The sequence below is a fragment of the Caloranaerobacter sp. TR13 genome (genome assembly GCF_001316435.1).
GTDB lineage: Bacteria > Bacillota > Clostridia > Tissierellales > Thermohalobacteraceae > Caloranaerobacter.
The window spans coordinates 173015-230685 of sequence record NZ_JXLL01000001.1 but is presented as its reverse complement, the minus strand read 5'-3'; the positions used below and the strand labels follow the sequence as shown (position 1 = coordinate 230685).

The 57671-nt window shown below is 28.8% G+C and carries 54 protein-coding genes, 1 other RNA gene and 1 other annotated feature (2 of these 56 running past the window's edge); of the genes, 1 reads left to right on the top strand and 54 read right to left on the bottom strand.

Annotated elements, in window-relative coordinates; all coding sequences use genetic code 11:
- The 11 genes from TR13x_RS01055 to TR13x_RS01010 form a co-directional block, all read right to left on the bottom strand.
- A protein-coding gene (locus tag TR13x_RS01055) for an ATP/GTP-binding protein (RefSeq protein WP_054870026.1) crosses the window boundary here: on the bottom strand, positions 1-448 show its beginning. The gene continues 587 nt to the left of window position 1, outside the view; 448 of the gene's 1035 nt are visible here — the first part of the coding sequence; the start codon lies at positions 446-448; its stop codon lies beyond the left edge, outside the window.
- Positions 449-463: 15 nt separating this feature from the next.
- Complete coding sequence (pglX, locus tag TR13x_RS01050; protein ID WP_054870025.1) at positions 464-4033, bottom strand: BREX-1 system adenine-specific DNA-methyltransferase PglX; 3570 nt, start codon at positions 4031-4033, stop codon at positions 464-466.
- Positions 4034-4052: 19 nt separating this feature from the next.
- On the bottom strand, positions 4053-7616 hold the full coding sequence (brxC, locus tag TR13x_RS01045; protein WP_054870024.1) for a BREX system P-loop protein BrxC: 3564 nt from the start codon (positions 7614-7616) through the stop codon (positions 4053-4055).
- 19 nt (positions 7617-7635) lie between these two features.
- Positions 7636-8217: a DUF1788 domain-containing protein gene (locus tag TR13x_RS01040; protein WP_054870023.1), complete on the bottom strand. Its 582-nt coding sequence runs from the start codon at positions 8215-8217 to the stop codon at positions 7636-7638.
- Complete coding sequence (locus tag TR13x_RS01035) at positions 8218-8814, bottom strand: DUF1819 family protein (protein WP_054870022.1); 597 nt, start codon at positions 8812-8814, stop codon at positions 8218-8220.
- A gap of 508 nt (positions 8815-9322) precedes the next feature.
- Positions 9323-10084, bottom strand: a complete 762-nt coding sequence (locus tag TR13x_RS01030) for a hypothetical protein (protein ID WP_054870021.1) — start codon at positions 10082-10084, stop codon at positions 9323-9325.
- A gap of 224 nt (positions 10085-10308) precedes the next feature.
- Positions 10309-10650, bottom strand: an RNA gene (rnpB, locus tag TR13x_RS03210) — RNase P RNA component class A.
- A gap of 77 nt (positions 10651-10727) precedes the next feature.
- Positions 10728-11156 carry a ribonuclease HI family protein gene (locus tag TR13x_RS01025; RefSeq protein ID WP_054870020.1) on the bottom strand — a complete coding sequence of 143 codons (429 nt, stop codon included), beginning with the start codon at positions 11154-11156 and terminating at the stop codon, positions 10728-10730.
- Position 11157: 1 nt separating this feature from the next.
- On the bottom strand, positions 11158-11877 hold the full coding sequence (locus TR13x_RS01020; RefSeq protein WP_054870019.1) for a zinc ribbon domain-containing protein: 720 nt from the start codon (positions 11875-11877) through the stop codon (positions 11158-11160).
- Positions 11878-11902: 25 nt separating this feature from the next.
- Positions 11903-13006, bottom strand: coding sequence for a Nif3-like dinuclear metal center hexameric protein (locus TR13x_RS01015; RefSeq protein ID WP_082394729.1), 1104 nt, complete (start codon positions 13004-13006; stop codon positions 11903-11905).
- A complete protein-coding gene (locus TR13x_RS01010) occupies positions 12996-13691 on the bottom strand; it encodes a class I SAM-dependent methyltransferase (protein WP_054870018.1) in 696 nt (231 codons plus the stop codon). The genes TR13x_RS01015 and TR13x_RS01010 overlap by 11 nt, the downstream gene beginning before the upstream one ends.
- A gap of 136 nt (positions 13692-13827) precedes the next feature.
- Here TR13x_RS01010 and TR13x_RS01005 point away from each other — a divergent pair, with 136 nt between their 5' ends.
- Positions 13828-14007, top strand: a complete 180-nt coding sequence (locus TR13x_RS01005; RefSeq protein WP_054870017.1) for a hypothetical protein — start codon at positions 13828-13830, stop codon at positions 14005-14007.
- A gap of 27 nt (positions 14008-14034) precedes the next feature.
- On the opposite strand, the gene rpoD is transcribed toward TR13x_RS01005, so the two are convergent.
- From rpoD to lepA, 43 genes are all read right to left on the bottom strand, one after another.
- Positions 14035-15135, bottom strand: coding sequence for an RNA polymerase sigma factor RpoD (rpoD, locus tag TR13x_RS01000; protein WP_054870016.1), 1101 nt, complete (start codon positions 15133-15135; stop codon positions 14035-14037).
- Positions 15136-15153: 18 nt separating this feature from the next.
- Positions 15154-16986, bottom strand: coding sequence for a DNA primase (dnaG, locus tag TR13x_RS00995; RefSeq protein ID WP_054870015.1), 1833 nt, complete (start codon positions 16984-16986; stop codon positions 15154-15156).
- A gap of 237 nt (positions 16987-17223) precedes the next feature.
- Positions 17224-18234 carry a deoxyguanosinetriphosphate triphosphohydrolase gene (locus tag TR13x_RS00990; protein WP_054870014.1) on the bottom strand — a complete coding sequence of 337 codons (1011 nt, stop codon included), beginning with the start codon at positions 18232-18234 and terminating at the stop codon, positions 17224-17226.
- A 181-nt stretch (positions 18235-18415) separates the two neighbouring features.
- The gene (locus tag TR13x_RS00985) at positions 18416-19237 is read right to left on the bottom strand and encodes a pyruvate, water dikinase regulatory protein (protein WP_054870013.1); all 822 of its coding nucleotides are present in this window, start codon (positions 19235-19237) and stop codon (positions 18416-18418) included.
- Between the two features lie 11 nt (positions 19238-19248).
- The gene (locus tag TR13x_RS00980) at positions 19249-19890 is read right to left on the bottom strand and encodes a helix-turn-helix transcriptional regulator (RefSeq protein ID WP_054870012.1); all 642 of its coding nucleotides are present in this window, start codon (positions 19888-19890) and stop codon (positions 19249-19251) included.
- A gap of 84 nt (positions 19891-19974) precedes the next feature.
- On the bottom strand, positions 19975-22056 hold the full coding sequence (gene glyS / locus TR13x_RS00975) for a glycine--tRNA ligase subunit beta (protein ID WP_054870011.1): 2082 nt from the start codon (positions 22054-22056) through the stop codon (positions 19975-19977).
- Positions 22046-22933: a glycine--tRNA ligase subunit alpha gene (gene glyQ / locus TR13x_RS00970; RefSeq protein ID WP_054870010.1), complete on the bottom strand. Its 888-nt coding sequence runs from the start codon at positions 22931-22933 to the stop codon at positions 22046-22048. Before glyQ ends, glyS begins: the two co-directional genes overlap by 11 nt.
- A gap of 56 nt (positions 22934-22989) precedes the next feature.
- Positions 22990-23160 (bottom strand) — a binding site (T-box leader).
- Between the two features lie 48 nt (positions 23161-23208).
- The gene (locus TR13x_RS00965) at positions 23209-23688 is read right to left on the bottom strand and encodes a DUF4342 domain-containing protein (RefSeq protein WP_054870009.1); all 480 of its coding nucleotides are present in this window, start codon (positions 23686-23688) and stop codon (positions 23209-23211) included.
- Positions 23689-23702: 14 nt separating this feature from the next.
- Positions 23703-24449 carry a DNA repair protein RecO gene (gene recO / locus TR13x_RS00960; RefSeq protein ID WP_054870008.1) on the bottom strand — a complete coding sequence of 249 codons (747 nt, stop codon included), beginning with the start codon at positions 24447-24449 and terminating at the stop codon, positions 23703-23705.
- 9 nt (positions 24450-24458) lie between these two features.
- Complete coding sequence (locus TR13x_RS10860) at positions 24459-24596, bottom strand: YqzL family protein (RefSeq protein ID WP_082394728.1); 138 nt, start codon at positions 24594-24596, stop codon at positions 24459-24461.
- A 117-nt stretch (positions 24597-24713) separates the two neighbouring features.
- A complete protein-coding gene (gene era / locus TR13x_RS00955) occupies positions 24714-25601 on the bottom strand; it encodes a GTPase Era (RefSeq protein ID WP_054870007.1) in 888 nt (295 codons plus the stop codon).
- Between the two features lies 1 nt (position 25602).
- The gene (locus tag TR13x_RS00950; protein ID WP_054870006.1) at positions 25603-26013 is read right to left on the bottom strand and encodes a cytidine deaminase; all 411 of its coding nucleotides are present in this window, start codon (positions 26011-26013) and stop codon (positions 25603-25605) included.
- A gap of 11 nt (positions 26014-26024) precedes the next feature.
- A complete protein-coding gene (locus TR13x_RS00945; RefSeq protein ID WP_054870005.1) occupies positions 26025-27152 on the bottom strand; it encodes a DUF3048 domain-containing protein in 1128 nt (375 codons plus the stop codon).
- A 17-nt stretch (positions 27153-27169) separates the two neighbouring features.
- Entirely contained in the window at positions 27170-27760 is a 591-nt protein-coding gene (locus TR13x_RS00940; RefSeq protein ID WP_054870004.1) for a DUF502 domain-containing protein, read from the bottom strand.
- 45 nt (positions 27761-27805) lie between these two features.
- The gene (locus TR13x_RS00935; protein ID WP_054870003.1) at positions 27806-28504 is read right to left on the bottom strand and encodes a diacylglycerol kinase; all 699 of its coding nucleotides are present in this window, start codon (positions 28502-28504) and stop codon (positions 27806-27808) included.
- A 15-nt stretch (positions 28505-28519) separates the two neighbouring features.
- Positions 28520-28984 (bottom strand): rRNA maturation RNase YbeY, encoded by a 465-nt coding sequence (ybeY, locus tag TR13x_RS00930; protein WP_054870002.1) that lies wholly within the window; start codon positions 28982-28984, stop codon positions 28520-28522.
- The gene (locus TR13x_RS00925; protein WP_054870001.1) at positions 28968-31085 is read right to left on the bottom strand and encodes an HD family phosphohydrolase; all 2118 of its coding nucleotides are present in this window, start codon (positions 31083-31085) and stop codon (positions 28968-28970) included. The genes ybeY and TR13x_RS00925 overlap by 17 nt, the downstream gene beginning before the upstream one ends.
- Before the next feature lie 23 nt (positions 31086-31108).
- Complete coding sequence (locus tag TR13x_RS00920; protein WP_054870441.1) at positions 31109-32032, bottom strand: PhoH family protein; 924 nt, start codon at positions 32030-32032, stop codon at positions 31109-31111.
- An 86-nt stretch (positions 32033-32118) separates the two neighbouring features.
- Complete coding sequence (gene yqfD, locus TR13x_RS00915) at positions 32119-33303, bottom strand: sporulation protein YqfD (protein ID WP_054870000.1); 1185 nt, start codon at positions 33301-33303, stop codon at positions 32119-32121.
- A 12-nt stretch (positions 33304-33315) separates the two neighbouring features.
- Complete coding sequence (gene yqfC, locus TR13x_RS00910) at positions 33316-33594, bottom strand: sporulation protein YqfC (protein ID WP_054869999.1); 279 nt, start codon at positions 33592-33594, stop codon at positions 33316-33318.
- Positions 33595-33786: 192 nt separating this feature from the next.
- Positions 33787-34218 (bottom strand): hypothetical protein, encoded by a 432-nt coding sequence (locus TR13x_RS00905; RefSeq protein WP_054869998.1) that lies wholly within the window; start codon positions 34216-34218, stop codon positions 33787-33789.
- Positions 34219-34237: 19 nt separating this feature from the next.
- Positions 34238-35233: a flotillin-like protein FloA gene (gene floA / locus TR13x_RS00900; RefSeq protein ID WP_054869997.1), complete on the bottom strand. Its 996-nt coding sequence runs from the start codon at positions 35231-35233 to the stop codon at positions 34238-34240.
- Between the two features lie 21 nt (positions 35234-35254).
- On the bottom strand, positions 35255-36541 hold the full coding sequence (locus TR13x_RS00895; protein WP_054869996.1) for a nodulation protein NfeD: 1287 nt from the start codon (positions 36539-36541) through the stop codon (positions 35255-35257).
- Positions 36542-36625: 84 nt separating this feature from the next.
- Entirely contained in the window at positions 36626-37672 is a 1047-nt protein-coding gene (locus tag TR13x_RS00890; protein ID WP_054869995.1) for an ABC transporter permease, read from the bottom strand.
- Positions 37663-38958, bottom strand: coding sequence for an efflux RND transporter periplasmic adaptor subunit (locus TR13x_RS00885; protein ID WP_054869994.1), 1296 nt, complete (start codon positions 38956-38958; stop codon positions 37663-37665). Before TR13x_RS00885 ends, TR13x_RS00890 begins: the two co-directional genes overlap by 10 nt.
- Positions 38958-39773: a carbohydrate ABC transporter permease gene (locus TR13x_RS00880; protein WP_054869993.1), complete on the bottom strand. Its 816-nt coding sequence runs from the start codon at positions 39771-39773 to the stop codon at positions 38958-38960. Before TR13x_RS00880 ends, TR13x_RS00885 begins: the two co-directional genes overlap by 1 nt.
- Positions 39774-40598, bottom strand: coding sequence for a carbohydrate ABC transporter permease (locus tag TR13x_RS00875; protein WP_054869992.1), 825 nt, complete (start codon positions 40596-40598; stop codon positions 39774-39776). It abuts the gene before it with no gap.
- Positions 40599-40789: 191 nt separating this feature from the next.
- Positions 40790-42145: an extracellular solute-binding protein gene (locus TR13x_RS00870; protein ID WP_054869991.1), complete on the bottom strand. Its 1356-nt coding sequence runs from the start codon at positions 42143-42145 to the stop codon at positions 40790-40792.
- Positions 42146-42178: 33 nt separating this feature from the next.
- Complete coding sequence (locus TR13x_RS00865; RefSeq protein ID WP_054869990.1) at positions 42179-43651, bottom strand: S41 family peptidase; 1473 nt, start codon at positions 43649-43651, stop codon at positions 42179-42181.
- Between the two features lie 46 nt (positions 43652-43697).
- Complete coding sequence (locus tag TR13x_RS00860) at positions 43698-45032, bottom strand: extracellular solute-binding protein (protein WP_054869989.1); 1335 nt, start codon at positions 45030-45032, stop codon at positions 43698-43700.
- 141 nt (positions 45033-45173) lie between these two features.
- Complete coding sequence (locus TR13x_RS00855) at positions 45174-46025, bottom strand: patatin family protein (protein WP_054869988.1); 852 nt, start codon at positions 46023-46025, stop codon at positions 45174-45176.
- A 239-nt stretch (positions 46026-46264) separates the two neighbouring features.
- Positions 46265-46708 carry a GatB/YqeY domain-containing protein gene (locus tag TR13x_RS00850; protein ID WP_054869987.1) on the bottom strand — a complete coding sequence of 148 codons (444 nt, stop codon included), beginning with the start codon at positions 46706-46708 and terminating at the stop codon, positions 46265-46267.
- A gap of 11 nt (positions 46709-46719) precedes the next feature.
- A complete protein-coding gene (gene rpsU / locus TR13x_RS00845; protein ID WP_035161487.1) occupies positions 46720-46902 on the bottom strand; it encodes a 30S ribosomal protein S21 in 183 nt (60 codons plus the stop codon).
- A 112-nt stretch (positions 46903-47014) separates the two neighbouring features.
- Positions 47015-47359 (bottom strand): histidine triad nucleotide-binding protein, encoded by a 345-nt coding sequence (locus tag TR13x_RS00840; protein ID WP_054869986.1) that lies wholly within the window; start codon positions 47357-47359, stop codon positions 47015-47017.
- 56 nt (positions 47360-47415) lie between these two features.
- The gene (gene mtaB / locus TR13x_RS00835; RefSeq protein ID WP_054869985.1) at positions 47416-48723 is read right to left on the bottom strand and encodes a tRNA (N(6)-L-threonylcarbamoyladenosine(37)-C(2))-methylthiotransferase MtaB; all 1308 of its coding nucleotides are present in this window, start codon (positions 48721-48723) and stop codon (positions 47416-47418) included.
- Positions 48724-49470, bottom strand: coding sequence for a 16S rRNA (uracil(1498)-N(3))-methyltransferase (locus TR13x_RS00830; RefSeq protein WP_054869984.1), 747 nt, complete (start codon positions 49468-49470; stop codon positions 48724-48726).
- The gene (gene prmA, locus TR13x_RS00825; protein WP_054869983.1) at positions 49463-50419 is read right to left on the bottom strand and encodes a 50S ribosomal protein L11 methyltransferase; all 957 of its coding nucleotides are present in this window, start codon (positions 50417-50419) and stop codon (positions 49463-49465) included. The genes TR13x_RS00830 and prmA overlap by 8 nt, the downstream gene beginning before the upstream one ends.
- Before the next feature lie 120 nt (positions 50420-50539).
- Complete coding sequence (dnaJ, locus tag TR13x_RS00820; RefSeq protein WP_054869982.1) at positions 50540-51682, bottom strand: molecular chaperone DnaJ; 1143 nt, start codon at positions 51680-51682, stop codon at positions 50540-50542.
- Positions 51683-51745: 63 nt separating this feature from the next.
- Positions 51746-53590: a molecular chaperone DnaK gene (dnaK, locus tag TR13x_RS00815; protein ID WP_054869981.1), complete on the bottom strand. Its 1845-nt coding sequence runs from the start codon at positions 53588-53590 to the stop codon at positions 51746-51748.
- A gap of 22 nt (positions 53591-53612) precedes the next feature.
- Positions 53613-54197, bottom strand: coding sequence for a nucleotide exchange factor GrpE (grpE, locus tag TR13x_RS00810; protein ID WP_082394726.1), 585 nt, complete (start codon positions 54195-54197; stop codon positions 53613-53615).
- An 84-nt stretch (positions 54198-54281) separates the two neighbouring features.
- Positions 54282-55316, bottom strand: a complete 1035-nt coding sequence (hrcA, locus tag TR13x_RS00805) for a heat-inducible transcriptional repressor HrcA (protein WP_054869980.1) — start codon at positions 55314-55316, stop codon at positions 54282-54284.
- Positions 55317-55492: 176 nt separating this feature from the next.
- Positions 55493-56629, bottom strand: a complete 1137-nt coding sequence (hemW, locus tag TR13x_RS00800) for a radical SAM family heme chaperone HemW (protein WP_054869979.1) — start codon at positions 56627-56629, stop codon at positions 55493-55495.
- A 57-nt stretch (positions 56630-56686) separates the two neighbouring features.
- Positions 56687-57671 carry the 3' portion of a translation elongation factor 4 gene (lepA, locus tag TR13x_RS00795; RefSeq protein WP_054869978.1) on the bottom strand. Its footprint extends 827 nt past the window's final position, so only the last 985 of its 1812 coding nucleotides appear in the window; its start codon lies beyond the right edge, outside the window; it ends in the stop codon at positions 56687-56689.

Genomic DNA, 57671 nt, shown 5'->3' with positions numbered 1-57671 from the left:
TTATTTTAAAGTCCTTATCGTTTTGATTTAACTTTATGTTTTTTTCAAAAATACTATTGCCATGCTTAACTAGTATCTGTCCTTCAAACTCTTTAATTTCTGAATAAACATTTTCGGTTAAAATTGAAAATTCGTTACCCTTAATTGATATTTCAAAACTTTTATTTTTAACATTTGCTTTTATCTCTATGTTTTTAAGATTTTTATTAAACATGCTAGTAAAAATCGTATAGGCTGAACTCTTATTATTAAATATCTCTCTTGATCTACCTATCTTTATAATATTTCCTATCTCAAGAGGATATTGAAGAATTCCAATTGCTTCTAATACAGATGTTTTACCACTATTGTTCTTTCCGACAAAAATATTAATATCTCCCAAATCATTCAACTCTAAATTTTTAATTCCTCTAAAACTTTTTATAAATAAATTTTCAATAAATCTCACTTCTTCACCTCCATCTTAAATCTTAGCCAATAAATTTGCTTTTAATGGCTTTTTTCTTTCGCCTTGAGGTATTTCTATACCTTGGAACTTTGCATAATTTACTTTTACACCATCATCTAAATCTATTTCAATTCTTTTATTTGCAATGTAAGCAATAACTTGGTCATAAGCCATACACTCTAATATTTGTCTATTAATTTTTTCTTTTTTCTTCCTTGCAGCAGTTTTTTCTCTTGTTGATATATCAGAATCGATCAAAATATCTAATCTCTTAACTTCTGCTTCATATTTCTTTTGAAGTTTATGAAGATAATCTGTTCTAACTCTCGCTACAGTTGAAGAATCATATCTATGCATATATATAAGAGCCTTAAATCCATTTTCTTTTCCACTGTCAAATAACCAATAAATAGGTCTTTTCTTATATGTTTTTACATGGTCTTTATAAAAATCTTTTAAGAAATATCTTCTTATAGTCTGCCTTGAGGTTTCATTTGTTTTCTTTCCTAAAGTCTCTGCAATATAATCAAGATTTTCCTCTAATGTCTTCTCTCCAAAGGCTACTTTAACAAATTCTACAAATCTATTTACAATATCATCCTCAAAGTAATCATCATCCGTAATTGGTATAACATTGTCCATAGTCACATCTATAGATGACTTTTTCCATCCTTCTTTTGTATTAATCATAAGTTGTCCATTCTCAATTTTAAATTTATCTTTAAACTCTCCACCTGCATAAATTAATCCTTCTTCATCTAATGAATAACGACCAAACATACAGCCTACTGCATAGGATATGAATGATTTTATAAATTCCCTGCACCCATCCTTTTTAATTGGTAAATATTCCTTATCAATCTCCAAATACTTTTTATCATTTAAATCAAACATATGCATGAACTCTTTATTAATTGATGTTTCAATATCAATTAACTTTTTAATCATTTCATCAATTTGACTACTATATTTTGTATATATTTTGTTTATCTGAGTTTCTTCTTTAAAGTTAATCGAATACTGCTTTTTAAAATTTATATTAGTTTCATCAAAAACGATATGTTTATTAATTATATCTTCAATTTTTTTAACATATTCAATAATGTATATGTTTTCAACATTAATAAAAGGTACTCTAGATAAGTAAATAGGTGAAAAATGTTGCCCTACTACAATATCTATTAAAAAGTCTTCGCATATTTTACAATTTAAAAAAGCATAAAGCATTAATCTTAGTTTTTCTGAATCAGTGCTTATTATATTTACTCCACTTTCAAACGCAACATTTTGATTTTTAAGTCTTCCACAAAACTTTGTATTCCCAAATCTTATATCAGGCCAAACAATCCCATTCACAGATTGATATTTATAATTATTTATTTCTTTTAAAATTTTATATTTTATAATCTCATCAATATTTTCATACCATCGTTTTTTTGAACCACTTCTAGTACACAACACCCAATTGTAAACTATATTATCTTTTATTGGTATATCTTCTAAAAGTATATTGTTAATATCTACCTCAAACCATTTTAAAATATTTTTTTGTATAGAAGGTAAAGAAGGTCCTCTTTTAACATCTGCTATATTCCCTATAAGTTGTTCAGCCTTAAAAAGCGATAAAACTTTATCTGAAATTTTATAACTAATTGTATAAGAAGGTACTTCAAGATAGTCCTTTTGTGAAAGTTTTTTAAATATGCATGAATTATTATCAAAATATTTTTTTTCTTTTTCTAGCGAATTTTTTTCTTTAATTAAATCTACAATAATAGGTTTAAATGTATTTAATTTAGTCTTTTTAAGTATAAAAGTACATGCTTGTACTACCTCACCACTTATTTCTTCAAAAGCATTTGGACCTAAATGAATTAATGAATTTATGATCACACCTTCCAGAATTAATTTTCTTAATTTTTCAAATGAATATAAGTACATCCATGATTGTTGTGTAATCATACTTACATATTTTCTATTTCCACAATATTTTAAATTCTTCTCAATAAATACAGCATATAAATCTGACTTTGAATTAGGATAATAACTATTAATATAACTAGATAATTTTTCATTCATTCCTTTAAAACCCATATACGGTGGATTAGTACAAACAACATCATATTTCTCACTCATTATCCTCGCTTGTTTAATAAGTTGAGGTAATTTTTCTAATATTTTTTCTTTATACTGAAATTCAAACAAATTTATTATTTCACCATTTCTTATTTCCTCTATCCTTCTCTCAATAGCATCAAAATCTATTTTTTTAACTTCTAGTATTGAACCATATTCCTTTGCATCATTAAATACTTCAATCAAATATTCTACATTTCTTCTTAGTGCTTCATCTTCCTTTACAAAATAATCTATTACTTCTTTCGGTATGCCATTACTTTCTTGAATAGAACAAACATTTAACTGTATAGGTCTTCTAAATATCCTTCTATTCTTACTTCTAGCCTTCATCATAAGGGCAAAAGTCGCTAGTTGTCCTGCTCTATCATCTATGTCAAGCCCATAAAGATTTTTCTCTAATATAAGTCTTGGTATTTCTCTTTCTGAGTATCCTGCTTTTAAATAAATATCATATAGTACATCAAATGCATATACCAAAATATGTCCACTACCCATTGCAGGGTCTAATATTTTAATATCTTCTGGACTCAAATTTGGATTCTTTAATTCTTCTAATTTTTTCTGTACTTCGGGTTCCTGCTCTGCTTCTTCTAAATAATATTTCCACTTTGACTTTAATTCTTCATCAGGATGAGATTCTAACCAAAGTCTGCCTAAAGAATTCTCTACCATATATTTTACTATCCATTTAGGTGTAAATAATTGAGTTGCAGCAGGTATGTTTTCTTTTGTAATTTTTTTATTTTTCTTTAGTCCTGCAAACACTTCATCTTTCTTTTCGGATATATAATATTGATAAAGCCACCCTATTATCTCTACTTGATCTTTATAATCTTCTTCATCAATCGACTCAACTAAATCCCTTATTACAGAACCTTCTGCCAATAAATTATCTGGAAGCAATAATTCTGTATAATCTGCTATCTTTTCAAATACTGTTGGCATAATTTTGCCTAACTGATTGCACTGTTTTACAAGTAAATATTTATATAAATCTTCTATCTCATTATTTTCTTGAAGTCTATATACGATTTCTCTGTTTAAATCTAATTCTTCTACAAAGTTTAATGCTTCTTTAATAATATCTGGCTCTTTTTTATTCTTATCAACAGAAGAAAGAACTCTAACCCCTATTGGTAGATAATCATTTACCTCCATAAATCTAAGAGCAATAAATCTATTGAACCAAGCATATGCTACTTCCTCAATAACTTGCTCAAAACCTTTTTCTTTAATCTTTTCTATCAATCTTTCTCTCTGCTTAATTTCGTACTCCTTATATATTCTACTGTTTTCTCTACCTTTTATTTTAAATCCACCTTCAAATTTTTCTATATCCATCACTTCTTCTTTGGCTATACCCAACTCATAAGCCTTTTGAGTTATATCTTCTATTAGTTTTTTTCTTGCTCTTACAGCAAAACTCTTTATTGCACTTTTGTTCATGGTCATATCCCCCTATAGTCTAAATCAATTTAAGTATTGTGTTTTCTTTTAATTCGCTTTCTAATTTTCTTCTAATGTCATCTAAAAGTTTCTCTATATCTTCTTTTGTTTCAATAGTTGTTGCACAATGAAGAATATTCGCTATACTGATATTTACAACTTTTTTTGTTCTATATCCTTCTTTAGGACCATCGTTTACAATTTCAGGTCCATATTCTTTAAGTTTTGGTTTTCTCTTTTCCTTTTCTTTTTCTATTTCATTAAAACATTTAATTTTAAGTCTATCTGATTCTTCTTTCATAGCAATGGCTTCATAGAAATTATTAGCAGAATCTAATCTGTTTAACAAATCGTCAAATTGAGATTTAAACTTAGAACTTAAATCATCTTTAAAATCATATAATTCAAGTTCTCTCATTACCTTCTCATAATCACTTACTATTACCTGTCTCACAGGTTCACATTCTTTTTCTAATAATTCGATAAATCTTCCAACAAATTCATCTATAAGGTTTGGTAGTTTTTGAATTTGCGAGTAAGGTCTTTCTGATTTAATAATTTTTTCAATTTCACTTACTATCTTTATTGCTTCTTCATCTACAACATAAGTCTTATTCTTCTCATATATTTCTAATTTTTCAACTGCTTTATCAAATACTTCTTTCTGATTTTTAAAGAATTTCTTAACATCATAAACATCTTCTTCATAATCTAATAAATCATCTTTTAATTCATATACTCTTTCAAAAAATTCTTTTGCATCTTTTATCTTAATAATTTCTTCAAATAAACTTTTTCCTTTTTCCAATATTTCTTTTCCTGGATACCTAGTACCATCTCTATACTCAGATAATAGTTTCATAATATTATCAGGACTTTTATAAAGTTCATTATCGCAAAGTTCTTTAAATCTATTCATTAATCCATCTTCATCTGAAGGCATTGCTGTATGATTAAATAATTCTTTAGCAAGATATTTTACATTAGAAATATATTTTGCAGGTGTCTTTGTTCTCTTTTTAATAATTAATCTATCTAAGTAATCTCTTTTTGTTATATACTTGATTAAGTCTTTATCTGAATTATTAAGATATTCAATACCAAGTTGTAATTTTATTTCTTGTGATTTAAATAATTTTAATACAATCCCTCTTATATCATCTTCTCTCCATCCATAAGGTGCTTTTGAAAATAAATCAATTATTGTTTTTAAAGTCATTGGTATATTTCTCTCAGTATTTCTTTCTATATAACTATTTATTTCTTCTATCGCTAATTTATTTGGTATATCATCAGTTAACTTGATCTGCATATTATCTTCTAGTAAAATATCATGTAAATCTTTAATCCCCTCTACAAATTTAGTTATATAATTTAATTTACTATACATGTTATCTATCAGATATTTAAAACCTTCATTAATCCTTTCAACAGGATGCTTTAGTTTAATATTTAACTTCTGTGAATTCGCATATACATCCGCATTTTTTAACGCTTCTATTAATAATGTAGTTACTCTTTTTTTTCTTTCTGTTATTTCTCTTGATTTTCTAATTTTTATTTCTTCAATTTCAGAAGTAGATTTTGTTCCACCTTTTCTTTGTAAATATGTTTGAATTTTTAAAATTTGCTCTATTTCTTCTAAAAAAGATGTATCTATAGGCAGTTTAACTATTAAATTATTCTCTCTTGCTGACATCATTCTTAATTCATTTTCTGTAAGTTCAACTCCAGTATCATAGTATGGAGTAATAATTTTTAACCCTATCTCACTTTTTTGAGGTGATAAAAACCTATCATCAATGATTTTGTTAAAATCAAAATGATATCTTGCATTATATCTATATTTTTTCTCGCTATATATACCATTAAATATTTCTTCACCTGCTTTTAAAATTATCTCTCCCATGTCTACAGGAATATGCTGAATCTCTTTATTTACATCTTGTTCAGCATGGGTAAGAAATATATACTCATTTCCATTTTTCTGAATTAACGTTTCTTTTAGTAATCTTTTTAAAGACTCCTCTATCTGTTTTTTTAGTTCTATTTTATTGTCATCTATATGCTTAACCATCAAAGTTGTAATATTTTCAATATTAGAAGGTATCTCTTTTACATATTTAATCAAAAATAAGACTTTCAAAACCTCTACATCTTGTTCAGTTAAATTATCATTATCTTGAGCATGTAAGATTACTGTACGAATATTAGAATCTAAAAATGCCTCTATTGTTTCATAAAATGCTGAAAAAGGAATAAGTACTCCTTCTTCACAATCTACATATGCAATGGCTGCTTCTTGAAAAGCACTAAGTAAAGACCTCTCTCCTTCTGATAAATGCTTTCCACTAGCACCATGAAGCCTTATACCAGTAAATACAGACTGAAGTAAATTAAACTGATATGGTATAAAAGGATATACCTCTATAAAATCATCTACTGATTTATATGTTTTCATTTCTGCTGTATCTGCTGAAAATGTTATAAGATTTTTTATTATCGCTTCCTTCTCTACATATAAAAGTTTCAATGTTTCTTTTGCTGTATCATTCTTAAGTAATATACGCTTTTTTATTACTTCATCTACATTAGCACTAGATAGATTAATTCTTGTATTAAATCTTCCTTGTATTTTTGAAAAGTCATTTCCTTTTACTTTTGTTATCGAATCAATATCTTGCTGTGATGTTACTATTACCCATGCCTTTCCACCACACTGTGTTCCTAAATCTTCAACTACTGTTTGAAGATTTAGCATAAGTTTTGCATCATCACCTATATATTGGCCAATTTCATCAACTAAAAATATTACATGATGGTTTCCGCCCTTTGATTCAATGTATTCTCTTACCCTACTAGCAAACTTTTCAACACTTAAAGAATAGTTTTCTTCTGCTCTATTAAACCAATTTCTTGCTGCTTCAATACTCATTTTCGTTGTTGCTGCTAAGGCTTCTACTATATTATCTTCTTCAAAGTAAAAATCTTCTCTGGCTTCTTCCCATGTGTTTCCTGAAAGTTCTTTAAATTTTGCTTTAAAGGCTTCATATGTACCATCCTTAACCATTTGTCTTTCTAAGTCTGCAACCCATGGTATTGAACCACAAAACCCCTGCATTTCATTAAAAACTTTATTGAATACCTTTACAATAGCATCTTTATTTGCTTTAGAATCAGAATCCGACTTGGAATCTATGTTAAATAAAATAATATCAGCACTAATATCTCCTGCTATTTTCATATCTGCTAAAACTAAAGGGTCCTTAATCTTATCCTCAAAAAAACTTATGGCTTTCTTGCCATAAACCTCCTTATTTTCGAGTAAATAAGATAAGATCTTTAGGAAGTGTGATTTACCACTTCCAAAAAAACCACTAATCCAAACTCCCATTTTATCTGTGTAATTATTAATACTTTTTTTATAGGCTTCAAAGAAATCGCTAAAATGTTTTGAAAGTTCTCTAGTAACTACATATTCTTCTAATTCCTGATACACATTTGCATCATCTTCTTGACCAATTTTAATAACTCCTTTTATATTCCTCTCGATATCTTTGTAAAACATTTTTCTAAGTTGCATTCTTTATCCCCCCTGATATTTATCTCTCAATTAATTTAAATGCTCTATAATAGTTATCATCTTTAATCTCATTAAATAATTGCAATTCTAGACCATCATAAGTTCCTGGGAAAAACAAAATGAGTGGAACTTCATCTATAACCGAATGTAATGTATTTAAAACTGTATGTGATCTTATAATAGGCCAAGCCTTTCCAACTCCAGTTAAGAATACAATGTCATTTTTACCAACTCTTTTTCTTATATAATCAACCACTAAATCATTTTTTTGTGTTAATCTAAGTGTTTTTTTAATAGCATTGATTATGTATTCAGTTCCTTTCTTTTTTTCCATATCAAAAACTTTATCTAAATAACCTTTGCTTTCTAATATTTCTAATATAATTTCATACAAATCAAATTCCTTTATTTGAATTTCAGAATCGTCATTATTAATTTTCTGTTTTAAAAACTCTATATGCTCTCTTACAATTATTTCATCTTTAGGATCATAATCGAATATATAATATCCAATTTCATTTCCTAATCCTTTATTCTCTCTAAACCTTTTTTCTAATAATTTTGGTAAAATCTGATCTAATCTTTCATAAATTATTCTCATCTATATCTCTCCTATCATAGCTTCTAAATAAATTTGATCACCTTTTTCTTTTAAATAATCTATTATCTCTTTCTCCATTATTGGTGGTGTAATTTCTATATCTTTTTTATGTTTTTTAATAAATCCTGCTTCATTTAAAATTCTTTTATAAACTTGTTTTAATTTATAAAAAGTATAATCTTTCCATGACGCTATTTGTTTACTTTGCTCTGCCTTCCTTTGAAAAAAGATACTAAAATCTTTATCTGTTATAATAAAGTCTTTTAATAAATATTTCTCTCTATATACTTCAATCATAAAATCAAAAAACAATCTATCAGTCTTTAATATGCTGTATAATGCTAACTGCTTACTAGTTTCTAAATTACTATTAACAATTTTATCCAATAAAAACTCATCTAAAACTTCAAGTCTTTTTAGTATCTTTGAAGCAATTTCTTTTTTTCGACTCTCTGTATTAACTAAAAATATATTATCCTCAATGGCTTTTCTTTTTATATCAATATCATTAAATCCTTGTAATTTAAGAGTTGCAGCCTTTTTAAGTTCTAAATACAAAAAAGGCATTGATTTTAATGTAGATGTATATTTTAACATTTTTATACAATCTCACCTCTTTCTCGGTCCACTTTTCACTTTAATATTAATTATATCACTTATACTCATTTATTGCATTAAAATCATTTCCTAAAATTTCTAAATAAACTTAAGTAATATTTATTTATATAGATAAAATCTTTTATATAATGATTATTGTTCTAAAAATAAGAAATTGGAAAATAAAAATAACTTGTCATATACTTAAACATAGTTCTATCACTATGTTTTTAAAAAAGCAATTCATCAAAGGAAGGATAAAGATAAAAAGAAAAGGATAGTTCCTTTGCCAAAAAATAGACTTACCCATCCTCTGTTCAGAATATTTTCCTAAAATACATTAGAAAATCAAAATTAAATAGTAAAAGTTATACTATACACAAATTAAAACATAGTTATGCTTCTTTACTTGTGTAAAACAGTGCAAGTTTATTATCCACACAAAAATTATTAGAACATAGCAAACTTAGCAACACAAAAATCAATACACCTACAAACACAAAATATCTTAGAATAAATTGCTTTTTAATTTATTGTTCTGTTCTTTCTCTTCATACAAGTTTTCAATAAAGTCATATACACTTCTAATTTTAGATAAATTATGTATAATTGTATCTAAAGAACCCATATCTTCTTTATTTTTATATATTTTCTTAAGAAGCTTACTCACCTGATGAATATAAATAAAGAATGATAAATTAATTAATTTAATATCTTTTTTTATTCTAATTATTCCTTCTGTTCCTTTCCCTACAACTGTAGGATGAAACTTAACCATATGACCTAAACTGTTTTTTCGTGGATGAACAATATTGCATAAAGCTTTATAAATCATATTATAAAGTTTTCTATCTTCTTTTGTTATTCGTGAGTTATTTCTTAACTTTCCAGGTTTAATTTTAAAATCATCTTTGTTTTCATGCCAATTTTTAAAATAGTTATTATCTAAATAAAAATTAAGAATTAAAAACAAATCCTCCATTGCAGACCTTATTAGTGATATTGCGTCAACAATAAACCCTTGAGAAGCTAATATAATAGCCGATAAAAAATGGTCTTTTACTCTTATGTTCAATAACCTCGTAAAATATTGTTTAGATGAATTGTCTTTTTCTTTACATTTAGAAGCTAAAAATTCATCCAAATCTACGAATACTTTAAATAACTTCATAAAATTAGTATATTCTTCTCTACATAATAGTTTTGTTTCATTTAAAATACTTTGTCTAAATACTGGTATGAATTCTATATTTTTATAATCAATGTCCAAATTATTATCCCCCTTTGTAATTCTAATTTGTAATGTATTTTCTTATATTCTATTATATATCTATCAAGTTCCATTTTCTAATGCAAATAGATACAATTTAACATGAATTACTAATGATTCTGGGATAAATATATATAATATTAACTTAAATAACAGAACTAGGTTTCACTAAATGGGTTTATAAGCAAAAAACACTACCCTTTAAGGTAGTGTTCTACTAAACATAAGCGAGTAAGTCTATAAGCCGAGTTCTGTATTTGACAGTCATCTATCTACGCCTATTGTTGCCAATAGGCTCTAGCGACCTACCAAACGGGACGGTGACGGGCCACCACCTTTTCATGTCCCTAACTTGGTCTTGCTCCAGATGGGGTTTACAGAGCCAACTAGTCGCCTAGCTGCTGGTGAGCTCTTACCTCACCTTTCCACCCTTACCTGCAAAAGCAGGCGGTATATTTCTGTTGCACTATCCTTAGGGTCGCCCCCACTGGGTATTACCCAGCACCCTGCCCTGTGGAGCTCGGACTTTCCTCATGCTAAATGCATGCGACTGTCTGACTTACTCGTTATTCTTTTTTTCACCGACAAAGAATACTATAACATATTAAATACCCTAAGTCAAATGGTAATTATAGTTAAGATTTTATAGACTATTTCTTTTAACGTTAATGCCTTTTGTATCCATTGCTAGATTAGCTAACTCATCGGCTCTTTTATTTTTTTCTCTTCTAACATGATAAATATTAAAATTATCAAACTGACTAATCAAAGAGTTTGCCATTTCATAAAATGGTTTCATTCTTTCATTTCTAACTTTATATTCTCCCTTTATTTGTTTAACTACTAATTCACTGTCCATATAAAGTTCGATATCTTTTATACCCATCTCATAAGATAGCTCTAAAGCTCTAACCAAAGCTTTATATTCAGCAACATTATTAGTTTGAACACCAATATATTGACTTAACTCAAGCACAATATTATTCGATTCGTCATATATAACGATTCCAATACCAGCTAAACCAGGATTACCTCTTGAACCACCATCCGTGTGTATTATTGCCTTATTCATTTTATTCCTCCTGCTTTTTATAATATAGAATCCTACCACAATTATCACAGTAAGTAATATTATTACTATATTTTAGCTTTGATAATATTGATAAAGGAACAACCATATAACAACCCGTACACTTATCCCCTTCTATCTCAGCTACTGCCTTCCCTTTATTTTTTAATAATGTGTTAAATTTTTTCAAGCTACTTTCATCTATACCTGTTGATATTTCTTGAATTATTTCTTTTTCCTTTTTTATATCTGATTCTACTCTGTGTATTAAATTCTCATTTTCAGTGATTGTTTGTTTTAAATTTTCTTTTAATTCATCATAAGTTTTCTCAACTTCTACAATTTCATCTTTAAGATTGTCAATTTCATCCATTAATAGTATTATCTCGGTTTCTATTTTTTCTATCTCTTCCTTAATTTTCTTATTTTCATTTTCCATGTAAGTAAGTTGCTTTATATCCCTTATTTTACCACTATATAATTTATCTTCAATTTCTCTAATTTCATACTTCAATTGATTAATTTTACTATTATATCTATTGATTTTCATATTGTTTACTTCTAATCTTGTCTTTTTATTTTCTAAATCATATTCATATTGATGTATTTTAACATTAAGCTCTTCTATTTCTTCTCTCTTATTTAAGTCCTTCAACTTTTTTTCTAACTTATTAAGTTCTAAATAATGTTTTTGTAACTGCCATAAAAGCTCTAATTGAATCATTAAATCCCCTCCTTACCCCCATTTATCAAAAAATTTCATAGGGGACACTATTAAAGTTACTTATATATATATCTATACTATTACCAACCTCGTTTTGTATATATTCTTTCAAGCATGGTAATATTACTTTTTCAGTATCATAATGATTTGCATCTATTAATGACAACCCTAAGCTTAAAGCCAATTGTGCTTCATGGTATTTTATATCTCCAGTTACCAGTACATCTGCTCCTTTTTTCGAAGCTATTTTAATAAAATCAGAACCACTCCCACCACAAACTGCTACTTTTCTTATCTCTTTATTTACATCACCTATTACTTTGATAAACTTGCAATCAAGCTTTTCTTTAACATATTTTGCAAAACTACCTAAAGTAGCAGCATTTTGTAAATCACCGATTCTACCATAACCATAATCATACCCTTTATTATTTAGAGGGTAAATATCATAAGCTACTTCTTCATAAGGATGTATTTTTAGCATATTTTCTACAACTTTATCCAGAATATTATCTGGTACTATAGTTTCAATTCTTATTTCTTCTACTACTTCTACTTTCCCTTCAGTACCTATAAAAGGATTTGTCCCCTCTCTAGGCATAAAAGTACCAAACCCGTCAATATTAAATGTACAATGACTATAATTTCCTATCCATCCACCTCCACTTTCAGTTATTGCATCTCTAACCTTTTCTACATGTGTTTTAGGAACAAATACTACTAACTTGTACAACTTTTCTTCATATAATTTACTTAATATCCTTGTATTTCTTAACTGCAGTATATTAGCTAAAACATCATTTACACCGTCTTTGCATACATCTAAATTTGTATGAGCGCTATAAACAGATATATCGTGTTTTATAATATCATAAAGCATTTTCCCTTTAGTGTCATTTAGAGTAATTTTAGATATAGGATTGAATAGAATTGGATGGTGAGAAATTATTAAACCAACATTTTTTCTTATAGCCTCTTGAACTACTTCTTCAGTAACATCTAATGTTAGCATAATCGCTTTTACATTATTATTAATATTACCAATTTGAAAACCACAATTATCCCACTTATCAATTAGCTTACTAGGAGCTATTTTCTCCATTATGTCTAATATTTCTTTAATAATCAATGGATTTTAATACCTCCTTCAATTTTTCATATTTTCTCTTTGTTATGTTTAATTTTTCTTGTGCTTTTATCGACTCATTTACCTTTATCTTTTGTAGTATATCTTCTGTCTCTCTTAACTTTTTGTAAACCAGCTCTTTTAATAACGGGTCTTTATTCTTTATCAATTTTTTACCTATCTCATAGTAGATCTCATCCTCAACACTATCCTTACCATGACCTACTAACATAACTTCATATATTTTGTCTCCCTCTTTAACTAACTTTTCATCAATAATTTTATAATTATGTTTAACTAAATACTTTCTTAATTCATCAGATGCAATCATAGGCTGTAGGATAAAATTATCTATTGTTTCAGCGATTTCACTTCCGTCTTCAAGTATCTTTTTAATTAGTAAACCTCCCATACCAGCTATAATAACAGTATCTACTTCATTTGGCTTTAATGTTCTTAATCCATCACCTAATCTTAAATCTATCTTATGATTTAATTTTTTCAAATCTACATATTTTCTAGCGCTTTCAAGTGGCCCCTTATTAACATCTGAAGCAATAACGCTCTTGGAAATATTGTTTTCAATAAGATATACAGGTATATAACCATGATCTGTACCAATATCTGCAACAGAAGAATTATTATTAACATAATCAGCTATTACTTTAAGTCTTGGTGATAACTTCATAAACCTTCTCCTTTTATCTATATTTACTTTTACATATACTAATCCTTATTTATATTATACCATTACTATTTTAATTTACTTAAAAAATATATTAAAAACCGTTATTATTGGGAAAACTATTACTGAGGTGTTGACCATGAATCGTAAACCAAATAAAATTAAAAACTTTTATGACATTCCTACCTTTTCTTGGGGTAGTACAACGCTTAATTGGCAAAAAGAAGCCGAAGAATTAAAAGACTATATTAATGAAAAAAAAGATGATATAGAACCTAAAAATTCTAAAAAACACTATTATTTAAGGGATCAAAATTAAAGATTCGCCATTGGCGAATCTTTAATTTTATTCTAAAAAGTCTTTTAACTTTTTGCTTCTACTTGGATGTCTTAACTTTCTTAAAGCTTTCGCTTCTATTTGTCTAATTCTTTCTCTAGTTACATCAAATTCTCTACCAACTTCTTCTAATGTACGAGCTCTACCGTCTTCAAGCCCAAACCTTAGGATTAAAACCTTCTGCTCTCTAGGCGTTAACGTATCTAACACTTCTACTAACTGTTCTTTAAGTAAAGTAAATGTAGCTGCTTCAGAAGGTGCTTGTGCATCATCATCAGGAATGAAATCTCCAAGATGACTATCTTCTTCTTCACCAATTGGTGTTTCTAATGAAACAGGTTCTTGAGCTATTTTTAATATCTCTCTAACTTTTTCTTCCTCTAAATTCATCTCTTTAGCAATTTCTTCTGGAGTAGGTTCTCTTCCTAGAGTTTGTAGTAATTGTCTAGAAACTCTAATTAGTTTATTTATTGTTTCAACCATATGAACAGGTATTCTAATAGTTCTGGCTTGATCTGCTATAGCTCTAGTAATTGCCTGTCTTATCCACCATGTAGCATAAGTACTAAATTTATAGCCTTTTCTATAATCAAACTTTTCAACTGCTTTTATAAGTCCTAAATTACCTTCTTGTATTAAATCTAAAAAGAGCATCCCTCTACCAACATATCTTTTTGCTATACTTACTACTAATCTCAAATTCGCTTCGATTAATCTTTTCTTTGCTAATTCATCACCCTGTTCCATTCTTTTAGCCAATTCAATTTCTTCTTCTGCTGTAAGTAGTGGTACTTTTCCTATTTCCTTTAAATACATTCTAACAGGATCATCTACACTAATTCCTTTAGGCAAAGATAAATCTTCTTCTGTAATTTCCTGTATTTCTTCTTTTTCTAGTAATATTTCATCCTCTTTATCTCCAACTATATCTATACCCATTTCCTCTAAACCTTGATATATCTCATCTATTTGCTCTGAGTCAATATCTATCTCCTCTAATGTATCCATAATTTCTTTATATGTTAACATCCCCTGCTTTTTACCTTTTTCAATTAACTTTTTCATAGTATTTATTTTTACGTCTTTTTCTTTATCTTTTCCTTTGCTCATTTAGTTCCCTCCCTTCAGCTAAAACAAACAGTGTAGTTTTAAAGCTTTGTCTAACTTCATTAGCTCTAAACATAACTCCTTTAATTTTTCTTCCTCTCCTTCACTTATAACTTTCTTAGATTCTATAAGTTTTATCTCTTCTTTTATTTGTTTTCTTTTTATCTTCAACTTGTAATAATTTATTTTCTTCAAATAATCATATACAGCCTTATCTCTTTCACTTTCCTCAAAATTTATTTCAATCGCCAGAACTTCATTTACTTTATCTGATTCAGAATCTGAAAAGTTATTGATAAGCTCTTGTTTAATTATTTTCCTACCCTCTTTATAGCTATCGTAAACTATTTCTGCAATTTTTCTATTTATTGGATCAAGAAAATCGTCTGGCGAAAAATTGTCTTTAATTTTTTCGTATATATATTCGTTATTAATTAATAAATTTAAAAGGCTTTTTTCTGCAGTTAAATGACCAGGTTCCAAAATATTCTGTACTGGAACAATCTTACTTTTATTATTATTTCTATAATTCGTATTTATATACTTGTCCTTTAATCCTGTTTTAATACCTTTTACTCCAAAGATTTCTTTTCTTATAGCGTCAACAGAAATATTTGTTTCATCAGAAACTCTATTAATGTATACATCTCTTTCAACAGGGCTTGATATGGTTTTTATATTCTGTGATATATTCTTTATAAAATCCACCTTTCCTTGAACAGTATTTATATCAAACTTTTTTCTGTAAAATAATATTTTAAAATCAATATAATCTAATGCAGTATCAAATAGTTTTTCAAATGACTCCTTTCCAAATCTATTAATATATTCATCTGGGTCTAAACCCTCAGGCAAAACTATAACTCTAGGCTTAAACCCTATTTTTTTAAGTAAATCTAATGCTTTATTAGATGCTTTTAATCCTGCATCGTCTGAATCATAACAAATATAAATACTATTGTTCCATCTCTTTAGCATTTTACCTTGATTTTCTGTAAAAGCTGTACCAAGAGACGCTACACTATAAACAATGCCCTTATTATATAAGGAAATAACATCCATGTAACCTTCAACTAATAAAATTTTATCTATTTTTGAATTTTTATATACTAAATTTAATCCAAATAAATTGTTACCTTTAGAAAACACAAGAGTATCTGGAGAATTCAAATACTTAGGTACAGAATCATCTAATACTCTACCACCAAAGCCTATAACTTTACCTCTTGTGTTTACTATAGGAAACATAACTCTATCTCTAAACCTGTCATAAAAACCATTTTTATTTTGCCTTTCAATAATTAGACCAGCTTGAAGTAGTTCTTCTTCCTTATAGCCCTTAGATACTAGATATTTTAATAAATCATCCCATGCTGAATTAGCATATCCAAGACCAAAAGCTTTTATAGTATTATCAGAAACACCTCTTTTTCTAAAATAACTATACCCCTTGCTATTTCCCCTTAAATTATAGTAAAAATATCTAGCTGCTTCTCGATTTATTTGATAGAGTCTATTTTTTTTTCTTTCTAGTTCAACATTCTTTTTCATATCACTTTCATCAATTTCAATACCTGCTCTATCAGCCAACAGCTTAATAGCCTCTTTAAAGTCTAGGTTTTCATATTTCATTATAAAAGTAATTACATCACCACCTACTCCACATCCAAAGCAATGAAAAATCTGCTTTGAAGGTGATACAACAAAAGAAGGCGTTTTTTCATTATGAAAAGGACATAGTGCTTTATAGTTAGCGCCAGTTCTTTTTACACTAATGTATTGCGAAATAACTCCTACTATTTCATTTTTTTCTCTTATCTCTTGAATTAAATCTTCATTCAAGGAGTTTGACATAAATATCACCTTTTTTAATACTATTCGTCAAAAATAGACTTTTTTCCTTCCCCTAAAACAAAAAAACTCTTTTAGAATGGAAATATATTGTAAAAACTTAAGCATTTTTTGTGGCAGGTTTTAATTATTCGACATATATCGATATATTCCTTCCTATTAAAAAAATTTTTTCTAAAATTTTATTTGTGTTTTATGGTTTGATTTGATTTTTATTGAAGTTTTAGTATTTTATACTATTTATTTTTGCCACGGACGAGGAACAAAAATATCTTTAAAAACTCTAATTGCATATCTGTCAGTCATACCAGCAATATAATCACATACTATTTCTTCTTTAGTTCTCTGAATAGCTTCATGTTGTTTTCTATGCTCAACAGGTATTTTTTCGAAATTCTTAATATAATATTCATAAAGCTGTTCTATTATGAATTTCGCTTTATCCTCTTCTGATTTCGCTTTTTTATTCAAATAAACATTTTGGAACATAAAATCTCTAAGTTTATTAGTATAGTAACTAATTTGTTCACTCATTTTTATATCGTTTTTTTCATAACTATTTTTTATAATATCCACTATCATTGTATTTATTCTTTCTCCATGTGTAAAACCTAACACTTTTATACAGTCTTTTGGTAAGTCCTTCTCAGATATTATTTTAGCTCTTAGTGAATCGTCAATGTCATGATTTATATAAGCTATTCTATCAGCTATCTTTACTATCTTCCCTTCTAAGGTAGTAGGAGCTTTATCGCCTGTATGATTTAAAATACCATCTCTTACTTCATGCGTTAGATTTAAACCCGGCTTCCCATTATGAAGTTCTAAATAATCAACTACCTTCAAACTTTGTTCATTGTGTCTAAATCCTTTTGAGAAGATTTCATTTAAAACCTGTTCTCCTTTATGCCCAAAAGGTGTATGCCCTAAATCATGCCCTAAAGCAATAGCTTCCGCTAAATCCTCATTTAATCTTAACGCCCTTGCTAAAGTTCTAGAAATTTGCGCTACCTCTAACGTATGAGTAAGCCTTGTCCTATAATGATCTCCTTCTGGTGCAATAAAAACTTGAGTTTTATACTTAAGTCTACGAAATGCCTTTGAATGGACTATTCTATCTCTATCTCTTTGAAACTCAGTTCTAATAGTACACTTTTTTTCTTCAAATCTTCTTTTAGATTTAGAACTCAAAGCGGCATATTTTGAAAGAATATTTCTTTCTAATTCTTCTGTTCTCAATCTTATATTCATCAGGCATCACCTTTTATTATTTTTTCGAAGATTTATAAAGCTATTATTTAATATATACAACATATACAAGTATAATCCTTCTATTTTATTTCTTTAAAAACTAGCTTTTTAATAAATTCAAAGTAGAATATTATTTTTTAAGTTTTGAAAAAATAATAAGAGTGCTTAAAAATAGCACTCCTTAAACTCTTAACAAGTTGTTCACCTTAATAATCTCCATAATTATGTTCGCACTTTCTTCAACTGCTTTATTTGATACATCAATTACAACACAGCCTAATTTTTTCATTATCTTCTCTGAATATTCAAGTTCTTTGAGTATTCTATCCATGCTAGCATAACTTGCAGTATTGCTTAAGCCTAATGCCTTTAATCTCTCTTTTCTTATTTCATTTAATTTTATAGGATTTGCAGTAAGTCCTATTATCTTTTTAGGATCGATTTCAAATAATTCTTTTGGTGGAGATACTTCTGGTACTAAAGGTATATTAGCTACCCTTATATTCTTATGAGCTAAATACATACTAAGAGGAGTTTTAGAAGTTCGTGATATACCTACAAGAACAATATCTGCTAACTTAATACCTCTTGTATCTTTTCCATCATCATATTTTACTGCAAATTCAATAGCTTCTACTTTTCTAAAATACTTTTCATCTAGTTTTCTAATAAGTCCTGGTTCTCTTTTTGGCTCATGTCCAACAACATTTTTTACTGCATTTATTACCGGTGTCATTAAATCAATTGCTTGTATGTTATATTTTTTTGCATTTTCAAGTATAAAATTCTTTAATTTCTCAATAACTATTGTAAAAACAATTATACAGTTTTTGTCTTTAGCTTCATCAAAAATTTCGATTATTTGTTCCTCTTCTGTGATATATGGAAATCTTTTGATATTATATTTTCCTGAATTAAATTGACTTATAGCTGCTCTAGCGACTTGTTCACCAGTTTCACCTATCGAATCTGATAAAACATATACAACCATTTCTTTTTCCATTTAACTACCCCCTAGCGATTTTTAGCTAAATCAACAAATATTTTTGTAATATTTGTTTTTGAAATCCTACCTACAACTTTGTATCCTTTGACTCCATCGACATCAGCATCTTCTACAACAGGAAGACTATCAACTTGGTGTTCTATTATTTTTTCAGCAGCTTCAATAATGTTTTCTTCTGGTCTTACAACAACTATGTTAGGCATTCTAGTCATTATTACTCCAACAGGTATTTTATTTATATCCATTCCACCTATGGCACTCTTAAGAAAATCCTTTCTTGAAACTACGCCAACAAGTAATCCTTTCGAAACTACATAAACCGTACCTACATCTTCTAAAAAAAGAGTCACTATTGCATCATAAACTGTAGTCGATTCATCAACGACAACAGGCAAAGACTTAATATCATTTACTTTAATTTCTTTCATATAATCCTTATAAAAATCTAAATTAGACTTCCCAGAATAGAAATAACCTACCTTAGGTCTAGCTTCTAAAACACCTGACATTGTAAGTATAGCTAAATCCGGTCTAAGAGTAGCTCTAGTTAAATTTAACTTTTTTGCAATTGCTTCACTTGTTATAGGTTGATTTTTCTTAACTATATCAATTATCTGATTTTGCCTTTCAGTATATTGAATAACACTCACCTCTTTTCAAACAGGAATGTTTACTATATTTTATCAAATAGTCTTTTTAAGATAAAGCCCACCTATTGGTGGACTTTATTATAGTTATTTTATAACAATTTTTGATAAGTCACAAATCGAAAGCATCATATCTGATATTTTCTTAATTAAACCTAACCTATTATTTTTTATATCTTCATCCTCAACCATAACCATAACATTATCAAAGAAATTATCTATCGGTTCTTTCAAATTGATAAGAGTATCTAAAGCTTTATCATACTCTCTTTTTCTTAGGTGCTCATTAACTTTATCTTTTATACTAATATAAACTCTATATAAATCACGTTCCTTATCTTCAATTAATAATTCTTCATTAAGTATATCAGAACTTGCTTTTTTAGCTAGTTTAGTAACTCTATTAAAAGCAGCTATAATATCACTTAATTCTTCTTTATTTATCCATTTATTAAGTTCTTCTGCCCTAATATAAAGCTCAGTTATATTGTCTAAACCAGTAGATATAACTGCGTCTACTACATCATATCTTATACCCATTTCTATAAACAGATTTCTTATTCTTATTTTAAAGAAATCTAATATTTCTTCTTTAACTTTCTCTTTATCAAATTCTAATCCTTTTGAATCTTTATATATAGTTAATGCATAATCTATAAATTCCCCTAATGAAATGTGTAAATTTTTATCCAATATAATATTGATTATACCAAGTGATTGTCTTCTCAATCCATATGGGTCTTGAGAACCTGTTGGTTGTATACCAATTGCAAAGCATCCTGCTATTGTATCAATTTTATCAGCTATACTTAATATGGCACCAGCAGTAGTTGTAGGTAATTCATCATTTGCAAACCTAGGTAAATAATGCTCATAGATAGCTAAACTAACTATTTCGTTTTCTCCAGATATCTTACCGTACTCTCTTCCCATAACTCCTTGTAGTTCAGTAAATTCATAAACCATTTTAGTTACCAAGTCAGCTTTTGAAAGATAAGCAGCTCTCTTTGCATCTTTTTTAGTTTCTTCTCCTACTTCTAGATAATCACTTATTCTTTCTGCTAATTCTACAAGTCTAGTAGTTTTCTCATACATAGTTCCTAATTTATCTTGAAAAACAATATTTTTAAGCTCTTCTACATAGTCCTCAAGAGGTCTTTTTATATCTTCGTTATAGAAGAATTTAGCGTCTTCTAATCTTGCTTCTAATACTTTTTCGTTACCTTTCGTTACAATATCCAAATATTCTTCATTACCATTCCTCACAGCAACAAAGTATGGCATCAATCTACCCTTATCATCTACAACAGGATAGTACCTTTGATGTTCTTTCATTGGAGTAGTAATAACTTCCATAGGTAATTTTAAATATTCTTCTTTAATTCTTCCTAACAAAGGTGTTGGGTACTCAACTATATATGTTAGTTCCTCTAAAAGTTCTAAATCTTCTAATATATTGCCGCCTTTACTTTTAACTAACCTATCACAGCCATGTTTTATTAAACTTTTTCTTTCCTCTTGGTCAACAATAACATAGTTTTCTCTTAACTTATCAATATATTCATCAACACTACTAATTTCTATTTCTTTTTTTCCTAAAAATCTGTGCCCTTTTGTTCTATTTGATACTAAAATATCATCTAAATCAAATTCTACAATCTCATTTTCTAATAATGATACTATCCACCTTATAGGTCTAGCAAATCTAAAGCTTTTTCCTCCCCATCTCATAGATTTAGGGAAGTTTATAGATTTTATAAGAGTTGGAATGTTATCTTTTAGTACTTCTCTAATATTCTTCCCTTGTACAATTTTATTTACATATACATAGTCTTCTCCATTATATTCTTTTATAATAACATCTTCAGGATTAACTCCCTGTCCCTTAGAAAAACCAATTAGCGCTTTTGTGGGATTACCGTCTTTATCATAAGCAATTCTCTTTGCAGGTCCTTTCACTAATTCGTGTAAATCTTCTTGTTTTTCATTAAGGCCGTATATAATAGCTACTAATCTTCTTGGTGTACCGTAAACTTTAATATCTTCGAAATCTATTCTCTCATCTTTAAACAAATTTTCAAACTTCTGTTTTAATTGACTAATCGTTTGTTCCATAAATCTTGCAGGTATTTCTTCTACACCTATCTCTAATAGGTACTTATATGTCATTTCTAGCACCTCCTTTTAATAGTGGAAATCCAAGTTCTTGCCTTTTTTCGATATATTTTGCTGCCACAAGTTTGGCTAAATTTCTAACTCTTCCAATGAAGCTAGTTCTCTCTGCTACACTAATAGCACCTCTAGCATCTAATACGTTAAAAGTATGTGAACATTTTAATACAAAATCGTAAGCTGGTAAAACGAGTCCCTTTTCTATTAATTTTTTAGCTTGTTCTTCATATGTATTAAATAAATTTAAAAGTACATTTATATCAGCTTCTTCAAAACTATATACAGAGTGCTCATATTCAGCCTGTTTGAAGATTTTACCATACTTTACTCCATCTACCCATTCAATATCAAATATATTGTCCACATCTTGTAAATACATTGCAATTCTTTCTAATCCATAAGTTATTTCAGCAGATTCTAATTCACAATTTATACTACCTATTTGTTGGAAATATGTAAACTGAGTAATTTCCATACCATCTAACCAAACTTCCCATCCTAAGCCCCATGCACCTAAAGTTGGAGCTTCCCAATTATCCTCAACAAACCTTATATCGTGCTTTAATGGATCAATCCCTATTGCTTTAAGACTTTCTAAATATAGTTCTTGAACATTTTCTGGAGACGGTTTTAATATAACTTGAAGTTGATGGTGTTGATATACCCTATTAGGATTTTCACCATATCTAGCATCTGCTGGTCTTCTTGAAGGCTCTACATATGCTACTTTCCAAGGTTCTGGACCTAAAGCTCTTAAAAATGTTTGTGGATTCATTGTTCCTGCACCTTTTTCAATATCATATGGTTGAACAACTATACATCCTTTATCTCCCCAATACTTTAGCAGAGTCATTATCAAGTCTTGAAACTTCATCATCATTCCTCCCTATTAGTTAAATGTAAAATAAAAAACCTTTCATCCCCTCATAGTATAGGGACGAAAGGTTACTTCCGCGGTTCCACCCTATTTGATGCCATTTGGCATCCTCTTTAAAAGAATGCTCAGAAGCGCCCTTCATCAACGGATTATACTGGGCTTCCACCGTCCCCAGCTCGCTTAAATAATGCCTATTGACTACTCCTCTTCATCATAGCATTTTTATACTTTTGTTAAACATAATTTAGCAAATTATTATTTGTTTGTCAATATTATTCTTGTATATCATCTTTAGTATTATATTCTTCTTTTTTCTCTCTTCTTGCAACTTTTTTTACATTTTCAACTGTTTTCTCTGCTAAATCGTTTATATTTACTACTTCTCCATTTTCTTTTACTATCTCTATAGTACATTTTGATAAAAAGGCAGCTGTTAACCCAAAAATAGTTGCAGGAGGCGCTAATAAAGCACCAATAGCTCCAGCTGTAACAGGAATATTCATTATTATTTCTCCATCTTTCTTAAGCTGTATCTTTGTTACATTACCTTTTCTTATTGATTCTCTTAACTTTTCTAATAATTCATCACCTTTATTGGTAATGTTTTGGGACCATGATTTTTGATTTTCTTCTATATATATTAGAGCTTCAACAACATCACCATTGCATTTTTCTAATATTTCTTTAGCCTCTTTATAACTAATTCCTGTCCTTTCTCTAAGCAAGTCAATTTTTTCCAATGTTATTTCCATAGAACATCCCTCCATTATCCTTCAATAGAATCTAAAAAATCAAGAGTTTTAAAACTCTTTCTATCAGTATATTCCTTCAAATAATTTATTATAATTTCTTTAAGCCTAAACATAGTAGCGTCATCTATTCTCATTTTATCTAACTTATCTAATTCAGTATACATAAGGAACTCCATAGCTTTTAAAATATCCTTACTTATAGTATACCCTTCATAATCTTTTTGTTTACAACTTTCACAAAGAATGCCACCACTTTTTATGCTAAACACAATATTATTCTCAGGTTTATTATTGCACAGAATGCAGGTTCTTACATTTGGTTTATATCCTATAAAACTTATGTATTTTAATTCAAAAGCACGCGCTAACTTTGAATAATTACCTTTCAAGTCTCCTAAAACCTTTAATGTTTTAATAAGTAGATCAAATAAAACGGGAATAGGATGTTCTTCAATTGTTGCACAGTCTACAAGCTCTAAAAAATATGTTGCGTATGCTAATTTATATATATCTTCCCTCAATGAATAAAATGTATCTACTATTTCACCACTATTTATGTGATAAAAATTTTTACCCTTATACAAAATAAACTTGCTATAGCTAAAGACTTGAGAACAAGATATTAAAGGGCTCTTTTGTCTTCTCGCACCTTTAGCTATAGCTTGAATCTTACCATTCTCTCTTGTATATATTGTAAGTATTTTATCCCACTCATGGTATTTAGTTTGACGTAAAACTATTCCCTCAATATTAAATAACATTATACACCTCTATATAACAATCCTAATTTCTTCATTACCTTTATTTTTCTTTAATTTAAAATCAATTTTCTCACATTCTTTACAATACATAAAAGCATTTATGTTACCTGTAGCCTGAAAAACTTTCCACATTTCGTTTCTTAACATTTTATGTCCCTCCTCAATGTGGTTCTATGTGTAATATTGTGTTTAATATACTGTTTTTTATACTTTGTAAATTATAGTATTAAAGGAAAAATGAAAACAAAATGTGGTTTTTCAAAACTACTTGTAACCAAGCTGCCTTAGAAGATTTTCTTTTTCTCTCCAGTCTTTCTTTACTTTAACCCAAATATCTAAATAAACCTTACTACCTAATAATCTTTCAATATCAATTCGGGCTTCTTTACCTATTGCTTTTAATTTTTTCCCACCCTTACCAATTATTATACCTTTATGCGACTCTCTTTCGCAATATATTGTAGCGTTTACATCTATAATATCTTTATCCTCTCTTTTTCTTACTAAATCAGTTTCTACAGCAATCCCATGTGGAACTTCTTGCTCTAGATTATGAAGAGCTTTTTCTCTAATGATTTCTGCAATAATTAATCTTTCAGGTTGATCAGTAATCATATCTTCTGGGAAATATTTAGGTCCCTCAGGCAAATACTCCTTAATAGCTTTAAGGAATTTATCTATACCAGCTCCATTTAGTGCTGAAATAGGAATTATATCTTCAAAGATACCTAAGCTCTTATAATTTTCAATTATAAGTTCTACATCACTACTTTTTATTCTATCAATCTTATTTATTAATAATATTTTTGGTGTTTTTATATTTTTTATTTGTTCTAAAATATAATTATCTCCAGGTCCAATCTTCAAACTATTATCAACCATTAAAACTACAACATCTACCTCATTAAGTGTATCTTTAGCTACCTTAACCATGTATTCACCTAATTTATTTTTAGGCTTATGAATACCGGGTGTGTCTAAGAATATTACTTGATAATCGTCTTCTGTATAAACACATTGTATTTTATTTCTAGTCGTTTGAGGTTTATTTGAAATAATACTTATTTTTTCTCCTATAATATAGTTTAATAAGGTTGATTTACCAACATTAGGTCTTCCAATTACTGATACAAAACCTGATTTATAACTCATATTATTCCCTCCCAATTTCAATATTTAAATCTTCAGGGCCAAAGCTGTGAGGAAATAGTTCTTCTAAATCATATTCTTTATAATCATCTTCAGATTTTGCAACAATAATTTTCATATTTTTACCAAATTCTCTTATAACTTGTCTGCATACCCCACAAGGGTAAGTGTACGTTTTAGAGTCTGCAACTATTGCTATTGCTACAAACTCTCTATCTCCTTCAGATACCGCTTTAAATATGGCAGTTCTCTCTGCACAATTAGTTGGAGTATATGAAGCAGATTCTATATTACAACCTGTATATATTTTACCATCTTTCGTCAATAATGCTGCTCCTACATGGAAATTTGAATATGGTGCATAAGATTTTTCTTTTGCTTCTAACGCCTTTTTTATAAGTTGTCTTTTGTCCATAAATTTACCTCCTATTCAATAGTTACTCTAGTATTAGGCTTAACTACTTGAATCCAAGTATTACCTGGATTTAGTTTTATTCTATTACCTGATAAGTCGAAATATAAAGTCTTACTTCCCCTAGTTTTTTTCTCCCAAATTATATCTATAGCTTTTCCATTAGTAATATAAATACCTTTACCTTTTCCTACAAGCTCAATATCAAGTCTACCATAACTATCTATTACTTTTGTTTTTGCTCTTTGTATAATTATATTCTTAGCTGTTACAATAGCTTTATCTAGTTCATCTACATGAAGTTTACCATCTTTATATCTTTTATATACTCTATTTTCCTCATCATAAACATATTTAGTAGTATTGTTATCAAAATATTCTATTTTAACAGTATTAGCTTGAATACCATCTAAATTAATATCTTCCTTATTAAATTCAAATGCTTCGAAATTCCCTTTGAATCTATATTTACGTTCTTTTTGTGTTCTTCTAATAACCTCCATACTTGTATATAAGTTATGTGGTTTTCTCTTGCCTGTCTTATTATATCTCCAAAATACTCTTTTAGAGCTAGTTAAAGCATCTATATCTGCTATCTTTAATTTCTTTACATCTGCTTTTGCAGCTTCACTACCTCCACACCTTACATATACAGGGTCATACTCTAGTAAAGTAGTTATAAAATAAGGTCTGGCACTTCTTACAGGTCCTATAAGTTCTGGTTCATTCAGTAAAAACAAAGCCATATATCTAGTATATTTACCTTCTACTAAAAATTCATAAACTATTTCTGCCTGACTTATACCTGACTGCCACCTAGCTCTTGGATGATTATCATACATAACTGCTACAGGTCTTCTTAAAACTTTTTCTTTTGGAGCATAAATACCACTCAAAGGAGACTGCATTAAATCATCTGCTTTGTTAGTATTATTATCCTCACTCTTATCACTTATTATATTTTCTTTTTTATTCTCTTGATTTTCTTTAATATCTTCTTCTTTTATTTTTTCGTCCTCATTATTATTTTCTTCTTTAACTATAATGGGTTTTGGAGTAGTTGCATTTTTTTGGCTACATCCAAATAGCGAACTTATTATTACAATTATTACTATGAAAAGCAAACCCATTCTCTTGTGCATTTTCATTCCTCCCGTGTTTACTTTGTTTCTGGAGTCACTAACCCACCAGATACAATTAGCTTTATAGCTTCCTCTACATCCATATCTAAATAAGTAACTTTATCTTTAGGAACTATAATGAACATACCTGAAGTTGGATTTGGAGTAGTTGGTATAAATAAACTTACACACTCAGCTTTTGTCTTTTGAGATATTTCCTTTGGCGATTCTGATGTTATAAATCCAATAGTATATACTCCTTCTTTAGGATATTCAACTAAAACAGCTTTTTTAAAAGCATCATTTTTATTTAGAAACAATGTATCTACAATTTGTTTAATTGAAATGTAAATAGTCTTAACCAACGGAATTTTTATAATAATCTTCTCTGTAAAATGCAGTATTTTCTTACCAAAATAATTTCTTGCTATAATACCTATTACAAAAATAATAGTAAAAGTTAATATAATTCCAACACCAGGAACTTCAATACCAAGTAAACCTTTAAGAGGTGTATTAAAAAGGTTATCTATAAAACTGAAAAACAAATACATTATATAAAGACTTCCGGCTATAGGTAATACTATCAAAAATCCTGTTATGAAAATATTTCTAATTCCTCTTAACATTTTACCTCCACTTCCTTAATATATTTCTTAATTAGTTTCTTATCATTAACCAATAAACTGAAACACCAATACCGTCAAAAGTATTCCTAATAAAGCACCAAAAAATACTTGAAAAGTCGAATGAATTTCCCCTTCAATTCTACTTTGCCCTACTAAAAATGCTATAAGAAAACTCAATGTTGTAACTAAAGTATTTTCTCCAATAAAAGTTATTGCTGTTGCTGTAGCAAATGCAACAGCAGCATGTCCACTAACTAAACCTCCTTTAAAAGGCGTACCTGTATTTGTTAATGTTTTTACGTATATAGTAATAATAAGAACTAGAAAAATACTTATAAAAGTTAAATGTATAGGTGAATTTTTAATCTTTACAATAATTAAACTCGTATAAGGATTAACTCTATCAAACAACAATAAATATGCTACAACTACTGAATTTATTGCTGAAATCAGTACTGCACCTGCTGCTACATTTTTTGCAATCTCTGCTAATGGGTGATAATCATCAGTAATTAAATCTATTGTTTTTTCAATTGATGTATTAATCATCTCTGCAATTATTACCAGGGAAATAGCAAATATCAATAACAATAATTCAGTTCTAGAAAAGTTAAAAAAAAGACTAAGGAACAATACTAAAAAAGCAGCTATAAAATGAATTTTCATGTTCCTTTGAGTCTTTAGTGTATAAATTATTCCAGAAACTGCGTAATTAAAACTATCTATTAACCTTCTAACTTTCATTACCAACACCAACCGTTAATTGTTTTCAGTTTTAAAAATCTTTAAGCGTTTCATTACTTCCTTTTCCTTTTGTCTCATTTCTAATTTCTCTTCTTCTGTTTCATGATCATATCCCATAAGATGGAACATACTATGAGCCGTTAAATACGCGACTTCTCTCTTAAAAGAATGACCAAATTCAACTGATTGCTGTAAAGCTCTTTCAGCTGAAATCACAATATCTCCTAAAATCGGTGTATAATCTTGGTCTATTATATCATCTTCCATCGGAAAAGATAACACATCTGTAGGACTATCCTTTCCTCTATATTCTCTATTTAATTGTCTTATTTCTTCATTATCAACAAATGAAACACTAATCTCATAATTAGTACTCAAACCTTCTAACTTAAAGCATTCAAGAATAACGTTTTTGACAGCTTCTTTAACATCTTCTTCAATAACCACTTTATCCTGTCTGTTATCAATTAGTAGCTCCATTAAGTTTTCCTCCCTTAAGTTCATCTAAATCAAGTTTAGGATACTCAATTCTTTCATGGAATATTCCTAAAAGTATATTTAAAAATGAACTTGCAATAGTATCTAAATCCCTTAAAGTTAAATCACACTCGTCTAATTGCCCATCATTTAATTTATTCTTGATTATCTCTCTCACTAAACCTTCTATCTTACCTTTTGTTGGCTCTCTCATAGACCTTACAGCTGCTTCTACAGAATCAGCTAGCATAATAATAGCTGCTTCCTTTGTCTGTGGTTTAGGTCCACCATATCTAAAACTCTCTTCCTGAACACGCTCCGAATTTTCACTTTTTAGTGCTTTATGATAAAAATATGCAACAAGAGTATCCCCATGATGTTGTTTAATAATATCTATTATTATTGAAGGTATTTTAAACTTTCTTGCCATTTCAGCTCCATCTTTTACATGATTAGTTATTATTAAAGTACTTAAGCTCGGATTAATCTTGTCATGAGGATTTTCTGAATTCAACTGATTTTCTTTAAAGAAATAAGGTCTCTTTAATTTACCCACATCATGAAAATATGCACCAGCTCTAGCTACTAATGGACTAGCTCCTACAGCTTCAGCAGCTGATTCGCTTAAATTTCCAACTATTATACTATGATGATAAGTTCCAGGTGCTTCTAATAACAATCTTTTTAATAATGGGTGATTTGGATTGCAAAGCTCCAATAATTTTAGTGGCGTTACAATACCAAATATACTTTCCCATAACGGAAGTGAACCAATTGTTAAAATGGCACTAAATATTCCGTTAAGAACCCCGTACATAACTTTATTTAATAACAAAATAACCTCTGTATCTATTATTAAACCAAATGCAAGTATAGTCAATAAATTAGTTGCACTAACTATCAAACCTGTCAAAAATATATTATGTCTTTGGTATGAATTTATTACTCCAACAGCTCCAACAGAGCCTCCTATAAGAGACATTACAATAATATTTACATCATTTCCTGTAACAATACCTATCATTATAGTTAGTACACAGTTAATTAATATAGCTAACTTAGGATTTACAAGTATTGAAATCAACATAGTAGCTGCCGAAATAGGTACTAAATATCCTGAAATACCATATATACTTTTTGAAATTATTATTGTAGCCAGTATAATAATGGATAAAATTGTTAAAAATTTTGTACTCTCTAAAATCTCTCTATTAAATATATACAGATAAGCTACTATAACTAACTCTAGTAGTACAACTATAAGCAATGCTCCTATAATTAAACTATAATCAGGACCATCACTTTCTTTAAGCAAACCTGCCTTTTTTATTAATTCTAAAGTCTTTACATCAATTTTCTCGCCTTTTCTAATGATAAGCTGTCCTTCTTTCACAATAACAGGTTCTACAGAACTAGCTGCTTCTTGTTGTTTTTGTCTTGTAGTTTCAAAATCTAAAAATCTATTCGGTTTGATAGTATTATTTACAATATTTATTCCTAGTGCTTTTAGACTATCTGAAAGACTATCTAAACTATTGAAAATCTTTTTTACATTTTCTTTTTCATACTCTAACTCTTCCTGTTTTATACCTGTTCCCATAATTTGGGCTACTATATCATATATATTACTCTCAAGCATTTTTAACTCTTCATTATCAGCACTCATAATCGCTGAATAGTCATTCTCAGATAAACTGATATTTGACTGCTGTTTTAGCAATGAAATTTTCATATTTATATTTAAATCTTCATAACTTTTCAAATTATAAACAAGTTCAAAAAACTGTTTTATTTCATTTTTTACTTTTACTTGAATTGTTGGATCTATCTTATGCCTTGGTTCAACACTATCTATAGCCTTTTCTTTCAACTGATTTGTAGTTATCTCATCCACTATATCTTTAGTAGCTATTATATCTACTGGAGCAATATCTCCAACACTCACACTAATTTTTTCAGGTGCTATACTATCTACTACTATTAATAAGAGTAATACAGTAAATACTAAAGCAATAAATATTTGTTTAATAAGTCGATTTTTAAAGATTTTAAATATACGACTGGCAAAAAGTTTGTCCAGTCTTTCTTTACTAGAATCTAGCATGGAATTCCCTCCATACGTATTAATTATTTTTGTTTCTTTCTATTTTCAAATTTATCATATGCCTCTATAATTCTTTGAACTAATTGATGTCTAACAACATCTTGTTTTCCTAAATAGATAAACTCTATGCCTTTTATGCCTTCCAGTATCTGTGATACTTGTTTTAAACCAGAAGGTTTCCCATTAGGCAAATCTATTTGCGTAATATCTCCAGTTATTATCGCTTTTGATCCAAATCCCAATCTGGTTAAAAACATCTTCATTTGTTCTGGAGTAGTATTTTGTGCTTCGTCTAGTATTATAAAGGAAGAATCTAATGTTCTACCTCTCATATAAGCTAATGGTGCTACTTCAATAAGACCTTTTTCCATATACTTCATATACGTTTCAGCACCTAATATATCAAAAAGTGCATCGTATAAAGGTCTTAAATATGGATCTACTTTGTCTTGTAAATCTCCAGGCAAAAATCCTAATTTTTCTCCTGCTTCAACAGCTGGTCTAGTTAGTATTATTCTATTTACTTCTTTATTTTTAAAAGCAGTTGTTGCCATAGCCATAGCCAAATATGTCTTACCAGTACCAGCAGGTCCAATACAAAATACTACATCATTTTCTTTTATAGCGTTAATATATCTTTTCTGACCTAAAGTTTTTGGCTTAATACTCTTACCACTTGCTGTAATACATACAGTTTCATCTAAGAGTTCTTTTATCTTATCCTCATTTCCTTCATATATTAGCTGTATTGCATATCTTATTCTTTGTTTTGTTAATCTACCTTCACTCTTTATCATTTCTATTAATTTTGTTACTAATTTCTCAGCAATAGAAATATTAGGCTCTTGACCAATAATTCTTATTTCACCCTGTCTAGATACAATATCAACACTAAACTCTTTTTCTATAATCTTAATGTTTTCATCAAGATTACCATATAGTTCCATTATAAAATCGTTATCTTCTACTTTAACTCTTTTTTCAAATATTTCTCTTTCCAATATTATCCTCCCAACTATTATTGTACTTTAAACTAATGTATTTTTTGTTTCTCACCAATCTCTTCAATTACTTCAATACTAACTCTTGTAACAAGAATGTTATCTTCAATTGAGTAATTAACATCTTTTGATACAACTTTTGCACCTTCAGGTAATTCGTCCATAATCATTTGTACACCTTTTACAGATTGCATTTTCTTTAATGCATCTATATTCTGTTTTACTTTAATAATTTCAACTTCTTTATACTTATGAATTACAATTTCCAAAGGTAATTCATGACCTAAAATCCTAATCAGTTTTTTACTTTTCTTATCTTCAATATAATTTTTATAAGGTATTTCATTATTATTTAAAAGTAAACTATAATTACCTACCTTAATTTCTCTAACCAAGTAATAATTTCCTGTTTCTTCCTCAACTTTTTTTATAATAGGTTCTTCTAACTCTTTCACATACAATGTTTTCCCTAAAACAGTACCATCAGAGTGTACTAATAAAGGATTTTCAAGTTTTTCATCTTCAATTATACCTGAAATTAAAACTTGACCTTTCTTTACAATGTCACCCTTTTCTACAATACTTTTTCCATTTTTTGCTATAATCTTTACAATAACTGCTTTTTTCTTAGCAACAATATTGCATGGTACATCTTCTTTTATAGCAGGTGGTATAACATCTCTCTCCTTAACCTCTACTAGCAGTTTTGTACCTATTATCTCCATATTGACAAATGATATATTTTCAATATCTCTCAGTATGTTTCTTTTCAATTCAGGTATATCTACTTCTGACTTTGAAATTCCTGGCTTAACATCCATTTTTGCTAAATAATCAATTATAAGTTTTCTATCTATATTCTTATTGCCTATTATCTCTATTTCCCAGATAAAAGAAGTTAAAAAAACTATTATCCCTACTGCTATAGCAAATCCAAATGCTAACATCTTTCTATACTTTAATTTATGGACTAAAAAAGGGAAGCCTTTTTTCTCTATAATATAGACTCTACAGCCAACTCTCCTAACTACTTCCCTCAAAGCCTTAAAGCCTTTCAATCCTACTTTTGCTTCTAAAGTTGTATAATCATATCTTACAATATCCCATAAATATATTCCTTTAGCTATAGAAAGATTAATAAATCTCTCCAAAGTAAGTCCTTCAATCTTAATAATAACATATCCACGAAAATAATTCCATATTCTTATAACTAGCATTAACTACACCTCTCAGCTTATAAATTCGACTATTTCAATTTCCCCCACTACTATAACTTCTTCAGTAACAATAGTCCTGATTGTTAAATCCTTGCCAATAATCCTTAGTATACCAATATTTGTATTAATACGAATTCTTTGTTTACTGTATTCAATAATTCCTTTATGATTCTCTATATATAATTGTAAATTGCCTATCAATGTAATCTTAGGCAAATCCAGAACTATGTCTTTTGGTAGTTCTAATATATCTGATATAGTTGATTTAATATTATCTACCTTTCTTTTCACAAAAAGCCCTCCTTATATAAAAAAGTTATGCTAGTTATTATACATGTATTACAAGTATTTAGGTGCTGGGTACTTGGTACTTGGTACTGGATACTGGGTACTAGGTACTAGATTAAAATGTAAAATTAGTTAAAGTCAATAATTAATAGTAGGATATAGGCAAAAAAGTTGCGGGCTATTTGCCCGCAACTTTTATCTTAAGCTCTTTGGTTTTGATAATATCTCAGACATGATTATACCCTTGACTATATCATCTGAGCTGAAATCTATTGTAAATACAGATTCATCATTTATTTCATTTCGTTTAATAATATCATCAGTTTTATTGTCTATCTTTTCTTTATCTTTTTTCTTAATTTCTTCAACATAAGTCTCAGTTTTTTGGATTGCTTCAGAATATTCTTCATTAGCAAAATCAATATATTCTATTTCATTCATTTCAATATATTCTTCATGTATAGTCTGTGTGTCATGCTGTATATTTCGTTTAGGTATCTGATTTTCATAATAACCTCTATTATTCTTTCTTTCCCTATTTATTTTTTCTTTATCAGACATACTCTTTAATATTAATGGTATCAACATTACAAATGCAACTTTTAGAATACCTGCAAAAAATTCCATATTAACACATCCTCAAATGTTACTTATTTGTAGGATTATCTTTTTCGTCTGTTTTGCTCATCTTTGCTATAGCATCTCTCATACTTGTATCTGCTAAAATATTTTTCATATTATAATAATCCATCACACCAAGCTTTCCTTCTCTTAAAGCCTTAGCCAATGCCAATGGTACCTCTGCTTCAGCTTCAACTACTTTAGCTCTCATAGCCTGTACTTCAGCTTTCATTTCCTGCTCTCTCGCAACAGCCATAGCTCTTCTTTCCTCTGCTTTAGCCTGAGCTATTCTCTTATCTGCTTCAGCTTGGTCAGTTTGAAGTTTAGCACCTATATTTCTACCAACATCTACATCAGCTATATCTATAGATAATATTTCAAATGCTGTACCAGCATCAAGACCTTTTTCAAGTACAGTCATAGATATTTTATCAGGATTTTCCAATACTTCTTTATGAGTAGTGGCACTACCTACAGTTGTAACAATACCTTCTCCTACTCTAGCTATAATAGTCTCTTCACCTGCACCACCAACTAATCTCTCTATATTTGCTCTAACTGTAACTCTAGCTTTAACCATAACTTCTATACCATTTTTCGCAACAGCTGAAACCTTTGGTGTCTCAATTACTTTAGGATTAACACTAACCTGTACAGCTTCTAAAACATTTCTACCTGCTAAGTCTATAGCTGCAGCTCTTTCAAATTCTAGTGGAATATTTGCTCTTTGTGCTGCAATTAAAGCATCAACAACACTATCTACATCTCCACCTGCTAAGTAGTGAGCTTCAAGCTTATCAACTCCTAAATCCAATCCAGCTTTTGTAGCTTTAATCATTGGATTTACAATTCTAGAAGGTATAACTCTTCTAAGCCTCATACCTACAAGTGTAAAAATCCCTATTCTTACTCCTGAAAAATAAGCTGTAATCCAAAGACCCACAGGTACAAAACTAAAAAATATCGTTAAAAAGAAAATAACTACAACAGCAATAATAATTATTGAAACTAAACTTGTCATTAAAAATACCCTCCTTAAAAATTATATTTTCTTAACAACAACTCTTGGTCCTTCAACTTTAATTACTTTAACTCTAGCTCCCTTTTCTATAAAAGCACCTTCAGAAACAGCATCAACCCTATTTCCTTCTATATCTATAATTCCTGCTGGCCTAAGTAAAGATATAGCTATTCCTTCCTTACCTACATATTCTTTCTTAGATTCAACCCCTATATAACCTTTTTCATTGTTTTGCTTTGTCCTCAATACTATCTTGTCTAAATAAGGACTTCTTTGACCGTATTTTACCAAAAGTACAGTAACTAAAACTGTCAATATGATAGCTATACCCAGTGAAACCACTGCACTTTCTACAGATCCAGAAGTCAATACTATACTTATAATGATACAAATTATTCCACCTATTCCTGGTATTCCAAACCCAGGTATAGCAGCTTCTATTAGCAGCAAAGCTATACCAGCTAAAAATATTATAACTACACCCCATCCAGAGTTGCCAGCTATAATATTACCTCCAAAATATAATGAAAATGAAATTAAACTCAATGTTCCACCTACACCAAAACCTGGTGTAAACATCTCAATAACAAAACCTAAAAATCCAAGTGAAATAAGTAGTATACCTACATATGGATTAGTTAGATATTTGGCTATATTTGTTCTTAAATCAGTATTTATCTTTATAACTTTATTGTAATCAATATTGAAATAATTTAACATATCATCATAATCATTAGATACATAATCAGCAAATCCTAATTGCTTAGCTTCTTTATAGTTTAGATTTAATAACTCTCCTTTTTTTACTAGTCCTTTTATTTCAATATCCTTATCAGCCATAGCAGCTACCAGTTCTTTATCTCTTCCTCTTTGTTCTGCAACAGTTTTTAGAGTACTTATCCACATTGACATAATTTTTTCTGTATTCGGTATCGTTTCAGCAGAACCTATAGTAGAACCTTCTGCCATAACTATTTTCTCTCCAGCTATAGTAATAAGAACTCCAGCGGACTCCGCTTTAGTATTTACAAACGAAATAGTCGGTATATCAATATTTATAATCACGTCCTTAATATCTATAGCCTTATCTATAAAACCACCATATGTATCTATTTCAAATATTATCGCAGCAGGTCGGTATTTAGAAACTTCTTCAACCTGTGTTTTTACAAACTGGTATGTGGCCTTATTTATCTCCCCCTTTACTGGTATTACATATACATCATTTCCTTTATCTGAATATGCTGAAATTGAACCTAATACTAAAATTAATAAAATAAAAAAAGCTGCTACCTTTCTTAATTTCAATTTTTCACCTCCCTTGTTTAAATTATAACATAACAGTTATTAATATGTTTCGTATATACCCTGGAATTCAACTTTCAAAACAGATTAGAAAGATTTTCCTTGTTTTACCTTTTTTAACGTTATATTTAATACTATTCCTGTAATTATTAATAAAAAAATTGTATTGATTATTATTACATCTATCATTATTGCACTATAACCATTATTAAGGTGTAATATAAATTTACTATATTTGTATTTAAAAACTCTTAAAATACTGTATAAAGAAAATATATTGTCAGGAATACTTGAAGGAGAAATAGTTAAATATGGTATCACCTTAAATATCCCTATAACTATAAAAACAAATATAGTACAATGCGCCAAAATCTTTAACATGCCTTTCTTCTCTTCTAAAATATATTCATACCATTCTTTGATTCTTCTTTTTTCCATATACCCTTGAAGCAAAGTAATACTTTCCCTTTTTATACGCCTGTATAGTTTCATAGCAAAATCAAACAATACGTATAAAATAGCAAAAATTATTACATTTATATACCCATATATTTTTTCTTTATAAACAACAATATCATACACATCTAATCCTAAAGCTGAAAGCTGACTAACTACTTTATCAATTTTAAAATACGATACATCTTTATCATAAGATACATATCTGAATATCTTTTTATCCCAGTCTAATTTAAAAAATTTTTTATTAAATGGTATATAAATAACATCACTATTTTTAACAATACCTATTATTTCATATTCATTTTCAAATATTTTTATTCTCTTTCCAACAGCATCTTCTACTTTAAAATAAAAATCTGCTACTTTATCCCCTATCACTGCAACTTTTCTTTCTGAATCTGTTATAAACTCGCCATGAATAATCGGTATGTCAATTAACTGAGTATCCATCCCAGTTGTCATTACAAGAGTATGTTTCTTATATTTCATTGAATAGTTTACTGAATAAATATTCAGATATAGTCCTTTTTTAATCTTTTGAAACTCTTCTTTTTCCAAATCTCCTCTAAACCTTAATTCTATAGCCATAGGATTATATTTTTCTTTCAAGTACATATATGAACTGAAAGATAACACTACTATCAAAGCTAATAAAATAACTTTTCTTATTCCCATAGATGTACTTTCACTCCATCCTTAATCTTATATGACAAATTTGTAATTACCCTAGGCTTTTCAAATGTTTCAAGACCTCTTACACAAACTTGATTATCTCCAACCACCAACATTGTTACATCTACTTTTCGTGCAATATATTCAGTACCTAAAATACCTTTTTTCTCTTCTATTACATAAACATATCCTTCTTTACCTGCACCATATCCATCATACGGAACAACAGCAGCCTTTGGAATAGTATTTTCTTTCTTGTATTTTTTTGAAATTTTTCCTTGCAGTTTTTGCCCTAACACAGGAACTCCTTGGGCTTCATCTTCAAATACAGCTTCAATTTCTATCAATTTGTTCTCTGCTACTTCACTTACATTTACAATCTTCGCACTTTCGGGAACAAACTTTTTATTTTCTGTTTCTATCTTGATTCTTACTGCATTTTTAACAAAATAATAATACTTATCAGGTACATAAGCTACAAGTTTTACTGAATCATACCCGTTCACTTTACCGATTTCAACAATTGTAGTATCTTTACCTAGTATCCTATTCGTTTGATTTATGCTTAATATTACACCATCAACATCTGAATAGTAAATTCCATCATCTCCAACCTTAGAATAAAATTTCTTTTTCTTCTCGATTTCAGATATTTTCCTTTTGAACTGCTTTATATTATTTTCTACCTCTTTAACTTCAAATGAATTCTCCTTTTTCTTTTCTTCAAGTAATAACTTTTTAATTTCTAGATTATTTTGTAATTCTTTAAGACTCTCTTTACTTTGTTCTAATGTTGAATAATTTACCGCACCTGATTCGTATAACTTCTCTAGCTTTAAAATCTCATTTTTTTGATATTGTATTTTATCTTCTAATATTTTAATATTCTTCTCATCTATAATGAACGAATCACTTTTTAATCTTTCTAATCTAAGCTCTTCCTTTTCAAGCAAAAGCTTAAGATCTTCTATTTGTTCATCTTCTCCCTTGAAACCATACTCATTATTTATTTTAAAAATAGGATCACCAACTTTTACTTCTTGTCCTATTTTAACAAAATATTCATCTATGATTACACTACTACCAAGCCTTACTTTATATATTTCTTTTGGTTCTATAGTACCTTCAAGTTCAACACTTCTTTCAAATGAACCCTTCATAGCAGTTACAGCTTGGACCTTTGGTAAGAATAAATTAACTATTGATTTTGAAAAAAAGCCCATTATAAATACAAGAGCGAAAAAACTTACTACTATATTTTTTGCCGCTTTAATCACTCTATTTTCCATCACTTCATTCCCCCTATTGTCAAACCCTCTTTCAGATACTCTTCACCTTTAATAAATATTAATAAAGCAGGAACAATGTAAAGCACAGCACCAGCATAAAAAACTTTATAATCATCATAGAAAATATTCTCTAAAAACACTGATAACGGCAGCTTAGAAGGAGTATCTATAAAAATAATAGCCTGTTCAATTAAGTTCCAATTATCTATAAAAGTAAGAATAACCAGTGAAAAAACTGCAGGTTTTATCAAAGGTAAAACTACTTTGAATAAAATTCTTCCATACCCTGCTCCATCAATTCTTGCCGCTTCAATTACATCATTAGGTATGCCTCTTACAAACTGTCTTAATAAAAAAACTCCAAATGATGAAAAAATGCCTGGTAAAATAATTGCCATATGTGTATCGAGTATTTTTATATTCAACACTCTATGTATTTTGTCTAGTACAAGATAATTAGGTACTAAAGTAACTTGAAATGGAAGTAATACTGCTAAAATATATATTACAAATATCAAATCTCTTCCAGGAAACTCCATCTTAGCAAAAGCAAATGCTGCAAAAATTCCTATTACTATTTGACCAGCTATTATAATTACCGTTAACTTGACAGAGTTCATAAAGAATTTAAAATATTCTGCTTTATTAGTTACAATAGAATAATACTGTTGTAAATTAAATTCATCAGGAATAATATGTACATTTTCAGTATTAATCTGATTTTCTGTCATAAAAGAATTCGTAAATGTATATATTATCGGAAATATGTATAAAAGAGATATTAAAAAAATTAGTACAAGCAGTATTCTTTTCATTTAACTTTCACCTACTCTTTTTGCATGCTTTTTATCAATAAGGAATAATAAGAAAGCAAAAGCAAATATTACTATTGCAAATACATAAGCTGCAGATGTTAGTTTCTCATACTGAAGGTCTCTAAATTTGTTATTCATATAATGCTGTAACATATATATTTTAGGGTTTGGATAGCTTCCTTGTAGTATAAATATATCTTTAAATACTTTAAATGAATTGATTATAGTTACTATTCCAACAAATACTGTCGTTGGTGTAATAAGCGGAATGATAATATGCCTTAACCTCTGAAAGTAATTCGCTCCGTCAATCATAGAAGCTTCTATTATTTCTTTTTTAAGTTGAGACAGTCCAGCTAGATATATTATCAGATTATAACCCGTATTTCTCCAGATAAATATTAATATTACTACTATCATTGCATACTCTGTATCTATCAGATTAAATCCTCCAAATCCAAACACTTTTCTGAAGAAACCTGCTACTGTACCTGAAGGTATCGCCATAGGAAGTATAATAAATAGTTTTATAAACTTTGGTGCTTTTATTTCATAAATTATTAAAGCTAATATAAAAGAAATAACAATAATTAGTGGTATAGCAATACCCATAAATAATGCTGTATTCTTTAGTGCTAAATTAAATGCATTGCTCTTAAACACATCATTATAGTTCTTAAATGCAACAAAAGTATCATCAAAACCACTTCTGCTTACGGAATATTTTAAACCCCCAATAAAGGGAATAACGTATAATATTGAAAAGCCTATTAAACTCGGTAATATAAATAAAAAACCTTTAGATTTTCTTAGTTTTTTTAACATACCCCACCTCAAGTTCTACTTTCGTTCAAGTTTGAATATTTTGAATTTTACAAATATATTAAAACTACTTTAATTTTTAAATTTGATAATTTATTCTCAATTTATTATATAATTCTATTATTGTTAAAATAATCCTGCATCTCAAAGTGATTATTACTATTTTTTAACATTTATTACACATCACCTTATAATCACTCATTTAACCACATATTTAATTTATCTTCTAATTTCTGCAATTCTCTACTTAGCTTTTCATCTGAATAAGGTTCATCTGCAAATACAAACTTTGTCATTTCTTTTATTAATTCTTCCTTTATAATTTTATACATCTTACCATATTCATTTGATGACTTATAAGCACCATTTTTTATTCTTGTTAGTATATACTTCCTTAATGCAACTGCTCTTTCATTTACATAGTTAGCTTTTTCTATTTCCTCAATTTCTTCTTCTATATCTTTATTTACAGGATAAGAATAATCATACTTTTCTCTAAACATTTCTAGCTGAACTTCATCACTTAATAAACCGTCTATAAATTCTAAACCTAAATCAACATTTTTCCCATTTTTATTTACAATAAATCCCCATACCCTAAGTTTTTCTAATTCATAAATCACCTGCGGTAATATAATATAATCATCAATATCCATATCAACACCGATACGAAGAGACTTTAGTGCATTTTTATCATAAAATCGTCTTCTTAAATTGTCAGTATCATTATACCAATACGATTCATTTGCTTCCTTATATTCCTCTGATTCTTTTACAAATAGCATTTTATAATAATTTTCAAATGTATAGTTATTTTTCAAAATATATTTACCAGAATGTATTTCATCCCTCAAATTCTTTGTGTATTCTATAACTCTAGAGTTATTAATATTAACTTTATTATTTTTAATATCATATATATCTAACTCTTCCATAATATTTGCCACAAGCTCTTTATATAAAATCAATGTAAAATTTCTTGGCTCCTGAGTTAACCATTTTTCTCTGATATTAAAATAATCTTCTCTAGTCCAATCTAATCCTGGTTCTTCTATCCCTAATTGTTCAAATACCTTTCTATTTAAGGTTATAGGATAATGATACATACCTATTGGTACAAAAAAACCACCTTCATCTTTAACACTATCATATATCTTTTCATAATTTTTTAATTTATCTTTCACTTTTAAAGCAATACCTTTTTCAGTTAAAGGTTTATAAAAATCCCATATTGAAACATATATTAACGTAGGTCCATCTTTTAAATATAATTTTGAATTTAACTTTTTCTGGTATTTTTCATAATCACTTATATCTATCACATCAAAATTTACCTTTACTCCTTTTTCTCTTTCAAACTTACGTTTATATAAATCTAAAGTATTAAATGCGAATTTAATTTTAGAATAAAAATAGTTATCTATTAATATTGTAATTTCCTTACCTTTATTACCTTGATTATCAACATTTGTACTATCCTTTACAGTAGTACATCCATTTACCGATAATAATAGGATTAAGCATAAGATTATAACAATTACTCTTTTCATCTTCATACCCCCACCTTAATAATCCTAAATACTTTAATATTCAATTTCGTTTTCAATTATTTCAATAGCTTTTTTTAAAACTGTATCTTGATTCTCTATAAAATCATCAAAATTTCTTTTAACGAGAATATTCGGCTCTACTCCATTTCCTTCTATTAAAGCTTCATTTTTACGTTTTATTTGCATTGCTGAATATGAAAAATACCACCTAGTATTAGGAAGTTTTGTTCTTATCGGCTCTCCACTTCCCCCACCTGTACCATTTTCTCCAACTATCGTTGCTATTTCGTAATCAGCTATAATTGAAGCTAGTCTATCTGCAGCACTAAATGTAAGCTCATCTATAAGTAATATCTTGGGTATATCTGCTACGTTATTCGACTTAGGTTTTATTAAACCATCATCTATCCATTCGGTATAACCTTCTACTCCATTAAAAACACTACCCATATAATGAAGTTTATGAAAAGCTTCGGATAATTTAAATCTATATTTTAAATCCGCTATTGGACTGTCTATTAAATACCTAATTAAATAATTTGAAAAGTAGCTCAAACCACCTTGATTACTTCTAATGTCTATAATAAGCCCTTTCATTTCACTATAATCCTTAAACACTTTATCAATAAATTCAAGAAATTCATTATTACCTTCTACTGCAAATGATCTAATAGCCAGATAAGCTATTTTTTTATCCTCATCTAACCATTTAACCTCAAGTTTAGGTACATCTCCTAAATATAATTTGTAATAATCACTATAACTAATCCATTCCACTTTCACTTCGATCAAATTTCCACTCGCATCTTTTAAAAGCAGTTTTGCTTTCTTAGTATAATCAATATTCTCTTCGATAAAGAAATTCAAAGTTTCATAGATATGTATCAGCCTTTTCTTTTCAGCTTGTCTTTCAGTTGAACCTGTAATATACTTTTCAGATGTTTCAATTATTTCTTTTAATTTTATACCATTAATTGATACAACTTCATATCCTTTCTTAATTTTAGGATACTTATCAAAATATGTTTTACTTACTACAAATTTATCCTCTATTTTTTCGATGACTATTGGTAAAGCTTTAACTGAATTTAAAGGTTGCATGACATATGTGTGACCATCATGTAAATTTGCTAAAAATTTAGTAATAATTCTAAAAAATGTTTTATCATCTTTACAAGACATAACTTCTTCTAATGTCTCATTTTTCAATTCTTCCCAATCGAATCCATACTTTTCCTGTTTTTCTTCTAGATATGAATATCCTTCTTTAATACTTTTATAAATAAACATAAAATCTTCAATATATCTTTGGTTAGATTGTTCTATGCTCTGTTCCTCTTTTAAAAAGCTTTTTATAGATACAGTATTACTTTCTAAATATATTAGCCCAATGATTAAAAACAAAAAGATTGCAATAACTCCAAAATATACTTGTTTTTGTAACTTAATTATCATTGTTAAAATAAATAAAAATACGAAAAAAACTATAATCGATATAATCATCATCTAATAAATTACCCCTTTGTTATTGCATAATAATACTTATGATAAATTATTCATTTAGCCACATATTTAATTTATCCTCTAATTTCTGTAATTCTCTACTTAACTCTTCATCTGTATAAGGCTCATCTGCAAAGATAAATTTCGTAAATTCAGATATTATCGACTTCTTTATATCATAATAAATTCTTTTTTGATGTTTAAATGGTTTATATCTTCCATTTTTTAATTGCTCTAAGATATATTTTCGCAATTCTACAGATTTTTCATTGACATCATTAGCCTTTTCTATTTCTTCAATTTTTTCTTCTATTTCTTTGTTTACTGGATAAGGATTGCTTTTAGTCCTGTACATTTCTAATTGATTTTCATCATTTAGTAAATAATTTAAAAATTCAAGTCCAAGCTGAATATTTTTCCCGTTTTTATTTACTATAAAACCATTAACTTGAACAAACATTTCATCATATAAAACTTGAGGTAAAACAATAATATCGTTTATATCCATATCAATATCATTTTTTAATGATTTTAATGCATCTTTCTTATAATAAATTCTTCTTAAGTTTTGGCTATCAAAATATTTCTGCAATTTCATTGCTTCTTTGTATTCTTCTGAATCCTTAACAAAAAACATTTTATAATAATTTTCATATGTATAATTTTTATTTAAAATATATTTACCAGAGAAAATTTCATTTCTTAAGCTTTTTATATATTCGATAACCTTTTTGTTATTAACATTAACTTTATTATTTTTTGCATCTATAATTTCTAAATCATCTAGCACATTCCAAATCAATTCTTTATACATTTCACTTGTAAAATATCTTGGTTCTCGTTCCAACCATTTTTCTTTTATTTCTAAATAATCCTGCCTTGTCCAATCAAGAGAGGGTTCTTGAATATTTAATTCCTTTAGCACATTTCTGTTTAAAGCTATAGGGCTTGAATAAATCCCAAAAGGTACAATAAAATTGTTATTTGCCTTAAGACTTTCATAAACTTTCTCAAAATTTGGTATTTTATTTTTAATATCTAGTGATATTCCTCTTTCTATAAAGTTTAAATAGTTTTCACCACTAGTAATTAGTATTAGTGTTGGACCTTCTTTCTCATGTAATTTTATATTAACTTTTTTAATGTAGTCATCATAATTACTTGCAGTTATTACCTCATATTTTACTTTGATTCCTTTTTCTCTTTCAAATTTATATTTGTACCTTTCTAGCATCATTTTGGCATTTTTGAAATATTTACCTCTAACTATAATACTGATTTCATTCATTCCCTTTTTATTTACTTCTTTATCCGTTTTTATTGAGCAGCTAACTATTGAAATAGATAATAAAATAAATATGATAATTGATAGAGCTTTTTTCATTCAATCACCTCATTTAAGAAAAGAAATTCTTTTATTGTCAAGTTCTAGTTCTCTCACATTTTTAGTAAATTATAATAATTTCATATGTGTTACAAAAAAGGTTTTATTTCACCATTTTTTATTTTTTCCAATATAAATTTTCTATTTGTCATAAATCCAGTCCATCATTTCTTCATAACATCTTCTTGCATCCTCATATCCCATCTCATATAATTCTTTTAGTTTATTTACATCTCTTTCAATTCTATCTACTTTCATATCTTTAGTGGGTCTAATTACAAAAACCTTTTTTTCTGATTCTAATTTTTCAATATATTCCAGTGTATTATTATATATTTTATATCTATTAAGCATTGCATCTATTATACCAGGATATTCAGAATATATAATCTTTAATAATTTTTTCAATTTAAAAGGACTTTTTCTATATTCTCTATTTCTGGTTAGAACAATTACATTCTTTTTATTTCCATCTTCTATTGACTTTTTTATAGGAAGAGGATCTGCTATTCCTCCATCTAATAAAAATTTCCCTTCTATTTCAACAATTGGAGCTACAAATGGTAAACTACTAGAAGCCTTGATAGCTTTAATCACATCTTCACATTCGTCTTTATCAAAATATACAGGTTGTCCAGTTTTACAATCAGTAGCTACTATAATAAATTTTTCTTTTGCTTTATTAAAAGTTTCAAAATCAAATGGTACAAGTTTATTTGGTATTTCATTGAATATAAAATCCATACCAAAAATACTTCCTTTTGTTATTAAATTTTTATAGCTTATATATCTATCATCCTTAGCATAATCAAGATTAATCTTTATACTTCTACCTTTTTGCCTTGAAATATAAGACGAGGCATTACATGCCCCCGCAGAAACTCCTATAATATAAGGAAAATACAAATCCTTTTCCATGAAAAAATCTAAAACTCCTGAAGTATAACAACCTCTCATTCCACCGCCTTCTAATACTAATCCTGCTTTCACCATTGTTATTCTCCCTTCTTTAATAAGTAGTTCATTTTTGTTAATTAGAACAAAATCTTCGATATTAAACTAATTGTATTAAGATAGATTTTGCCTATTATTAATAACTTTATTCTATTTATGTTAAATAAATCCTTTTATATTGTGTTTTTCCTATTTTAATATTTCTTAACATTCATGTTAACTATTCTTAACTTTTTTTATACAAAAAACCTGGATACTTAAGTATCCAGGTTTTTAATCTATTTTAAATATTGTCTAACAATCTTATTGACTAAGCTTCCATCAGCTCTACCTTTTACTTTAGGCATTACATAAGACATTACTTTTCCCATGTCTTTCATAGTACTAGCGCCGATTTCTTCTATAGCAGCTTTAACTATTTCATCAATTTCATCTTCTGAAAGTTGCTTAGGCAGATATTCCATTAATATGTCAATCTCTTTTTGGGTAAGTTCTACAAGGTCTTGTCTTGCACCTTTTTCAAAGTCCTTTAAAGCATCCTTTTTTTGTTTTACTTGTTTAGCGATAATTTCTATAATGTCCTCATCACTTAACTCTACTCTTTCATCTACTTCTCTTTGCTTAATAGCAGCTCTTACCATTGTAATAACATCCTTGCGGACCTTATCCTTGTTTTTCATAGAGGCTTTTAAATCTGCCATTAATCTTTCCTTAAAGGACATTGAATCACCTCTTATCTTCTTTTCTTATTTTTTCTTCTAGCTGCTTCAGCTTTCTTTTTACGTCTTACGCTTGGCTTTTCATAATGTTCTCTCTTTCTTACTTCAGAAAGAACGCCAGCGATAGCACATTGTCTTTTAAATCTTCTAAGAGCACTATCTAATGATTCGTTCTCTTTAACTCTTACCTGTGTCATCTGCTTCTTCCCTCCCCTCTCCCACTGCTACAGTTCCTAAGTAACAATGCAGTAAGTAGAATTCGGCACTAGATTATTATACATTAAATAGCAGTTTTATGCAACAAATATTTTAACCTGGAGGCCACATTAAGTGTCTTCCACCTAATAAATGGTAATGCAAATGACCTACAGTCTGTCCTCCCTTTTCACCACAGTTATTCACTATCCTAAATCCATCTTGATCTATGCCTTTTTCTTTTGCTAATTTTTTTATAACCAAATGTATATGACTTATAACATCTATGTTATCTTCGTTTATATCTTTAATTGAAGGTATATGCTCTTTTGGTACTACTAGTATATGAACAGGTGCTTGAGGGTTAATGTCTTCAAAAGCTAATACTTTATCATCTTCATATACTTTCTTGCTAGGAATTTCTCCATTAACTATCTTACAAAAAATACAATTAGACACTCTGTTCACCTCCTTACTGCCTTAATTATATATTCAACAAATTTATCCAAAATCCTCTATTTGATTACAATTTCACCAGCTAAATTTTCACCTGATATTTTATTCATTTTAACAGGCAGTATTTTCCCTTCAATTGAATTATCTCCTTTAGCCTCAACTCGAATATAGTTTGTCGTATATCCTTCCATTAATCCAGGTTTCCCTTTAACTTCTTCTTCAAATAAAACATTCATTATCTTACCTACAAATCTTTCATTAAAAGTCTTATTAAGTTTTTCACCTAATTCTATTAATTTTCTGCTTCTTTCTGTTTTCACTGTACCGTCAACTTGATTTTTAAATTTTGCTGCAGGTGTACCTTCTCTTGGAGAATATTTAAAAACATGAATTCTTGAAAATCCTACTTCTTTTACAAAATTATATGTTTCTTCGAATTCCTCGTTCGTTTCACCAGGAAATCCTACTATTATATCAGTCGTCAAGCCTACATCAGGCATATATTTTCTTATAAGCTTAACTCTACTTAAATACTCTTCAGTTGTATATTTTCTGTTCATTCTTTTTAATACTGTATTACTTCCACTTTGCAGTGATAAGTGAAAATGGTCACATACTTTCGGTAGTCTCCTCAGTCTGACCATAAAATCTTCTGTTATTATTGTAGGCTCTAATGAACTTAATCTTATTCTTTCTATACCATCAACATCATGTATAGCTTCAACAACATCTATTAATCTTATATCACCTAAATCTTTTCCATATGATGCTACATGTATCCCTGTTAAAACAATCTCTTTAAAGCCTCTTTGACCAAGTTTTTCTACTTCTTTTACAATATTTTTTAAATTTCTACTTCTCACAGGACCTCTTGCATAAGGTATTATACAATATGAGCAATACTGATTACATCCTTCTTGTATTTTTATAAAAGCTCTAGTTTTACCTTTTACTTCATCTATAGACATTTCTTCAAATTCTCTTACTTTCATTATGTCTTCAACAATTTTCATACGTTTATTCTTTTCTTTAACCTCTTCACACAGCTTTACTATTTTATTCCTTTCAGTTGTACCAATAACTAAATCTACATCTTCAATTTCAAATACTTCATCTGGTGAAACTTGCACATAACACCCAACAACAGCTACTACAGCTTCTTTGTTCATTCTCTTTGCTCTTCTTATAAATTGTCTTGATTTCCTATCACCAAGATTAGTAACCGTACAAGTGTTTATAACATAAACATCTGCTTTATCTTCTGCATTTACAACAGTATATCCATTTTTTTTGAAAAGCTTAGCCATTGCTTCAGTTTCATACTGATTCACTTTACAGCCCAAAGTATAAAAGGCTACGGTTTTCATCTAAATCACTCCTAAATCCCCAAGCTCATACATAACTACAGATATGGTAGTAAATCCTGCAGTTTCTGTTCTTAAAATTCTAGGCCCTAAAGAAATTATATGAGCATTAATTTTCTTTAGTTTTTCTATTTCTTCTTCTTCAAAACCACCTTCTGGACCTATTATTATATTAATTTTACCCTTTTTATAAGTTCTTAATATATCTTTTAATCCAATTTTCAATTCATTTTCATAAGGAACTAAAATAAATTCTTCATCATTCAATCTGTTAATCATTTCATTAAAAGTTATTATCTTATTAACAACTGGTATAATCCCTCTTTTACACTGTTTAGATGCTTCTTTTGCTATCCGCTTCCATCTTTCTAGTTTTTTTAATTCCTTTTTTTCACCTTCAACTTTAACTACAGTTCTCTTTGTTATTAATGGTACTATTTCAACAACCCCTAATTCAGTTGCCTTTTGAATAATCAAATCCATCTTCGAAGATTTTGGCAATCCTTGATAAAGTATAATCTGTATTGGAGGTTCACTTTTCGATTCAAACTCTTCTTTGATAACTGCTTCTACATAATCTTTTTCTATTTCTGTTATCTGTGCAAGGTATTCTTTACCTTCACAGTTAGATACATTTATAATTTCACTTATATCCAATCTCAATACGTTTTTTATATGTTTTACATCTTCACCTTTAATAATTATTTTATTTTCTGCAATGTCCTTTTTATCTACAAAGAATTTATGCATTCTCTGATCCCTCTTTAAATCTAGATACTAGACATGCCCATTCTCCCATTTTCATTTCATCAATTACTTCTAGGCCATTTTTATCCAAGGCAGCTTTAACATCCTTTATTTTATCTAATATTATTCCTGAAGCTATAAAAACCCCATCTTCTAACAAGAATTTAGGAACAACTTCTGCAAGCTTTACAATAACTTCAGCAATTATATTAGCAACAATAACATTAGCCCTTCCGTCAACTACATCCAAGAGATTACCTTTTCTAATTTGAACGGTATTGGCAACTCCATTTTTCCTAACATTTTCTTTAGCTACTTTAACAGATACTTCATCTAAATCTATTCCTATAGTACTTATTGCCCCAAGCTTAGCAGCTGCAATTGACAATATACCAGTACCACAACCTATATCAAAAACTATGTCATGTTGATGAACATATTTTTCTAATTGTTTTATACACATTATAGTCGTTTCATGAGTTCCTGTACCAAAAGCCATTCCAGGATCAAGCTCTATTACAATATCTTCTGGCTTTTTCTCATAGCTTTCCCATGAAGGTTTAACAACTATTTTCTCACCTATTTTTTTTGGTTTATAATACTTTTTCCATGAATTGGCCCAGTCATTTTCATAAACTTCTGATGTTGTAACTTCTCCTAACCCCTTGTCCAAATTGTATTGTGGTATTTTTTCTACATTCTGTTTTATTAGCTCTATTTTGTCTATTAAGTCTTCACTTTCTGGTAAATACCCTTTAACAATTACTCCTTCAAAGTTCTGTTCTTCTAAAGTAGGGTCTATATAATCCCAATCTCCTTCATTCTTATTTTGAAATACTAAATCATTGGGATCTTCAATAACTAACCCACCTACTCCAGCTTCATATAAAATATTTGATACAACCTCAACTGCTTCTGTAGTGGTTTTAATCTGGACCTCAATCCACTTCATATTAGCCCCACATCCTTTTATTATTTAATCTTCTTTATTTCCACTTTATTATACCCTATTAAACTAAAAAAAACCAGCAAAAATACAAAAGTAAATCACTCCACTGAATATGGAGTGATTTTAACCTCCGAAAGCATCTTTTACTTTATCGAAAAATCCTTTTTTATGCTCATGTACTTTATCACCTGTAGCTTTAGCAAATTCTCTTAAAATCTGTTTCTGCTTCTCGTTTAATTTCTTAGGTACTTGCACTTTCACCTTAACATACTGGTCTCCTCTACCATTACCTCTTATATATGGAATACCTTTATTTTTTAACCTAAAAATTGTACCTGTTTGTGTTCCTTCTGGTATGTTATATCTTACTTTCCCATCAAGTGTTGGAACTTCAATAGTAGCTCCTAATGCCGCCTGTACAAAAGTAATTGGTATTTCACAAATAACATCATTTCCTTCACGTTCAAAGATTTCATGAGGTAATACATTTATATAAACATATAAATCTCCTGGAGGTCCTCCTTTTTCACCAGGCTCCCCTTCTCCTCTAAGAGGTATCACTGAACCTGTATCTACTCCTGCTGGTATTTTTATATTTATCTTTTTTAAACGGCGTTCTTTGCCAGTTCCTCCACAATTCGAACATGGTACTTCTATAATTTCTCCTGTACCATGACATCTATCACAAGTTCTTACATTCACAAACTGACCAAAAGGCGTATTGTGAGCATATCTTACTTCTCCTGTACCATTACACTTCGGACAAGTGGTTTTCTTAGTGCCTGGTTTAGCACCTGTTCCATGACATACTGAACAGTCTTCAGTTCGTCTAATTTTTATTTCCTTTTGGGTGCCAAAAGCTGCTTCTTCGAATTCTAAATCTAGTGTATATTTTAAATCGGCACCTCTTCTAGGTCCTGCTTTTCTTCTTCGTGAAAAACCTCCACCAAAAGCTTCAAAAATATCATCAAATATATCACCAAATCCACCAAAGCCTTCGAATCCACCAAAGCCTTGACCAAATCCTCCTGCCGCATTGCCATTTACACCTGCATGCCCAAATCTATCGTATCTCGCTCTTTTTTCTGAGTCACTCAACACTTCATAAGCTTCATTTATCTCTTTAAATTTTTGTTCTGCTTCCTTATCCCCTGGATTTAGGTCTGGATGATATTTTTTTGCTAATTTTCTATATGCTTTCTTGATTTCTTGCTCCGATGCATTTTTATTAACTCCTAATATTTCATAGTAATCTCTATTGCTCATTCTTTCACCACCTTTCAACATCAAAAACCAAAGCTAAATCCAGAGGATTTAGCTTTGGTTTATTTATTTATCATCATCTACAACTTCATAGTCAGCATCAACTACATTTTCATCTTTCTTTTCACTTTGTTGATTATTTTCTTGCTGCCCAGCTTGAGCTCCATATTGCTGTGATGCCTGCTGATACATTTTTTGTGATATTGTATGGAATTCGTTAGTTAATTCCTCAGTTTTCTTTTTAATTTCTTCTATATTGTCGCCTTCTAATGCTTTCTTTAATTCTTCTAATTTAGCTTTAATTTTAGACTTTTCATCTTCACTTACTTTATCTCCTAGTTCATTTAATATTTTTTCTGTTTGATATACCATTGAATCAGCATTATTTCTTACTTCTACTTCTTCTTTTTTCTTTTTATCTTCTTCTGCAAACTTTTCAGCTTCTTTTATCTTTCTTTGTATTTCTTCTTCACTTAAGTTTGTTGATGCTGTTATAGTAATTTTTTGTTCCTTACCTGTTCCTAAATCTTTTGCTGAAACATGAACTATACCATTTGCATCTATATCGAAAGTAACTTCTATTTGTGGCACTCCTCTTGGTGCTGGAGGTATACCAGTTAATTGGAATCTACCTAACGTTGTATTGTCTTTAGCCATTGGTCTTTCACCTTGTAAAACGTGAATGTCAACAGCTGTTTGATTGTCTGCAGCAGTTGAGAATATTTGACTCTTCTTAGTAGGTATTGTTGTATTTCTTTCAATTAGTTTAGTAAATACCCCACCTAAAGTTTCGATACCTAGTGATAGTGGAGTTACGTCAAGCAATAATAAATCTTTAACTTCTCCACTTAAAACTCCTGCCTGAATTGCTGCCCCAACAGCTACACATTCATCAGGATTTATTCCCTTATGAGGTTCTTTACCAATTAAATTCTTAATAGCTCTTTGAACAGCTGGTATTCTTGTTGAACCACCAACTAAAATAACTTTATCTATATCTGATGGTGATAAATTGGCATCAGCTAATGCTCTCTTAGTAGGTTCTATAGTTTTTTCTACAAGATGAGCTGTTAATTCTTCAAATTTAGCTCTTGTTAAATCCATATTTAAATGTTTAGGACCTTCTTGTGTAGCAGTAATAAATGGAAGATTTATATTTGTTGTCATAACACTTGATAATTCTTTTTTAGCTTTTTCTGCTGCTTCTTTTAATCTTTGTAGAGCCATTTTATCATTTCTTAAATCTATTCCGTGTTCTTTTTTGAATTCTTCAGCAAGATAATCAATAATTGCTTGGTCAAAATCATCTCCACCTAGATGGTTGTTACCACTTGTTGCAATAACCTCAAATACTCCATCTCCAATTTCTAATATTGATACGTCAAATGTACCTCCACCTAAGTCAAATACTAATATTTTTTGTTGTTCATCGCCTTTATCTAAACCATATGCAAGTGATGCAGCTGTTGGTTCGTTTATAATCCTTCTTACATTTAACCCTGCTATTCTACCTGCATCTTTTGTTGCTTGCCTTTGGCTGTCTGTAAAATATGCAGGAACAGTTATTACTGCATCAGTAACTGGCTCCCCAAGATAACTTTCAGCATCTGCTTTAAGTTTTTGAAGAATCATAGCAGAAATATCTTGAGGTGTATACTCTTTTCCATCAATATTTACTTTATGGTCTGTACCCATATGTCTCTTTATTGAAATTATTGTTCTATCTGGATTTGTAATTGCTTGTCTTTTTGCAGTTTCCCCAACTAGTCTTTCTCCATTTTTTGTAAAAGCTACAATTGAAGGTGTAGTTCTATTTCCTTCAGCATTTGGTATAACTACAGGTTCTCCTCCTTCAATAACAGCAACACAGGAGTTTGTTGTACCTAAATCGATACCTATTATTTTACCCATAGTCTTCTCCTCCCTTTCAAGTTTATTTTGATATTTTTACCATACTTGGTCTAATGACTTTATCTTTTAATTTATATCCTTTTTGGTATACCTCTATTATTGTATCTTCTTCATGTTCACTTGATTCTTCTTGTGCAACCCCATGATGTAAATTAGGATCAAATTTTTCTCCAATCGCCTTTATCTCTTCTAAACCACTCTTTTTAAGTATATCTAATAATTGTTTATAAACCATCTCTATACCTTTGTAAAAACTATCTTCTTTCTGACTATCATTAACTGAATCTAATGCTCTTTCAAAATTGTCTATCACAGGCAATACTTGACATATTAACTCTTCAGATGCATAAGCATATATTGACTCTTTCTCTTTTTCTACTCTCTTTTTATAATTTAAAAAGTCTGCTTGTAATCTTAAAAATCTATTATTTAATTCTTCTAATTCTCTCATTTTACCTTCCAACTTTTCTTTTAATTCATCTATATTATCTTCTTTTGATTCTTCTGTAGCATCATTAGAATCTTTTTTTTCATTTTCCATATCTTTTTCTTCTTCATTATGTACCTGTTCTTTTGTAACTTCTTTTTCATTCAGGTCTTTTTCCATCTATTTCACCTCTTTTCAATATTCATAAACATATACATATATATTCTATTCAATACATTGGGTGCAAGATAGAATCTCACACCCTTATAATGTAAAATAGTTTTTCAAAATCTCATTTAAATCAAAAGCTATTGATTTGACAACAGAGACTACCTTTGAATAATCCATTCTTGTAGGTCCAATTACACCAATTTTGCCTATTGTTTTGCCATTTAAACTATATGTTGCAGTAATTAAACTACAGCTACTTACCTCTTCATAACAATTTTCACTACCAATAGTAATCTGAATGTCATGGAATCCACTCTTTAAAAGCATATCAACTACAGATTCCTTATTTTCTATAAATGATATAAAGCTTTTTGCTTTCGCAATATCATTATACTCTGGAAAATTAAATATGTTAGTTACACCGTCTGCAAACAAATCTACCTCGTACATACCATCTATTGATTGATTTATTAATGGTAAAATATCCTTTATCGTATTTTTTAAACTATACATCTCTTTTACAAGCTCTGTTTCAATATTCTTATTTATATCTTCTATTGAACATCCTTTTAGTCTACTATTTAAATAATTTGTGATTTTTTCTAATTGTTCTTCTTTTATACCATTTCCAATTCTAAATACTGTATTTTTAACTATTCCTGTATCAGTAACCATAACAACTAATACTTTATGTTCATCTATAGGTATTAGTTGTATTCTCTTTAATTTACTTCTTCTTATTTGAGGAGCAATTGCTAAAGATGTATAATTTGTAAGTTTAGATAAAATTTTAGCTGCATTTTGTATAACTTGTTCTATTTCTCTTATTTCTTTAAGTAAGCCTAGTTTTATCTTTTTTCTTTCTTCTTCTGTAATTTTCTTTATCTGCATTAAATTGTCAACATATAGTCTGTATGCTTTATCAGATGGTATCCTTCCAGCTGAAGTATGAGGCTGTAGTAAATATCCCAATTCTTCTAGATCTGACATCTCATTTCGTATAGTAGCTGAACTAACTCCTAGATTATATTTTTTTGCAATAGTTCTTGATCCTACTGGCTCAGCATTTGTAATATAACTGTGAATTATCGCCTGCAGGATTTTAAGCTTTCTATCATTCAATATCATACATACCACCTCAATTAGTTATAGAAAGCCTAAACTTTATAATTTGTAAAACTTATAATTTTTATTAGCACTCTACCCTATCGAGTGCTAATCTTATGTTTTTAAATTATCACTGTTTTTAAAATTTGTCAATACCTTTGTGTTAATTAGTTGATAGTTGCTAATTAATAACCGCATTAAGGGAGTAATTCTGCAAAAACTAAGTTGGATAAATCAATTCCTCTTTTTGTTAACCTAATATATTCTTCTTTATTTTCTATTAAACCTTTATCTTCTAAACTTTTTAACTGACTGCCATATATATCTTCTACATTCAATCCAAACCTATTTTTAAAGTCTGATTTCTTTATTCCTTTGATTAATCTTAGACCTAATATCATAAATTCTGCCATTTCCATTTCTATATCTATTTTTTCACTTTCTTCAATAGGTAAGCTATCTTCATTTAAACACTTAAAATACCGTTTAAAGTCTCCAAAATTGCTCCATCTTTTACTATTTATATTAGAATGAGCAGATAATCCTAAGCCAAGATAAGGTTTTACATTCCAATATATTAAGTTATGCTTACATTCATAACCAGGTTTGGCGAAATTGGATATTTCATAATGTATAAAATTGTTATCTTCTAATAATTCTATTCCTTTATAATACATATCCCTTTCTATATCTTCATCAGGTAAGTTTAATCTAGATTCATTATATAGTTTATAAAACAATGTCCCTTCTTCTATTTTTAAACTATAAAATGAAATATGTTCTGTTTTTAGTGCTATAACTTTTTTCAATGTATCAACAACATCTTCTATTGTCTGTCCTGGCAAATTAAACATTACATCTATATTAACATTATCAAAACCAAACTTTCTTATTAAATCATAGCTTTCTAAAAAATCTTTAGCAGTATGAATTCGGCCTATACTCTTTAATAAATTATCATTGAAAGACTGCAAACCTAAACTTATTCTGTTTATTCCCAAATTTTTATAATCATTTAATTTATATTTATTTAATGTTTTTGGATTTGCTTCTATTGTAAATTCAATTGACGTAGAAATATCAAACTTTTTATAAATATGATTTACAATATCACATAAAAATTTACTATCTATACTAGAAGGTGTTCCACCTCCAATAAATATTGTTTTAACTTTATAATCTTTTAATTCAACTGAGTACAAATCTATTTCTTTCTTTAAATATTTTATATAATCTTCAATAATATATGATTTATCTGTATATGAATTAAAATCACAATAAAAACATTTGCTTATACAAAATGGTATATGAATGTATATTCCTAATTCATTCATAATTAATTCTCCTTTAATTAAATTTTAAGGCACACTACTAAAGTGTGCCCTGTTGTTTTATTTATCATCAAATTTCAATACTGCTAAAAAGGCTTCCTGAGGTACTTCAACATTACCTAATTGCCTCATTCGTTTTTTACCTTCTTTTTGTTTCTGCAATAGTTTTTTCTTTCTTGATACGTCCCCACCATAACATTTTGCAAGTACATCTTTTCTTAATGCTTTGATAGTTTCTCTAGCAATTACTTTTGAACCAATCGCTGCCTGAATTGGAACAGCAAATAAATGTCTTGGTATAACGTCCTTTAACTTTTCAACTATACTTCTAGCTCTTTCATAAGCTTTATCTGTATGAACTATTATAGAAAATGCATCAACAAGCTCTTTGTTGATTAAAATATCTAATTTAACTAAATCAGATTTCTGATATCCTTTAAGCTCATAGTCAAAAGATGCATAACCTTTTGTCTTTGATTTAAGTGCATCGAAAAAGTCGTAAATTACTTCGTTTAATGGTAAGTCATAATGCATTACTACTCTTGATTGATCTAAATATTCCATATTCTTAAATGTTCCTCTTCTTGACTGACATAATTCCATTACAGCTCCAACATAGTCAGTAGGTGTCATAATTGAAGCTTCAACTATCGGCTCTTCCATATACTCTATTTCAGCCACTGGTGGCAAGTTTGTAGGATTTTGAATAGTTAGCATTTCACCATCTTTTTTCATTACCTTGTAAATAACACTAGGAGCTGTAGTAACAATATTTAAATTAAATTCTCTTTCTAATCTTTCCTGAATAATTTCCATATGCAATAATCCTAAAAACCCACATCTAAATCCAAATCCCAATGCTGCAGATGTCTCAGGCTCAAACACTAATGCAGCATCATTTACCTGTAGTTTTTCTAATGCATCTTTAACGTTATTATAATCTTCACCCTCAGCTGGATATACCCCACAGTATACCATAGGTGTAACTTTTTTATAACCTGGCAAAGGCTTTTCAGTTGGATTTTGTGCATCAGTTATTGTATCC

Coding starts and splice junctions, on each gene's coding strand:
- pglX (WP_054870025.1), bottom strand. CDS start 4,033: ATGAACAAAAGTGCAATAAAGAGTTTTGCTGTAAGAGCAAGAAAAAAA.
- brxC (WP_054870024.1), bottom strand. CDS start 7,616: ATGCAACTTAGAAAAATGTTTTACAAAGATATCGAGAGGAATATAAAA.
- TR13x_RS01040 (WP_054870023.1), bottom strand. CDS start 8,217: ATGAGAATAATTTATGAAAGATTAGATCAGATTTTACCAAAATTATTA.
- TR13x_RS01035 (WP_054870022.1), bottom strand. CDS start 8,814: ATGTTAAAATATACATCTACATTAAAATCAATGCCTTTTTTGTATTTA.
- TR13x_RS01025 (WP_054870020.1), bottom strand. CDS start 11,156: ATGAATAAGGCAATAATACACACGGATGGTGGTTCAAGAGGTAATCCT.
- TR13x_RS01020 (WP_054870019.1), bottom strand. CDS start 11,877: ATGATTCAATTAGAGCTTTTATGGCAGTTACAAAAACATTATTTAGAA.
- TR13x_RS01010 (WP_054870018.1), bottom strand. CDS start 13,691: ATGAAGTTATCACCAAGACTTAAAGTAATAGCTGATTATGTTAATAAT.
- TR13x_RS01005 (WP_054870017.1), top strand. CDS start 13,828: ATGAATCGTAAACCAAATAAAATTAAAAACTTTTATGACATTCCTACC.
- rpoD (WP_054870016.1), bottom strand. CDS start 15,135: ATGAGCAAAGGAAAAGATAAAGAAAAAGACGTAAAAATAAATACTATG.
- dnaG (WP_054870015.1), bottom strand. CDS start 16,986: ATGTCAAACTCCTTGAATGAAGATTTAATTCAAGAGATAAGAGAAAAA.
- TR13x_RS00990 (WP_054870014.1), bottom strand. CDS start 18,234: ATGAATATAAGATTGAGAACAGAAGAATTAGAAAGAAATATTCTTTCA.
- TR13x_RS00985 (WP_054870013.1), bottom strand. CDS start 19,237: ATGGAAAAAGAAATGGTTGTATATGTTTTATCAGATTCGATAGGTGAA.
- glyS (WP_054870011.1), bottom strand. CDS start 22,056: ATGACATATAAGTACCTATTAGAGATAGGTGTAGAAGAAATACCTGCA.
- glyQ (WP_054870010.1), bottom strand. CDS start 22,933: ATGAAGTTTCAAGACTTGATAATGACTCTGCTAAAGTATTGGGGAGAT.
- TR13x_RS00965 (WP_054870009.1), bottom strand. CDS start 23,688: ATGGAAATAACATTGGAAAAAATTGACTTGCTTAGAGAAAGGACAGGA.
- recO (WP_054870008.1), bottom strand. CDS start 24,449: ATGTTATTTAATATTGAGGGAATAGTTTTACGTCAAACTAAATACCAT.
- TR13x_RS10860 (WP_082394728.1), bottom strand. CDS start 24,596: ATGTTAAGAAACGAAATGTGGAAAGTTTTTCAGGCTACAGGTAACATA.
- era (WP_054870007.1), bottom strand. CDS start 25,601: ATGAGTTATAAATCAGGTTTTGTATCAGTAATTGGAAGACCTAATGTT.
- TR13x_RS00950 (WP_054870006.1), bottom strand. CDS start 26,013: ATGGACAAAAGACAACTTATAAAAAAGGCGTTAGAAGCAAAAGAAAAA.
- TR13x_RS00945 (WP_054870005.1), bottom strand. CDS start 27,152: ATGCACAAGAGAATGGGTTTGCTTTTCATAGTAATAATTGTAATAATA.
- TR13x_RS00940 (WP_054870004.1), bottom strand. CDS start 27,760: ATGTTAAGAGGAATTAGAAATATTTTCATAACAGGATTTTTGATAGTA.
- TR13x_RS00935 (WP_054870003.1), bottom strand. CDS start 28,504: ATGAAAGTTAGAAGGTTAATAGATAGTTTTAATTACGCAGTTTCTGGA.
- ybeY (WP_054870002.1), bottom strand. CDS start 28,984: ATGGAGCTACTAATTGATAACAGACAGGATAAAGTGGTTATTGAAGAA.
- TR13x_RS00925 (WP_054870001.1), bottom strand. CDS start 31,085: ATGCTAGATTCTAGTAAAGAAAGACTGGACAAACTTTTTGCCAGTCGT.
- TR13x_RS00920 (WP_054870441.1), bottom strand. CDS start 32,032: ATGGAACTATATGGTAATCTTGATGAAAACATTAAGATTATAGAAAAA.
- yqfD (WP_054870000.1), bottom strand. CDS start 33,303: ATGCTAGTTATAAGAATATGGAATTATTTTCGTGGATATGTTATTATT.
- TR13x_RS00905 (WP_054869998.1), bottom strand. CDS start 34,218: ATGGAATTTTTTGCAGGTATTCTAAAAGTTGCATTTGTAATGTTGATA.
- floA (WP_054869997.1), bottom strand. CDS start 35,233: ATGACAAGTTTAGTTTCAATAATTATTATTGCTGTTGTAGTTATTTTC.
- TR13x_RS00890 (WP_054869995.1), bottom strand. CDS start 37,672: ATGGGAATAAGAAAAGTTATTTTATTAGCTTTGATAGTAGTGTTATCT.
- TR13x_RS00885 (WP_054869994.1), bottom strand. CDS start 38,958: ATGGAAAATAGAGTGATTAAAGCGGCAAAAAATATAGTAGTAAGTTTT.
- TR13x_RS00880 (WP_054869993.1), bottom strand. CDS start 39,773: ATGAAAAGAATACTGCTTGTACTAATTTTTTTAATATCTCTTTTATAC.
- TR13x_RS00875 (WP_054869992.1), bottom strand. CDS start 40,598: ATGTTAAAAAAACTAAGAAAATCTAAAGGTTTTTTATTTATATTACCG.
- TR13x_RS00870 (WP_054869991.1), bottom strand. CDS start 42,145: ATGAAAAGAGTAATTGTTATAATCTTATGCTTAATCCTATTATTATCG.
- TR13x_RS00865 (WP_054869990.1), bottom strand. CDS start 43,651: ATGATGATTATATCGATTATAGTTTTTTTCGTATTTTTATTTATTTTA.
- TR13x_RS00860 (WP_054869989.1), bottom strand. CDS start 45,032: ATGAAAAAAGCTCTATCAATTATCATATTTATTTTATTATCTATTTCA.
- TR13x_RS00855 (WP_054869988.1), bottom strand. CDS start 46,025: ATGGTGAAAGCAGGATTAGTATTAGAAGGCGGTGGAATGAGAGGTTGT.
- TR13x_RS00850 (WP_054869987.1), bottom strand. CDS start 46,708: ATGTCCTTTAAGGAAAGATTAATGGCAGATTTAAAAGCCTCTATGAAA.
- rpsU (WP_035161487.1), bottom strand. CDS start 46,902: ATGACACAGGTAAGAGTTAAAGAGAACGAATCATTAGATAGTGCTCTT.
- mtaB (WP_054869985.1), bottom strand. CDS start 48,723: ATGAAAACCGTAGCCTTTTATACTTTGGGCTGTAAAGTGAATCAGTAT.
- TR13x_RS00830 (WP_054869984.1), bottom strand. CDS start 49,470: ATGCATAAATTCTTTGTAGATAAAAAGGACATTGCAGAAAATAAAATA.
- prmA (WP_054869983.1), bottom strand. CDS start 50,419: ATGAAGTGGATTGAGGTCCAGATTAAAACCACTACAGAAGCAGTTGAG.
- dnaJ (WP_054869982.1), bottom strand. CDS start 51,682: ATGAGCAATAGAGATTACTATGAAATATTAGGAGTTAATAAAAATGCA.
- dnaK (WP_054869981.1), bottom strand. CDS start 53,590: ATGGGTAAAATAATAGGTATCGATTTAGGTACAACAAACTCCTGTGTT.
- grpE (WP_082394726.1), bottom strand. CDS start 54,197: ATGGAAAAAGACCTGAATGAAAAAGAAGTTACAAAAGAACAGGTACAT.
- hrcA (WP_054869980.1), bottom strand. CDS start 55,316: ATGATATTGAATGATAGAAAGCTTAAAATCCTGCAGGCGATAATTCAC.
- hemW (WP_054869979.1), bottom strand. CDS start 56,629: ATGAATGAATTAGGAATATACATTCATATACCATTTTGTATAAGCAAA.